The sequence below is a fragment of the Mesorhizobium amorphae CCNWGS0123 genome (assembly GCF_001686985.1).
GTDB lineage: Bacteria > Pseudomonadota > Alphaproteobacteria > Rhizobiales > Rhizobiaceae > Mesorhizobium > Mesorhizobium amorphae.
Window position 1 is genome coordinate 397,534 of record NZ_CP015318.1, and the last position, 54,756, is coordinate 452,289.

Annotated in this window: 60 protein-coding genes (2 of these 60 cut by a window edge); 26 read left to right on the forward strand and 34 right to left on the reverse strand. The window is 63.9% G+C overall.

Annotated elements, in window-relative coordinates:
* Window positions 1-280, forward strand: the end of a protein-coding gene (locus tag A6B35_RS01830) for a thiamine diphosphokinase (RefSeq protein ID WP_006202429.1). It extends 365 nt beyond the left edge of the window; only the last 280 of its 645 coding nucleotides appear in the window; the start codon falls outside the window, past its left edge; the stop codon is at window positions 278-280.
* Window positions 281-282: 2 nt separating this feature from the next.
* The gene (locus A6B35_RS01835; RefSeq protein WP_006202428.1) at window positions 283-2,100 is read left to right on the forward strand and encodes an ABC-F family ATP-binding cassette domain-containing protein; all 1,818 of its coding nucleotides are present in this window, start codon (window positions 283-285) and stop codon (window positions 2,098-2,100) included.
* Between the two features lie 27 nt (window positions 2,101-2,127).
* On the opposite strand, the gene A6B35_RS01840 is transcribed toward A6B35_RS01835, so the two are convergent.
* Window positions 2,128-3,066 (reverse strand): homocysteine S-methyltransferase family protein, encoded by a 939-nt coding sequence (locus A6B35_RS01840; RefSeq protein ID WP_006202427.1) that lies wholly within the window; start codon window positions 3,064-3,066, stop codon window positions 2,128-2,130.
* 162 nt (window positions 3,067-3,228) lie between these two features.
* On the opposite strand from A6B35_RS01840, the gene A6B35_RS01845 reads away from it, so the two are divergent.
* Window positions 3,229-3,471 (forward strand): type II toxin-antitoxin system CcdA family antitoxin, encoded by a 243-nt coding sequence (locus tag A6B35_RS01845; RefSeq protein ID WP_006202426.1) that lies wholly within the window; start codon window positions 3,229-3,231, stop codon window positions 3,469-3,471.
* Between the two features lie 303 nt (window positions 3,472-3,774).
* On the opposite strand, the gene A6B35_RS01850 is transcribed toward A6B35_RS01845, so the two are convergent.
* From A6B35_RS01850 to glmM, 7 genes are all read right to left on the reverse strand, one after another.
* Window positions 3,775-5,478, reverse strand: coding sequence for a hypothetical protein (locus tag A6B35_RS01850; protein WP_006202425.1), 1,704 nt, complete (start codon window positions 5,476-5,478; stop codon window positions 3,775-3,777).
* Window positions 5,479-5,550: 72 nt separating this feature from the next.
* Entirely contained in the window at window positions 5,551-6,849 is a 1,299-nt protein-coding gene (locus A6B35_RS01855) for an adenylosuccinate synthase (protein ID WP_006202424.1), read from the reverse strand.
* Window positions 6,850-7,060: 211 nt separating this feature from the next.
* Window positions 7,061-8,662, reverse strand: a complete 1,602-nt coding sequence (gene serA / locus A6B35_RS01860; RefSeq protein WP_006202423.1) for a phosphoglycerate dehydrogenase — start codon at window positions 8,660-8,662, stop codon at window positions 7,061-7,063.
* Between the two features lie 69 nt (window positions 8,663-8,731).
* Window positions 8,732-9,907: a phosphoserine transaminase gene (locus A6B35_RS01865; RefSeq protein ID WP_006202422.1), complete on the reverse strand. Its 1,176-nt coding sequence runs from the start codon at window positions 9,905-9,907 to the stop codon at window positions 8,732-8,734.
* Between the two features lie 199 nt (window positions 9,908-10,106).
* Window positions 10,107-10,982: an outer membrane protein gene (locus A6B35_RS01870; RefSeq protein ID WP_006202421.1), complete on the reverse strand. Its 876-nt coding sequence runs from the start codon at window positions 10,980-10,982 to the stop codon at window positions 10,107-10,109.
* A gap of 201 nt (window positions 10,983-11,183) precedes the next feature.
* Window positions 11,184-12,002 carry an outer membrane protein gene (locus A6B35_RS01875; protein ID WP_040582825.1) on the reverse strand — a complete coding sequence of 273 codons (819 nt, stop codon included), beginning with the start codon at window positions 12,000-12,002 and terminating at the stop codon, window positions 11,184-11,186.
* A gap of 256 nt (window positions 12,003-12,258) precedes the next feature.
* Window positions 12,259-13,611: a phosphoglucosamine mutase gene (gene glmM / locus A6B35_RS01880; RefSeq protein WP_006202419.1), complete on the reverse strand. Its 1,353-nt coding sequence runs from the start codon at window positions 13,609-13,611 to the stop codon at window positions 12,259-12,261.
* Window positions 13,612-14,312: 701 nt separating this feature from the next.
* Here glmM and A6B35_RS34150 point away from each other — a divergent pair.
* The gene (locus tag A6B35_RS34150; RefSeq protein ID WP_425312834.1) at window positions 14,313-15,149 is read left to right on the forward strand and encodes a hypothetical protein; all 837 of its coding nucleotides are present in this window, start codon (window positions 14,313-14,315) and stop codon (window positions 15,147-15,149) included.
* A gap of 436 nt (window positions 15,150-15,585) precedes the next feature.
* Here A6B35_RS34150 and ftsH read toward each other — a convergent pair whose 3' ends face one another.
* From ftsH to ybgC, 9 genes are all read right to left on the reverse strand, one after another.
* Window positions 15,586-17,520 (reverse strand): ATP-dependent zinc metalloprotease FtsH, encoded by a 1,935-nt coding sequence (gene ftsH, locus A6B35_RS01890; protein ID WP_006200109.1) that lies wholly within the window; start codon window positions 17,518-17,520, stop codon window positions 15,586-15,588.
* Window positions 17,521-17,640: 120 nt separating this feature from the next.
* Window positions 17,641-19,032, reverse strand: a complete 1,392-nt coding sequence (tilS, locus tag A6B35_RS01895) for a tRNA lysidine(34) synthetase TilS (RefSeq protein WP_006200110.1) — start codon at window positions 19,030-19,032, stop codon at window positions 17,641-17,643.
* Window positions 19,026-20,105, reverse strand: a complete 1,080-nt coding sequence (gene ybgF, locus A6B35_RS01900; RefSeq protein ID WP_006200111.1) for a tol-pal system protein YbgF — start codon at window positions 20,103-20,105, stop codon at window positions 19,026-19,028. Before ybgF ends, tilS begins: the two co-directional genes overlap by 7 nt.
* Before the next feature lie 188 nt (window positions 20,106-20,293).
* Window positions 20,294-20,800 (reverse strand): peptidoglycan-associated lipoprotein Pal, encoded by a 507-nt coding sequence (gene pal, locus A6B35_RS01905; protein ID WP_040581995.1) that lies wholly within the window; start codon window positions 20,798-20,800, stop codon window positions 20,294-20,296.
* Between the two features lie 260 nt (window positions 20,801-21,060).
* On the reverse strand, window positions 21,061-22,332 hold the full coding sequence (tolB, locus tag A6B35_RS01910; protein WP_244425862.1) for a Tol-Pal system beta propeller repeat protein TolB: 1,272 nt from the start codon (window positions 22,330-22,332) through the stop codon (window positions 21,061-21,063).
* A 79-nt stretch (window positions 22,333-22,411) separates the two neighbouring features.
* Window positions 22,412-23,569 carry a TonB family protein gene (locus tag A6B35_RS01915; RefSeq protein ID WP_006200114.1) on the reverse strand — a complete coding sequence of 386 codons (1,158 nt, stop codon included), beginning with the start codon at window positions 23,567-23,569 and terminating at the stop codon, window positions 22,412-22,414.
* Window positions 23,570-23,576: 7 nt separating this feature from the next.
* Window positions 23,577-24,029 carry a protein TolR gene (gene tolR / locus A6B35_RS01920; RefSeq protein WP_006200115.1) on the reverse strand — a complete coding sequence of 151 codons (453 nt, stop codon included), beginning with the start codon at window positions 24,027-24,029 and terminating at the stop codon, window positions 23,577-23,579.
* Between the two features lie 9 nt (window positions 24,030-24,038).
* Window positions 24,039-24,749 (reverse strand): protein TolQ, encoded by a 711-nt coding sequence (tolQ, locus tag A6B35_RS01925; protein ID WP_006200116.1) that lies wholly within the window; start codon window positions 24,747-24,749, stop codon window positions 24,039-24,041.
* A gap of 319 nt (window positions 24,750-25,068) precedes the next feature.
* Window positions 25,069-25,542 carry a tol-pal system-associated acyl-CoA thioesterase gene (gene ybgC, locus A6B35_RS01930; RefSeq protein WP_040581997.1) on the reverse strand — a complete coding sequence of 158 codons (474 nt, stop codon included), beginning with the start codon at window positions 25,540-25,542 and terminating at the stop codon, window positions 25,069-25,071.
* A gap of 52 nt (window positions 25,543-25,594) precedes the next feature.
* Between ybgC and A6B35_RS01935 the strand changes: the two genes are divergently transcribed.
* The gene (locus tag A6B35_RS01935) at window positions 25,595-26,845 is read left to right on the forward strand and encodes a glycoside hydrolase family 5 protein (RefSeq protein WP_040581999.1); all 1,251 of its coding nucleotides are present in this window, start codon (window positions 25,595-25,597) and stop codon (window positions 26,843-26,845) included.
* Between the two features lie 22 nt (window positions 26,846-26,867).
* Here the strand turns inward: A6B35_RS01935 and A6B35_RS01940 are convergent, their stop codons facing one another.
* The 7 genes from A6B35_RS01940 to rcdA form a co-directional block, all read right to left on the reverse strand.
* A complete protein-coding gene (locus A6B35_RS01940; protein WP_006200119.1) occupies window positions 26,868-27,770 on the reverse strand; it encodes a metallophosphoesterase in 903 nt (300 codons plus the stop codon).
* Window positions 27,771-27,914: 144 nt separating this feature from the next.
* A complete protein-coding gene (gene ruvB / locus A6B35_RS01945) occupies window positions 27,915-28,952 on the reverse strand; it encodes a Holliday junction branch migration DNA helicase RuvB (protein ID WP_006200120.1) in 1,038 nt (345 codons plus the stop codon).
* Between the two features lie 43 nt (window positions 28,953-28,995).
* Window positions 28,996-29,616: a Holliday junction branch migration protein RuvA gene (gene ruvA / locus A6B35_RS01950; RefSeq protein ID WP_006200121.1), complete on the reverse strand. Its 621-nt coding sequence runs from the start codon at window positions 29,614-29,616 to the stop codon at window positions 28,996-28,998.
* A 10-nt stretch (window positions 29,617-29,626) separates the two neighbouring features.
* Entirely contained in the window at window positions 29,627-30,043 is a 417-nt protein-coding gene (locus A6B35_RS01955; protein ID WP_006200122.1) for a type II toxin-antitoxin system VapC family toxin, read from the reverse strand.
* On the reverse strand, window positions 30,021-30,290 hold the full coding sequence (locus tag A6B35_RS01960) for an AbrB/MazE/SpoVT family DNA-binding domain-containing protein (protein WP_006200123.1): 270 nt from the start codon (window positions 30,288-30,290) through the stop codon (window positions 30,021-30,023). The genes A6B35_RS01955 and A6B35_RS01960 overlap by 23 nt, the downstream gene beginning before the upstream one ends.
* 55 nt (window positions 30,291-30,345) lie before the next feature.
* A complete protein-coding gene (ruvC, locus tag A6B35_RS01965; protein WP_006200124.1) occupies window positions 30,346-30,855 on the reverse strand; it encodes a crossover junction endodeoxyribonuclease RuvC in 510 nt (169 codons plus the stop codon).
* 123 nt (window positions 30,856-30,978) lie between these two features.
* Complete coding sequence (gene rcdA / locus A6B35_RS01970) at window positions 30,979-31,509, reverse strand: protease adaptor protein RcdA (protein WP_040582001.1); 531 nt, start codon at window positions 31,507-31,509, stop codon at window positions 30,979-30,981.
* 534 nt (window positions 31,510-32,043) lie between these two features.
* Between rcdA and A6B35_RS01975 the strand changes: the two genes are divergently transcribed.
* Window positions 32,044-32,595 (forward strand): DUF2269 family protein, encoded by a 552-nt coding sequence (locus A6B35_RS01975; protein ID WP_006200126.1) that lies wholly within the window; start codon window positions 32,044-32,046, stop codon window positions 32,593-32,595.
* Between the two features lie 39 nt (window positions 32,596-32,634).
* Here the strand turns inward: A6B35_RS01975 and A6B35_RS01980 are convergent, their stop codons facing one another.
* A complete protein-coding gene (locus A6B35_RS01980) occupies window positions 32,635-33,405 on the reverse strand; it encodes a sulfite exporter TauE/SafE family protein (RefSeq protein ID WP_040582005.1) in 771 nt (256 codons plus the stop codon).
* 197 nt (window positions 33,406-33,602) lie between these two features.
* Between A6B35_RS01980 and A6B35_RS01985 the strand changes: the two genes are divergently transcribed.
* Window positions 33,603-34,061 carry a GNAT family N-acetyltransferase gene (locus A6B35_RS01985; protein WP_006200128.1) on the forward strand — a complete coding sequence of 153 codons (459 nt, stop codon included), beginning with the start codon at window positions 33,603-33,605 and terminating at the stop codon, window positions 34,059-34,061.
* Between the two features lies 1 nt (window position 34,062).
* On the opposite strand, the gene A6B35_RS01990 is transcribed toward A6B35_RS01985, so the two are convergent.
* Complete coding sequence (locus A6B35_RS01990; RefSeq protein WP_006200129.1) at window positions 34,063-34,515, reverse strand: Lrp/AsnC family transcriptional regulator; 453 nt, start codon at window positions 34,513-34,515, stop codon at window positions 34,063-34,065.
* Between the two features lie 132 nt (window positions 34,516-34,647).
* Between A6B35_RS01990 and A6B35_RS01995 the strand changes: the two genes are divergently transcribed.
* From A6B35_RS01995 to A6B35_RS02035, 9 genes are all read left to right on the forward strand, one after another.
* Window positions 34,648-35,553: a DMT family transporter gene (locus A6B35_RS01995; protein ID WP_006200130.1), complete on the forward strand. Its 906-nt coding sequence runs from the start codon at window positions 34,648-34,650 to the stop codon at window positions 35,551-35,553.
* Window positions 35,554-35,696: 143 nt separating this feature from the next.
* The gene (locus A6B35_RS02000) at window positions 35,697-36,344 is read left to right on the forward strand and encodes a thiamine phosphate synthase (RefSeq protein ID WP_006200131.1); all 648 of its coding nucleotides are present in this window, start codon (window positions 35,697-35,699) and stop codon (window positions 36,342-36,344) included.
* Window positions 36,304-37,380, forward strand: coding sequence for a tetratricopeptide repeat protein (locus tag A6B35_RS02005; RefSeq protein WP_050900692.1), 1,077 nt, complete (start codon window positions 36,304-36,306; stop codon window positions 37,378-37,380). The genes A6B35_RS02000 and A6B35_RS02005 overlap by 41 nt, the downstream gene beginning before the upstream one ends.
* Window positions 37,381-37,520: 140 nt before the next feature.
* Window positions 37,521-38,087, forward strand: a complete 567-nt coding sequence (efp, locus tag A6B35_RS02010; RefSeq protein WP_006200133.1) for an elongation factor P — start codon at window positions 37,521-37,523, stop codon at window positions 38,085-38,087.
* A 25-nt stretch (window positions 38,088-38,112) separates the two neighbouring features.
* Complete coding sequence (locus A6B35_RS02015; protein WP_006200134.1) at window positions 38,113-38,913, forward strand: inositol monophosphatase family protein; 801 nt, start codon at window positions 38,113-38,115, stop codon at window positions 38,911-38,913.
* 186 nt (window positions 38,914-39,099) lie between these two features.
* Entirely contained in the window at window positions 39,100-39,792 is a 693-nt protein-coding gene (trhA, locus tag A6B35_RS02020; protein ID WP_006200135.1) for a PAQR family membrane homeostasis protein TrhA, read from the forward strand.
* Between the two features lie 104 nt (window positions 39,793-39,896).
* The gene (locus A6B35_RS02025) at window positions 39,897-40,922 is read left to right on the forward strand and encodes a MotA/TolQ/ExbB proton channel family protein (protein WP_006200136.1); all 1,026 of its coding nucleotides are present in this window, start codon (window positions 39,897-39,899) and stop codon (window positions 40,920-40,922) included.
* A 1-nt stretch (window position 40,923) separates the two neighbouring features.
* On the forward strand, window positions 40,924-41,955 hold the full coding sequence (locus tag A6B35_RS02030) for a peptidoglycan -binding protein (RefSeq protein WP_006200137.1): 1,032 nt from the start codon (window positions 40,924-40,926) through the stop codon (window positions 41,953-41,955).
* Between the two features lie 242 nt (window positions 41,956-42,197).
* Complete coding sequence (locus A6B35_RS02035; RefSeq protein WP_006200138.1) at window positions 42,198-42,632, forward strand: hypothetical protein; 435 nt, start codon at window positions 42,198-42,200, stop codon at window positions 42,630-42,632.
* Between the two features lie 64 nt (window positions 42,633-42,696).
* Here A6B35_RS02035 and A6B35_RS02040 read toward each other — a convergent pair whose 3' ends face one another.
* Complete coding sequence (locus tag A6B35_RS02040) at window positions 42,697-43,050, reverse strand: DUF1304 domain-containing protein (RefSeq protein ID WP_006200139.1); 354 nt, start codon at window positions 43,048-43,050, stop codon at window positions 42,697-42,699.
* 162 nt (window positions 43,051-43,212) lie between these two features.
* On the opposite strand from A6B35_RS02040, the gene A6B35_RS02045 reads away from it, so the two are divergent.
* The 3 genes from A6B35_RS02045 (at window position 43,213) to A6B35_RS02055 (ending at window position 45,483) form a co-directional block, all read left to right on the forward strand.
* Window positions 43,213-44,700 carry a carboxypeptidase M32 gene (locus A6B35_RS02045; protein ID WP_006200140.1) on the forward strand — a complete coding sequence of 496 codons (1,488 nt, stop codon included), beginning with the start codon at window positions 43,213-43,215 and terminating at the stop codon, window positions 44,698-44,700.
* 73 nt (window positions 44,701-44,773) lie between these two features.
* Window positions 44,774-45,055 carry a hypothetical protein gene (locus A6B35_RS02050; protein WP_006200141.1) on the forward strand — a complete coding sequence of 94 codons (282 nt, stop codon included), beginning with the start codon at window positions 44,774-44,776 and terminating at the stop codon, window positions 45,053-45,055.
* Window positions 45,052-45,483, forward strand: a complete 432-nt coding sequence (locus tag A6B35_RS02055) for a type II toxin-antitoxin system VapC family toxin (RefSeq protein WP_006200142.1) — start codon at window positions 45,052-45,054, stop codon at window positions 45,481-45,483. Before A6B35_RS02050 ends, A6B35_RS02055 begins: the two co-directional genes overlap by 4 nt.
* Before the next feature lie 2 nt (window positions 45,484-45,485).
* Here A6B35_RS02055 and A6B35_RS02060 read toward each other — a convergent pair whose 3' ends face one another.
* Window positions 45,486-47,288: an ABC transporter transmembrane domain-containing protein gene (locus A6B35_RS02060; protein WP_006200143.1), complete on the reverse strand. Its 1,803-nt coding sequence runs from the start codon at window positions 47,286-47,288 to the stop codon at window positions 45,486-45,488.
* A 205-nt stretch (window positions 47,289-47,493) separates the two neighbouring features.
* Between A6B35_RS02060 and rpmE the strand changes: the two genes are divergently transcribed.
* A complete protein-coding gene (gene rpmE, locus A6B35_RS02065; RefSeq protein ID WP_006200144.1) occupies window positions 47,494-47,715 on the forward strand; it encodes a 50S ribosomal protein L31 in 222 nt (73 codons plus the stop codon).
* A 93-nt stretch (window positions 47,716-47,808) separates the two neighbouring features.
* Here the strand turns inward: rpmE and A6B35_RS02070 are convergent, their stop codons facing one another.
* The gene (locus A6B35_RS02070) at window positions 47,809-48,453 is read right to left on the reverse strand and encodes a TetR/AcrR family transcriptional regulator (protein ID WP_006200145.1); all 645 of its coding nucleotides are present in this window, start codon (window positions 48,451-48,453) and stop codon (window positions 47,809-47,811) included.
* 112 nt (window positions 48,454-48,565) lie between these two features.
* On the opposite strand from A6B35_RS02070, the gene A6B35_RS02075 reads away from it, so the two are divergent.
* Complete coding sequence (locus tag A6B35_RS02075) at window positions 48,566-49,402, forward strand: NAD(P)H-binding protein (protein ID WP_006200146.1); 837 nt, start codon at window positions 48,566-48,568, stop codon at window positions 49,400-49,402.
* 1 nt (window position 49,403) lies between these two features.
* Window positions 49,404-49,883 carry an anthrone oxygenase family protein gene (locus tag A6B35_RS02080; RefSeq protein ID WP_006200147.1) on the forward strand — a complete coding sequence of 160 codons (480 nt, stop codon included), beginning with the start codon at window positions 49,404-49,406 and terminating at the stop codon, window positions 49,881-49,883.
* A 33-nt stretch (window positions 49,884-49,916) separates the two neighbouring features.
* Here the strand turns inward: A6B35_RS02080 and A6B35_RS02085 are convergent, their stop codons facing one another.
* The 3 genes from A6B35_RS02085 to A6B35_RS02095 form a co-directional block, all read right to left on the reverse strand.
* A complete protein-coding gene (locus A6B35_RS02085; RefSeq protein WP_100084735.1) occupies window positions 49,917-50,243 on the reverse strand; it encodes an Rdx family protein in 327 nt (108 codons plus the stop codon).
* Window positions 50,244-50,260: 17 nt separating this feature from the next.
* Window positions 50,261-51,010: a YebC/PmpR family DNA-binding transcriptional regulator gene (locus A6B35_RS02090; protein ID WP_006200149.1), complete on the reverse strand. Its 750-nt coding sequence runs from the start codon at window positions 51,008-51,010 to the stop codon at window positions 50,261-50,263.
* Window positions 51,011-51,237: 227 nt separating this feature from the next.
* Window positions 51,238-51,561, reverse strand: coding sequence for an ArsR/SmtB family transcription factor (locus A6B35_RS02095; protein WP_006200150.1), 324 nt, complete (start codon window positions 51,559-51,561; stop codon window positions 51,238-51,240).
* Window positions 51,562-51,612: 51 nt separating this feature from the next.
* On the opposite strand from A6B35_RS02095, the gene A6B35_RS02100 reads away from it, so the two are divergent.
* The 4 genes from A6B35_RS02100 to A6B35_RS02115 are packed head-to-tail and all read left to right on the forward strand — an operon-like array spanning window position 51,613 to window position 53,435.
* Complete coding sequence (locus A6B35_RS02100; RefSeq protein ID WP_006200151.1) at window positions 51,613-52,095, forward strand: SRPBCC domain-containing protein; 483 nt, start codon at window positions 51,613-51,615, stop codon at window positions 52,093-52,095.
* A gap of 30 nt (window positions 52,096-52,125) precedes the next feature.
* Window positions 52,126-52,518: a VOC family protein gene (locus A6B35_RS02105; RefSeq protein WP_006200152.1), complete on the forward strand. Its 393-nt coding sequence runs from the start codon at window positions 52,126-52,128 to the stop codon at window positions 52,516-52,518.
* A gap of 60 nt (window positions 52,519-52,578) precedes the next feature.
* Entirely contained in the window at window positions 52,579-52,941 is a 363-nt protein-coding gene (locus A6B35_RS02110) for a hypothetical protein (RefSeq protein WP_006200153.1), read from the forward strand.
* Between the two features lie 26 nt (window positions 52,942-52,967).
* Complete coding sequence (locus A6B35_RS02115) at window positions 52,968-53,435, forward strand: SRPBCC family protein (protein WP_006200154.1); 468 nt, start codon at window positions 52,968-52,970, stop codon at window positions 53,433-53,435.
* Between the two features lie 13 nt (window positions 53,436-53,448).
* On the opposite strand, the gene A6B35_RS02120 is transcribed toward A6B35_RS02115, so the two are convergent.
* Both A6B35_RS02120 and A6B35_RS02125 read right to left on the reverse strand, forming a co-directional pair.
* Window positions 53,449-54,216, reverse strand: a complete 768-nt coding sequence (locus A6B35_RS02120; protein ID WP_006200155.1) for a TerC family protein — start codon at window positions 54,214-54,216, stop codon at window positions 53,449-53,451.
* Window positions 54,217-54,287: 71 nt separating this feature from the next.
* Window positions 54,288-54,756 carry the 3' portion of a TIGR00282 family metallophosphoesterase gene (locus A6B35_RS02125; RefSeq protein WP_006200156.1) on the reverse strand. The gene runs 356 nt beyond the window's last position, so 469 of the gene's 825 nt are visible here — the last part of the coding sequence; its start codon lies beyond the right edge, outside the window; the stop codon is at window positions 54,288-54,290.

Here is a 54,756-nt window from a genome sequence, read left to right on the forward strand (position 1 = left end):
GATGGATGTGCTTTTGACCAGCGGCGCACAGGAAGGCATCCCGCTTTTGCCTGGAAAAGCCGGTTTCGGCTACGCCGACGGCACGCTGTTTTCGGTGCTCGGCTTCTCCGACCTTGCCGGCTTGAGCGTCACTGGCGCCAAATGGCCGCTCGACCATGTCGAGGTTGCGTTCGGCTCGTCGCTGACCATTTCCAACGAGGTCAAGGGCCGCCTCGAAATCGCCTTGGGCCGCGGCCGTGCGCTGCTGCTTGCCCACCCCTACCCCTTGCCTGAAAGCTGATCATGGCCCCGCCGCTTCTCAATCTCGACGGGATCAAGCTTACCTTTGGCGGCACGCCGTTGCTTGACGGCGCCGAACTCAGCGCCTCGGCCGGCGACAAGATCGCTCTGGTCGGCCGCAACGGCTCCGGCAAGTCGACGCTGCTGAAGATCGCTGCTGGAATGATCGAGCCGCAGGATGGCGAAGTGTTCCGCCAGCCCTCGGCGACCGTGCGCTATCTGCCGCAAATGCCCGACATGGACGATTTCGCCAACGTTCGCGCCTATGTCGAGGCGGGACTGGGGCCCGCCGACGATCCCTACCGCGCCACCTATCTGATGGAACACCTTGGCCTCACCGGCGAGGAGAAGCCGAACGATCTCTCCGGCGGCGAGGCGCGCCGCGCAGCCCTTGCCCGCGTCATGGCGCCCGAGCCCGACATTTTGCTGCTTGATGAGCCGACCAACCATCTCGACCTGTCGGTGATCGAGTGGCTGGAGGAGGAGCTTGCCCGCACCTCGTCAGCGCTGATCCTGATCTCCCACGATCGCCGTTTTCTCGAGCGCGTCTCGCGCGCCACCGTCTGGCTCGACCGTGGCCAGACCCGCCGGCTCGACAAGGGCTTTGGTCATTTCGAAGAATGGCGCGACCAGGTGCTGGAAGAGGAAGAGCGCGAGCAGCACAAGCTCGGCCGCCAGATCGTGCGTGAGGAGCACTGGCTGCGCTACGGCGTGACGGCGCGGCGCAAGCGCAACATGCGCCGGCTTGGCGAGCTGCAAACCATGCGCCAGCGCTTTCGCGGCCATCGCGGCGCCGAGGGCACGGCGACCCTGGTGGCCAGCGATGCCGCCGAATCCGGCAAGCTGGTGATCGAGGCCAGGAACATCGAAAAGAGTTTTGGCGACCTCATCGTGGTCAAAGGCTTTTCGACCCGCATCCAGCGCGGTGATCGCGTCGGCCTGGTCGGGCCGAACGGCGCCGGCAAGACGACACTTCTGAAGATGCTGACCGGCGAGTTGGCGCCGGATGCCGGCTCCGTGCGGCTCGGTGTCAACCTGGAGATCGCCACGCTCGACCAGAAGCGCGAGGCCGTCGACCCGGCCGAGACGCTGGCGCATTACCTCACCGACGGGCGCGGCGAAAATCTCGTCGTCAATGGCGAGCAGCGCCATGTCGTCTCCTACATGAAGGACTTCCTGTTCAAGCCGGAGCAGGCGCGCACGCCGGTGCGCGAGCTTTCCGGCGGCGAGCGGGCACGCCTGCTGCTGGCTCGCGTGCTGGCGCGGCCGGCGAACCTTCTGGTGCTCGATGAGCCGACCAATGATCTCGACATAGAGACGCTGGAACTGCTGCAGGAACTGGTCGCCGGTTTTGCCGGCACTGTCATCCTGGTCAGCCACGATCGCGATTTCCTCGACCGCACCGTGACCAGCGTGATTGCGCCTGACGGCGGCGGCCGCTGGATCGAATATGCCGGCGGCTATTCCGACATGCTGGCGCAGCGCGGCGGCACCAGGCTGGAAGACCGCAAGGCGAGGCCGAAGGACGCTGGCGAAGCGCCGGCCACAGGCAGGTCAGAACCCGCGGCTCCGAAAGCTCCGGCCAAGAAACTCTCGTTCAAGCAGAAATTCGCGCTGGAATCGCTGCCGAAGAAGATCGAGGCGGTGACCGCTTCGATCTCAAGGCTGGAGAACAACATCGCCGATCCCGCCTATTACGAGCGCGATCCGGCCTCGTTTCAGAAGACCATTGCCGCCCTCGACAAGGAGCGCGCCACGCTGGCCGCGCTCGAGGAGGAGTGGCTGGAGCTGGAGATGCTGCGCGAGGAGATGGAAGGGTAGGCTTCTGCCTTCCCTGATTGGCCGCAGTCACAGGCAGGCATCGCAGATCGCAGCGATGTGCCTTGCGTCCGTACCACAGCAGCCGCCGAGCACGCCGATGTGGCCGAAACGGTCGCGCATTGCGCGATAGCGTCGGCCGAGGTCGACCGGATCGCCCGGATCGAGCTCTGTCGCCGCGTCGAGCTCGGCATGGCTCTTGGCGGACGCGTTGGCGCGCACGCCGCGAATGCGGCCCAGCCAGCCTCCGTCGCCGGCAAGAACGGCCTCGAAATGGCTGGGGTGCGCACAGTTGATCATGAAATACGCCGGCGCACCGTCGGTTTCGTCGTCAACGGTCTCGATGGCATCCTTCAGGCTTTCGCCGGAAGGCAGGCGCCCATCCGTCTCGACCGTGAAGGAAATCACCGACGGGAGCCCCGCTCCCATGGCGGCACAGGCTATTCCGGCAGCCTCCTGCGAATAGGTCATGGTGACGGCGCTGATCATATCGGCGCCGGCATCGCGGAACGCCTTTATCTGATCGCCGTGATAGGCCTCGGCCTCGGCGGGCGTCATCACCGTTTCGACGCGGTAACCGTCGCCACGCGGCCCGACCACGCCATTGACCAGCACGATCATGCCGCGCGCCGCATAGGGCGCGGCCAGCGCCCGGGCCCATGACACCGCCTGCTGGTCTATGCCAGACAGCGCCTTTTTGGAGTAGCAGAGCTTTTCGCCCCAGTCCGGATTGGCGCGCCAGGTCGGCGTGTCGAGCACGAAGCCGACGCCGTATTTGTCGGCAATGTCGAGATATTGGCGGAAGTAACGGCCGAGCCTCTCCCGTCCCTCCTCCTCGCCAAGCAGGGGAAAGGCGGCGAAGGACGGCAGATCGAGGCCGTCCAGAAACACGAGCGAGGTTTCGAGGCCACCGTCCGTCAGGAGAACGGCTTCACTCAGCTCACGAAGATTGATCTTTGCCATGGTCATCGCCGTCCCTTTTTCGACCTGCCGTTTGCCGGATTATGGCAACCGAAGGCCGCTCGATCATGTCGCCGGGAAGGCGGGCCTGCAACGCAGCCGTTTCCGGCATGTATCCGTTGCGGCAGCGATGGCATGCAATATTCTATACGCATGTTACGGAGGCGCGTCATGCGCAAGATAACCGCGAATGCCGTTCGTCAGCCGGCGAATCTGTCGATCGATTCACAGCTCATGCGAGAGGCGAAAGGTCTCAACGTGAATGTCTCGCGGGCCGCCGAAGCTGGGATAGCCGAAGCGGTGGCCGCGGAGAAAACGCGGCTGTGGAAGCTCGAGAACCACGCCACGATGGACGCCTGGAACGACTATGTCGAAAAGCACGGCATTCCGCGCTCGCAACATCGGCAGTTCTGATGGCGCGCTATGACGTTTTCGCCATGGCTACATCCCCGATGCGCAAGCTTCACCCCGTCCTCGACGTCAATGGACGCAAGCTGGTGATGGCCACCCATCTGATCGCCCACGATTTCGACAACGGAACTGGGCGAAAGCCGGCTGAACCTGACACGTCACCACGACGAGATCGCCGCTGCTCTCGATATGTTGTTCCAAGGCTTCTGAGTATCAGAGCATTCCAGGAAAACGGCTTTCCGTCCAGAATTGCGTCAAAACAAAGAGATGGATCGGTTCGCAGTTTCCTTGAAACGATGGACCGCTCTACCCCGACGTCTTGGCCTGCCAGGCCTTCAGCGCCTCGTCGAACACCTTCTCGCCGGGAATGCCCTTTTCCATGGTGAGCAGCGCCCGCCGTCCGGTCTTGTAGACGACCGGCACGTCGATCCAGTCCTGGCCGCGAAGCAGGGTCAGGTTGGCGTCCTCGTCCGCCTTGGTGTCGTTGAGCGCTACGAGGAAGAAGCCGTCGGCGATCTTGGCCGGAATACCGATCAGCGGGCTGCCGGCATCCTGCTCCGAGCTCTTCATGGCGATGCGCAGGATGTTGTCGACGCCGCCGCCGTCAAATCCCTCCGGCGTCAGGAAGATCATCTCGATGATGTGGCTGGCCGGCAGCGTCTGGTCGGTGTTGCGCCTGATCGTCATGCGCAGCTGGATGTCCTTGCCCGGAATGGTCGCTTCGGCACGGATCGCCGGCTCGGGCGGCAGGTCGCCGCCCGGCGATTCCTGCACCAGCGACCAGACGATGTTGCCAGGCTCGGCCGAGCCTTGCGCGGTGCTGGTACGTTCCTCGTAGAAGATCGCTTTCTGGCCGACCGGCAGCGCGGTCTCGGCAGGTGCGGCCGCCGGTGCGGCAGGCGCGGCCGGTGTTGTGCCTGCTGCCGGCGCGGGCGGAGCGGCGGCAGTCGCGTCAGCCGGTGCTGCGGGCGGCGCGGCACCGTCGGCCGGCGGCGCTGTTGCGGGCGCCGGCACTGCGGGTGCGCCTGCGGCTGCAGCCGGTTGACCGGCCGGCGCGGGCGTCGGAGCGGCCGAAGCTGGCGCGGTCGAAGGGGGCGTCGCTGGTGGCGGCGTGGTCAGTGCGGCGACGGATTCGCCTTCGCCAATGCCGCTTTGCCCGGCGGCCGGACCGGGATCGGTCTCCTTGCCCTCGGGCGTCAGGCGCTGGGTGAACTTGGTTGTCTCGCCGGTGTCGGTGGCGCCCGCCGCTGGCGGTGCCGCCGCGGCATCGGCCGCCGGCTTGGCCGGGGCCGCCGGTTTCACCAGCGGCTCGGTGGTGACGGTCTTCGACCCGCCAGGGCCGAACATCGAGCCGAATGCGTCCTTGTTCAGCCAGATGCCGTACCCGCCGCCGGCAACCACCAGCAGCACGGCGGCGGTCGCGATCAGCCCGCCATAGCTGCGTTTGCGCACGGCGGGGCGCAGACGCTGGAAGGTGTCCTCCGCCGCCGGTTGCTCGTCATTGGCAAAGACATCGTCCTGGCCGTTCGGCGCCTGCGCGTCCATCCCCGGAAGGCGGGTATCGGCAGCGTCGAATGGCGGCGTCTGCGGCGTCTTCTGCCAGCTCGGCTCTGCCTTGGCGGCGGGCGGCGCCGGCCTGACGGTCTCCGACTTGGCGGGTTCCGGCTTGGCCATGGGCGGCGGCGGCCAGGTCGGTTCCGTCTTTGCCGGTTGCCGTGTGTGGCTCGGCTGGTTCTTGTTGCGGTCTATGGACGAGAAGATGTGCTCCAGCTCCGCCAGCGGGTCGGCGGCAGGCACGCTCTTGGCGTACGTCCGCTCGACGCTGGAAATGGCATCTTCAAGCGTGCGCTTCTGCTGGTCGGCGACCGACGGGGCCAAAGGCGGAACGTGATCCGCAAGCTTCTTCGCGATCGTCGCCCGGGCCTTGTCGTAGACCCTCGCCCGGATCTCCGGCGTGTTCTCACCGAGACCGTCGATCGTCTTTTTCAGAACAGCAACGAAATCTGCCATGCGTCAGTCGACCTGTATTTGTTCACGGACCGGCCCCGCAAATCAGCCGCAATGCCCGGAAAGGCTCAGAAACTAGTCTTGAAACGGATCGGTCACAAGTATCGTATCGTCCCGTTCCGGGCTGGTGGAAAGGAGTGCAACCGGCGCGCCGATCAGCTCTTCGATGTAACGGACATATTTGACCGCCTGGGCAGGCAGATCGTTCCAGCTGCGCGCACCGGCAGTGGTGCCTTTCCAGCCCTCCAGCGTCTCGTAGACCGGTTCGACCCGGGCCTGCGCGCCCTGGCTGGCGGGCAGATAGTCGATCATCTCGCCATCGAGGCGGTAGCCGGTGCAGACCTTGATCTCGTCCAGGCCATCGAGCACGTCGAGCTTGGTCAGCGCGATGCCCTTGATGCCGTTGACGGCGACCGCCTGGCGGACCAGCACGGCGTCGAACCAGCCGCAGCGGCGCTTGCGGCCGGTGACGACGCCGAATTCATGGCCGCGCGTGCCGAGGAATTCGCCGATTTCGTTCTTCTGTTCGGTCGGGAACGGACCCTCGCCGACACGCGTCGTATAGGCCTTGGTGATGCCGAGCACATAGCCGATGGCGCTGGGGCCGACGCCGGAGCCGGCTGCCGCCTGGCCGGCCACGGTATTGGACGAGGTCACGAATGGATAGGTGCCGTGGTCGATGTCGAGCAGTGTGCCTTGCGCGCCCTCGAACAGGATGCGTTCGCCGGCGCGGCGCCGGTCGTCGAGAACCTTCCAGACCCGGTCCATATAGGGCAGGATTTCGTCGGCGACCGAAGTCAGCTCGCCCATGATCGCGTCATGCGTGACCTCGGCATGGCCGAGCCCGCGGCGCAGCGCATTGTGGTGCGTCAGCAGCCTGTCGACTTTCAAGGGAAGCGTTTCCAAATCCGCCAGGTCCATCACCCTGACCGCACGCCGGCCCACCTTGTCCTCGTAGGCGGGGCCGATGCCGCGGCGGGTCGTGCCAATCTTCGTTCCGGAATTGGAGGCGGCGTCCTCGCGGAATCCGTCCAGCTCGCGGTGCAGCGACAGGATAAGCGCGGTGTTTTCGGCTATTTTCAGGCGATCCGGCGTCACCTCCACGCCTTGCGCCTTCAGTTTCGCCGCTTCGGCGACGAAGGCGTGCGGGTCGAAGACCACGCCATTGCCGATGATCGACAGCTTGCCTTGCCGCACCACGCCGGACGGCAGCAGCGACAGTTTGTAGACCTTGCCGTCGACGACCAGCGTGTGGCCGGCATTGTGGCCGCCCTGGAAGCGCACGACGACATCCGCCCGTTCCGACAGCCAGTCGACGATCTTGCCCTTGCCTTCGTCGCCCCACTGCGAGCCGACGACCACCACATTGGCCATGTTTCTTTTCCCTTGAGATGCCGACCGGCGGCTTTGAAACGACAGGCCTCTATAGCGTCAAGAGCAGGCTGATGCGACCATTCTTTGCCGCCGGAAACGGCCTGAGGCACAACAATTTTCGCCTTCCACATCATTTACTTGGCCGAGGCGTCGCAAAAACAGAAAGGCGCGGACGGAGCCGCGCCTTCGATAAAGCTTTCCCGGAATCAGGTCAGGCGCTGCCGACGTCGAAGTGCAGCGGCTTGGCCGAGTCGATCGACTTGTGCGCCCGCAGCTGATCGAGCACCCTTTCCGGGAACGGCGCATCGAGATAGAGCAGCGCGATGGCATCGCCGCCGGGCCGGTTGCGGCCAAGCTGGAAGTTGGCTATGTTGACGCCATTTTCGCCGCACACCGTGCCGAGCAGGCCGATGATGCCCGGCGCGTCGGCATTGGTCGTGTAGAGCATGTGCTGGCCGACCTCGGCATCGAGATTGATGCCCTTGATCTGGATGAAGCGCGGCTTGCCGTCGGAGAAGCAGGTGCCGGCGATCGAGCGCGTCCGGTGCTCGGTCTTGACCGTCAGCTTGATATACCCGTCGAATACGCCCGACTTGTCGCGCTTGACCTCGGCGACGATGATGCCGCGCTCCTTCACCATGATCGGCGCCGACACCATGTTGACGTCGGAGACCTGCGGCCGAATCAGGCCGGCAAGGGCGGCACTGATCAGTGCGCGCGTGTTCATCGTCGCGGTCGAGCCGTCGAACAGGATCTCGACCTCCTTGATCGGATCCTCGGTGACCTGGCCGACAAAGGCGCCGAGCACTTCAGCGAGCTTGACGAAAGGCTTCAGCCGCGGCGCTTCCTCGGCGGAGATCGACGGCATGTTGATAGCGTTGGAAACGGCGCCCTTGATCAGATAGTCGGCCATCTGTTCGGCGACCTGCAGCGCAACGTTCTCCTGCGCCTCGGTGGTCGAGGCGCCGAGATGCGGCGTCGCCACGACATTGTCCATGCCGAACAGCTCGTTCCTCTCCGCCGGTTCGACCTCGAACACGTCGATGCCGGCGCCCGCCACCTTGCCGCTCTTCAACGCCGCCACCAGATCGGCCTCGACGATCAGGCCGCCGCGCGCGCAATTGATGATGCGCACGCCGTCCTTCATCTTGGCGATCGCCGACGCGTCGATGATGTTGCGCGTCTTGTCGGTCAGCGGCGTGTGCAGTGTGATGAAATCGGCGCGGGCGAACAGCTCGTCCAGTTCGACCTTCACGACGCCAAGTTCTTCCGCACGGCTGTCCGACAGGAACGGGTCGAAGGCGATGACATGCATCTTCAGCCCGACGCCGCGCGTGGCGACGATGGAACCGATATTACCGCAGCCGATCACGCCCAGCGTCTTGCCTGTGATCTCGATGCCCATGAAACGGTTCTTCTCCCATTTGCCGGCATGCGTAGAGGCATTGGCCTCCGGTATCTGACGCGCCAGCGCAAAGATCATGGCAACCGCATGCTCGGCCGTGGTGATCGAATTGCCGAAGGGCGTGTTCATCACGATGATGCCCTTGCGGCTCGCCGCCGGGATGTCGACATTGTCGACGCCGATACCGGCGCGGCCGACGACCTTCAAATTGGTGGCGGCGTTGATCAGCTTCTCGGTGACCTTGGTCGCCGAACGGATGGCGAGGCCGTCATACTGGCCGATCACCTCGGCGAGCTTTTCCTTGTCCTTGCCGAGATCCGGCAAATAGTCGACCTCGACTCCTCGGTCTTTGAATATCTGCACGGCCGTGGTGGAAAGTTTGTCTGAGACGAGAACGCGGGGCGCCATGGCGGCCTCCTTGAAAATGGGATTGATCCGTACGGGAATCGGCGGCCCGAAGGCCGCCGCGCAATGAACTCAGGCAGCCGCTTTCAGCGACGCCTTTTGCGTGGCAAAGGCCCAGTCAAGCCAGGGCAGCAGTGCCTCGAGATCGGAGGTCTCGACCGTCGCGCCGCACCAGATGCGCAGACCGGGCGGTGCGTCGCGATAGGCGCCGATGTCGTAGGCGACACCTTCCTTGTCGAGCATCGACACCAATCCCTTGGCGAAAGCCGCCTGGCCGTCCGCGTCGAGCGCCGCGACATCCGCATCGGTGAAGGAGAGGCAAACGGAAGTGTTTGACCGCGTCGCCGGCTCCACGGCCAGGTGTCCGAGCCAGGAGGACTTGGCGATGAAGCGATCGAGCAGCGCGGCATTGGCGTCGGCGCGGGCGATCAGGGCCTCGAGGCCGCCGATCGACTTCGCCCACTGCAGCGCATCGAGATAATCCTCGACGCACAGCATCGACGGCGTGTTGATGGTCTCGCCCTTGAAGATGCCTTCGATCAGCTTGCCGCCCGACGTCAGGCGGAAGATTTTCGGCAGCGGCCAAGAAGGCTTGTAGGTTTCCAGCCGCTCGACAGCGCGCGGGCTGAGGATCAGCATGCCATGCGCGCCCTCGCCGCCCAGCACCTTCTGCCAGGAGAAGGTGACGACATCGAGCTTTTCGAAATCGAGCCTTTGCGCGAAGGCCGCCGACGTCGCGTCGCAGATGGTCAAGCCCTTGCGCGCGGCCGGGATGAAATCGCCGTTCGGCACCCGCACACCCGAGGTCGTGCCGTTCCAGGTGAAGACCACGTCGCGGTCGAAGTCGATCCTGGTCACATCAGGCAGCTCGCCGTAGCCGGCTTCGATCCTGCGCACGTCCGCGAGCTTCAGCTGCTTGACCACGTCGGTGACCCAGCCGGAGCCGAAGCTCTCCCAGGCGACCATGTCGACGCCGCGCTCGCCGAGCAGCGACCACAGCGCCATCTCGACCGCGCCGGTGTCCGACGCCGGCACGATGCCGATGCGGTAATCCGCTGGTACCTGGAGGATCTCGCGCGTCAGCTCGATCGCCTGTTCGAGCTTGGTCTTGCCGATCTTGGCGCGATGCGAACGTCCGAGCGCGGCATTCCGGAGTGCCTCGACCGACCAGCCGGGGCGCTTTGCGCAGGGACCTGAGGAGAAATTGGGGGTTGCCGGACGGAGTCCGGGCTTCGTATGTGTCGTCATCGTGGTCTATCCTTCCAGATAGTGGCCCCTCGTTGGGGAGGGGTGGCCCACGGACGGCGATATGCGTTCAGGCTTCCGGCGTCAAGAGGAAAGTTTTTGTCGCTGGCAGGATACTGGCCGGTGCGATGAGAGAAAGCCAGGGTTGCAAATGCAAAACGGCGGACCGAAGATCCGCCGTCCCGTTGTCGGCCTGGCAATCCTACCAGAGATCGTAGCGCAACCCGACCTTGACGCTCTGATAGTCGACGCCCTTATGGATGTTGAAGGCGCCGCCGTCATAGGCGACATATTCGGCGTCGGGGATCGCGAAATATTCGTATCCCAGGTCGACGGAAACATTCTTGGTGACTTGGTAGGACACGCCGGCAGCGAGCGCATAAGCGAGATCGTAGCTGCCTTTCGAGGCAACCGCGCCGGCGTAGCCCGCGGGATCATCGCAGTTGAATTGATCGACGGTCTGGAAGCCGCCGGCGGTGTTGGTGGTGGTCGTTTCGGCGCAGTCGCGCTGGCCGATCGCCCTGTTGTATTTGCTGTAGACGACCCCAAGGCCGCCACCGATATACGGCGTCAGCCCGACATAGGTGCCGAGATCGATATAGCCGTTCGCCATAAGGCTGTAGGCCTTGTTGTTGGCGATGTTCGAGCCATTGCAAGGGGCCGAAGCCGGGGCATTGGTTTGGCTGACAAGGGTTCCGGTGGTGACATTCGTCACCGTTGTCGTGATCGAGCCGTCGCAAGTGGTGATGAAATTGTCACCGAACCTGTTAGTGGGCAGGATGCCGAAGTTCAGCTCGGCGCGCAGATAGTCATTGAAATGGTAGCCCATGCCGACGCTGCCATCGAACAGGCTGCTCTTGGAGGTGAACCCGGCAGGGGTCTCTTCGTGGTCGAACGGATGGCTGAAGGCGTAGCCGATATCGCCGCGCAGATACCATCCCGAACCGACCTCGACCGGCACATAGTCGGGCGCCTGGTCGACATAGATGGGTGGATCGTAGTCGGCCGACGACGCCTGCGTCACCGGCATCAGCATGATTGCCGCAAGCGCCAGCGCTATACGCGATTTGAGTACCATTGTCCCCGGGCTCCCGAACTTGGCGCGCATTGCAATGGCACGCGCCGTTTCAGGAAGCATTGTTAACCATAGTGGTTAAGTGCCGGTTAAGGATAACGCTCCGTTACCGAATTGATTTCGGTCGGCTTTTTCCGGGACCCACAAACGAGAACCGCCCGGCGGGCGCCGGGCGGTTCAAGAATTTCAGGATGGTCGAAGCGATTACTTGGTGTAGATCGGCTCGGGTTCGGGCTGGTAGGCCACCACCGGCGCGGCGCACCCATTATTCCCGCTGAACTGATAGCGCAGGCCGCCGCGCACCTCGTGCGTATTCATGCCGTGGTCGAAGCCCGGCCCGGAGCTGGTCGTATCGAACTCGAACATGCGACCTCCCTGGATATGGGAGAAGCGGTAGCCTGCATCGAGGATGATTTTGTCGGTCAGGCAGTAGGAAGCACCAGCCATGAGCGCATAAGCGAAGCGCCAGTTGGTTGACCCGGGGTTTGTCTCGGTCGTGTTCGGATCGTATACGCGGTCCCATTTGACGCGCGCGCCGCCGATGCCGGCGCCGATGTAAGGCGTGATGCCATGATAGGTTCCGAGATCGACATACGCGTTGGCCAACAGCAGGAAGGCGCTCATTTTCGAAACCTCGACCGAGGTCGTGGTGAGGTCCGAGGTCGAACCGTTGAAGTCTGACTTGAACCAGTAGTCGGCAGTCAGATCGGTGCGGAAGTAATCGTTGACCTTGTAACCCACGCCGCCGCCGAGCGAGAAGCCGCCCTTAAGCTCGGCGGAATCGAAGTCGTTGCTGCCGGGTGGCGGGCCGTACGTAATGTAGTCGATGCTGCCCAGACTCGACTTGTGATAGTCGATGTCGCCACGAATGTACCAGCCGCCGACATCGACCGGCTGAGCCTCGACGACGGGCGGAGGGGCCTCTTCGACCGGAGGCGGTTCCACGAAATCGGCGGCGAAGACCGGTCCGGCCACGCCCGCCAACAGCGCGGCGAACAGTGCCATTCTTGCTGTACTGAACATGCTTGTCACCCCTAAGAAGCCTCGGAACGACGTATCCGCCCGAATGTGATTGACCTCGGCGTGGATAATGAATTGCAAAGGTTAAAAGGCGTTTAACCGTGTCGGTTAACCACGAATCTATAGAATTTTAGAAGTAGAGCATGTTCCCGGGCAGCAGGGTGTTTCTGGCAGGCACAAAAAAGGCCCGCCTGAGAGCGAGCCTTTTCAAAATCTGGAGCAGGCTGTTTATGCACCGCCCGGTCGAAGGCGCCGGGGGTCAGGCGGCGCTGCGGGTCTCGGAAATGATCCCGACGATGTCGTTCACGACCGCCTCGACCAGTTGCGGGTCGTCGCCCTCGGCCATGACGCGGATCAGCGGCTCGGTGCCGGAAGGACGGATGACCAACCGCCCGGCCTTGCCGAGGCGGTGACGGGCATCCTCGATCGCCGCCTTGACCGGCGCCTCCTCGAGCGGCTTGCCGCCGGCGATACGCACATTCTTCAAAAGCTGCGGCACCGGCTCGAACTTCTTCGACAGTTCGCTGACCGGCCGGTTCTGCCGCTTGATGCAGGCCAGCACCTGCAGCGCCGAGACCAGGCCGTCGCCCGTGGTCGAGAAGTCGGAGAGCACGATGTGGCCCGATTGCTCGCCGCCGACATTCAACCCATGCGCGCGCATATGCTCGACGACATAGCGGTCGCCCACCTTGGTGCGGTGCAGTTGCAGTTTCATGTCGCCGAGGAAGCGTTCGAGGCCGAGATTGGACATCACCGTCGAAACGACGCCGCCGCCGGCCAGTCGTCCGCTCTGGTGCCATGACTCGGCGATCAGCGCCATGATCTGGTCGCCGTCGACGATCGTGCCGTTCTCGTCGACGATGACGACGCGGTCGGCGTCGCCGTCGAGCGCGATGCCGATATCGGCGCGCACCTCATGCACCTTCTTCTGCAGTCCGGCCGGATGGGTCGAGCCGCATTCCTTGTTGATGTTGAAGCCGTTGGGCTCGACATTGATGGCCACCACCTCGGCGCCGAGTTCCCACAGTGCCTCGGGGGCGACCTTGTAGGCGGCGCCGTTGGCGCAATCGACGACGATCCTGAGACCCGACAGCGACATCGAGCGCGGCAAGGTGCGCTTGGCGAATTCGATATAGCGGTCATGCACGCCGTCGACGCGCTTGGCGCGGCCAAGCCCGTCGGAATCGGCAAGCGCCAGTTCGATATCCTTGTCGAGCATCCCCTCGATGCGCTCCTCGATCTCGTCGGAGAGCTTGTAGCCGTCGGGGCCGAACAGCTTGATGCCGTTGTCGTAATAAGGGTTGTGCGAGGCCGAGATCATCACGCCGATATCGGCGCGCAGCGAACGCACCAGCATGGCAACCGCGGGCGTCGGAATGGGACCGAGCAGGAACACGTCCATGCCGGCGGCGCACAGGCCCGACACCATCGCGTTCTCGATCATGTAGCCGGAAAGCCTGGTGTCCTTGCCGAGCACCACGCGGTGGCGGTGGCTGCCGCGCTGGAACGACAGGCCTGCGGCCATGCCGACCCGCATGGCGATCTCCGCCGTCATCGGAAATTTGTTGGCGCGTCCGCGAATACCGTCGGTGCCGAAATACTGCCCTGCCATACCTGCCTTGGTCCCCGTCGATTTTTCAGCCGCCCGTATTGCCACAATTGGGCTGCGTCCGAACATCACATTTCGTGATTATGTATTACGATTCCTTAGAAAATCATTGTTGCGGGTAGTTCAAGCGATTCGACAGTCTACCACGATGACACTGTCTCGCCACAATAGACCAGTCGCGCCGGGCAGAACGGCGCAGATTCACCGGGCAACTCTGGCCCGGCGGCCTTGATCCGCAACGTTTTCATCACCTTGTCGGCAGAACGCAGTTTCCGGCGACGTCCGCGCCAGTTAGCATCTGGCGCAACCAGCCGTTGAGAGCTATTGATTCCGCAAAGGGACAAACTGGGCGGCAGCAACGGAGAAACGCCATGCTCATCCACAGACTTGCAACACTGACGGGCCTTGCCGTCGCAACCCTGTTCCTGGCGGCGCCGGCCAACGCGCTGACCATGGCAGAGTGTAGCACCAAGTATAACGCAGCCAAGGATGCAGGAACACTTGCCGGACAGACTTGGAATCAGTTCCGCAAGGCCGAGTGCGGCACCGACGCGGCGGCGACGACCGACGCCAAGCCGGCCAAGAAGACGACCAAGACCGACACCAAGGCCGCGGCCAGCGACGACGATGCGGCCAAGGGTCTGACCGCGAAGGAATGCAGCACCAAGTACCAGGCCGCCAAGGCCGCCGGCACGCTGAACGGCATGAAGTGGAACGACTTCCGCAAGACCGAATGCGCCGCCGGCGCCACGGCCGCAGCCGAGCCCGCCAAGGCGACGACCAAGGCAGCCGCGGCCAGTGACGACGACGCTGCCACGGGCCTGACGGCCAAGGAGTGCAGCACCAAGTACCAGGCGGCCAAGGCCGCCGGTACCCTGAACGGCATGAAGTGGAACGACTTCCGCAAGACCGAATGCGCCGCCGGCGCCACGGCCGCAGCCGAGCCCGCCAAGGCGACGACCAAGGCAGCCGCGGCCAGCGACGACGATGCCGCCAAGGGTCTGACCGCCAAGGAATGCAGCACCAAGTACCAGGCCGCCAAGGCCGCCGGCACCCTCAACGGCATGAAGTGGAACGACTTCCGCAAGACCGAATGCGCCGCCGGCGCCACGGCCGCGGCGGAGCCCGCCAAGGCGACGACCAAGGCAGCCGCCGAAGACGGCAAGGGCCTGAGCATGGCCGATTGCAGCGCCAAGTATCAGGCGGCCAAGGCAAGCAACTCGCTGGGCGGCAAGAAGTGGAACGACTTCCGCAAGAGCGAGTGCGGTGCTTCCGCCTCCGACGACGACACCGTGCCGGCCGCCGACGAGGCGACCTACACAAGCGACCCCGAGAAGCCGACGGTTGCAGCGCCCGGGGGCGTAAAGTTCCCGACGGCGATCTCGAAGAAGTTTGCCGGCGAGACGCCCGCCAAGGGTCGCATGCACACCTGCCTCGAACTTTACTATGCCAACAAGGATGCCAACACGTTGGGCGGCCTGAAGTGGATCCAGAAGGGCGGCGGCTTCTACAGCCTCTGCAACGCCAAGCTGAAGAGCTGATAGAGCAGTAATATCCCTAACGACGAAGGCCCGCGCACCTGCAAAGTGTGCGGGCCTTTTTGCTGCCAGCAGGTCGATTGGACAGACTGGTCCGCTTTCAAGGCCGGGGTAGCATTGCGAACGTTGGCGCCCGCCCCCCATCTGCCTGCCGGCATTTTCTCCCCGTAAACGGGGCGAACGACGCCTTCATCGGCGGTTTCGCCAATCGCCAACGTGGCAGGAAGCGTGCCAAGGCTACGACCAGCGTCCTTCTCCCCGTCACTATTCGGGGAGAAGTGCCCGGCAGGGCGATGAGGGGCGGCGCAGACATCTGCAATTGCCAGCTATCTTTGCAGACGACGACTTTCAGCTGCGGCAGACCGCCAATAGCCTCTTCAAAACAAAAACGCCGCGGACCAAGCCGCGGCGTTTTCGAAATCAGTCTCCTACCCGAACCTCAGCTCGACGGCTGAGGCTCCATGCCGCCTTCGGGCTCGGGGCCCTTCTTGCGGCGGCCGCCGGTGCCGGCTTTCGGCACGGCCGAGCCACGGCTCGGCGGCGTGTCGTCGCCGAGGTCGCGGGCCGGCTTGTGGCCGGCGATCAGCTGCTTGATCTCCTCGCCGGTGAGCGTCTCGTATTCGAGCAGCCCCTGCGCCAGCGCGATCCATTCTTTCTTCTTCTTGGTCAGCACGGCCTTCGCCGTCGAATAGGCGTCGTCGATCAGCCGGCGCACTTCGGCGTCGATGATCTGCGCCGTCTCTTCGGAGATGTTCTGCGTGCGCGCCACCGAATGGCCGAGGAAGACTTCTTCCTGGTTGTCGCCATAGGCGACATGGCCGAGCTTGTCGGAGAAGCCCCAGCGCGTGACCATGGCGCGCGCCAGCTTGGTCGCCTGCTCGATGTCCGAGGAGGCGCCCGAGGTGATGTTCTCCTTGCCGAACTTGAACTCCTCGGCGACGCGGCCGCCCATCATGATGGCAAGCCGCGAGACCATGTATTTGTAGCTCATCGAATAGCGGTCGCCTTCCGGCAGCTGCATGACCATGCCGAGCGCACGGCCGCGCGGGATGATGGTCGCCTTGTGCAGCGGATCGGCCGACGGCACGTTGAGCGCCAGGATGGCGTGGCCGGCCTCGTGATAGGCGGTCAGCTCCTTCTCGGCCTGCGTCATCGCCGACGAGCGGCGCTCGGCGCCCATCATGATCTTGTCCTTGGCATCCTCGAACTCGGCCATGGTGACGAGGCGCTTGTTGCGCCGCGCGGCCATCAAGGCGGACTCGTTGACGAGGTTCATCAGGTCGGCGCCGGAAAAGCCCGGCGTGCCGCGCGCGATCACCTTGAGATCGACGTTCGGCGCCAGCGGCACGTTGCGCACATGCACCTTGAGGATCTTCTCGCGGCCGACGATGTCGGGGTTCGGCACCACCACCTGGCGGTCGAAACGGCCCGGACGCAACAGCGCCGGATCGAGCACGTCGGGGCGGTTGGTCGCAGCGATCAGGATGATGCTTTCGTTGGATTCGAAACCGTCCATCTCGACCAGCAGCTGGTTCAGCGTCTGCTCGCGCTCGTCATTGCCGCCGCCGAGGCCGGCGCCGCGATGGCGGCCGACGGCGTCGATTTCGTCGATGAAGATGATGCAGGGCGCATTCTTCTTGGCCTGGTCGAACATGTCGCGGACACGGGACGCACCGACGCCGACGAACATCTCGACGAAGTCCGAACCGGAAATGGTGAAGAACGGCACGTTGGCTTCACCGGCGACCGAACGGGCGAGCAGCGTCTTGCCGGTTCCGGGAGGGCCGACCAGAAGCACGCCGCGCGGGATCTTGCCGCCGAGGCGCTGGAACTTCTGCGGATCGCGCAGGAATTCGACGATTTCTTCCAAATCTTCCTTGGCTTCGTCGACACCGGCGACGTCCTGGAAGGTGACGCGGCCATGCGCTTCGGTCAGAAGCTTGGCCTTCGACTTGCCGAAGCCCATGGCGCGGCCGGAACCCGACTGCATCTGGCGCATGAAGAATATCCAGACGCCGAGGATCAGGATCATCGGCAGCCACGAGATCAGATAGCCGAACAGCGAGTTGGAGCCGTCGGATTCAGGCCGGGCATTGATGGTGACGTTCTTGTCCTGCAGCCGTGTGACCAGCGAGGGGTCGCCGGGCGAATAAGTCTGGAAGCCGGTCGAACTGTCGGTGTAGGTGCCGGAGATGCGGGCGCCGGCGATCGTCACCGTCTTGACCCGGCCCGCCGCGACGTCCTGCAGGAACTGCGAATAAGGCACATCGCTCGAGGCGCCCCGCGTCTGCGGCGTCTGGAACAGGTTGAACAGGGCGATGAGCAGGACCGCTATGATCGCCCAGAGCGCAAGGTTGCGATAATTCGGATTCATCTAATGTCCCGTTAGCGCCCGCACGCGGACACACATGATGAGAGGAAGCTTGAGCCTAACATAGGGAGAGCGCCTCCCCTTGCCAAGCATAACAGCACGTCTGGGTTAAGCTTTCGCCCATCATCGCCCGGCACTATGGCCGCGGAAAGGCAGGGCCGGAGCCGGCGGCGCGCCGATCAGCCCGCAAACGGCTGCGGCGGGCGCCAGATCGAAGGACGGCAGGAAACCGGCAAAGGGCGCGACGACGGGAGACGTGGCGACCGTCGCCGGCACGCCGCTCTCGCCCGCAAGACCCAGGCATTCGGACCCACGCCACAGCGCCGGCTCGGCGGCTCGAGCAGCGCGCGCAAGGCTGGACGGTGTGCCGTTTTCGGCAATATCCCGTTTTGCAGCCGCGGCCTGTCCGAGCGGCGCGATCAACAATGCGCCTGAGCTGTCGCCCAATGTGATACGCCGACGGCCGTCCCAAAGGACATCGCCGCTGGCCGGTACCGCCAAGGGCAGGCCGCGCGCTTCACGGCGCAGGAAGATGCCGGCGCGCCGCGCGTCGACGATCGTCCGCGACAATGTGGCGCAAAGCGGTCCGGCCCGCAGCCGGGAAAACAGCGCCTGGCTGCGCGCCTCGTCGGGCAGGAAGGGCACGCCGCCGACCGCCGCCAGCAGGATGCGCATGGCATAGACGGCGGCCGGGGCATCGTCCGATGCCGCGAAGGCAGGGTCGAGACGGATGAGCCCGGTCGTCGGCATGGCGGCAAAATCCCGGATCAGTATGGCTGCGCGATGCCCGAGTTCTTCGCGCTCGGTAGCGACCCGCCTGGCTAGGCTGATCGCCTCGGCAAATCGCTGGCCATCGTCCTCGCCAAGCACTGCCCGGACGCGCGGCCGTTCGAAATGCACGTCGGCGTTGGTCGGATCTTCGGCCCAGCCGACATTCTCGCGCTGCAGGAATGCGCGCAATGCCGCGCGCCGCGCGCCGAGCAGCGGCCTGACGATCCAGTGCCGCCAATCGTAGAGGGTGGCCGGCGCCATGCCGGCAAGGCCGCGGCCCGCCATTTCGGCAAGTCCTCGGCCCTCATCCCGCGCGTGCCGCATCAGCACGGTTTCAGCCTGGTCGTCGGCGGTATGGCCGGTCAGGATCAGGTCGATGCCATCCTCTAGCGCGGCCTGCGCCAACAGCCGGTAGCGCGCCTGGCGCGCGGCGGCCGGCAGGCCGCTCGACGGCTTTGGTCCGGACCAGCGAAGTGTGCGATGCGCGATGCCGCGCTCGGCACAGAGGCTGGCTACAGCTCGCGCTTCCGCCGCCGAGCCCGGCCGCAAATCGTGATCGATCGTCACCGCCAGCAGCCTGGTAGCCGGCGCGGTGCGGTCGAGATGGTTTTTGAGGAGAAGGAGGAGGGCGGTCGAGTCGCTGCCGCCGGATACGGCTGCAATGGCGCCGTTGGTAAAGTCGATCCTGGAAAAATCCGAAAGGTCAGGCCCTGTAAGGTCAGGCCTGGTATCGAGCGTCAGCACGCCGCGAGCGCCCTTTCCTGCTTGATACGTTCCTTGAGTGCGCTGGAAAGGTCGGGATAGCGCTTGCCGATCTCGCCGAAGGTGGCGCAGGCCACGTCGTTCTGCTTCAGGCCGACCAGCGATACGCCGAGCTTCAAAAGCATGTCGGGAGCCTTCTTGGCCTTCGGATAGTCCTTGCTGGCGGCGAGGAAGATCTCGGCCGCGTCGCGGTATTTCTGCTGGCCGAGCAGCGACTCACCCAGCCAGTAATGCGCGTCCGCCGCCTTGGCGTCCTTGGGGAAGCGGCTGATGTGGTCGCGGAAACCCTGTTCGGCTGTGCCGTAGTCGCCCGACAGGATGAATTGGTAGGAGTTGCGATAGAGTTCGTCGGGATTGTTGGTGGACGGCAACGCCGCGACCACCGTGCCGTCGGCCTTGCCGGTCTTGGACCCGGTTGCCGGAGCCTCGGCGGCCGGAGCAGCAGTCTCCGCCGGCGCGCTCGCCTGCGTGTTGCCGCCGGCCTCGACCACATTGCCGTTCTTGTCGACGGTGATGGTGCCGAACGTCTTCGGCGGCGCGCCGGTGATCACCTTGCCGGGATCGCCGGTCTGCGATTCGACGATGACCTCGCCGACGCTCTGGCCACCCGCCGGCGGCGTGGCCGTATCGGCAGGCGGCTGCGTCGCCGGGGCCTCGGCGACGCTGTTGTCGGTATTCTCCGGCGCCGCTTCCGACTTCTTCTGTGCCGGCGGCTGCTGGGCCCCCTGCGTGCCACCTTCAAGCTGCTGGAAGCGGAACTCGTTGTCTTCCTGCTGCTTGCGCATCTGCTCCTGCATCTGCAGGATCTGGAAATTGAGTTCCTCGATCTTGCCGTTCATCTGCCGGAGCTGGTCTTCCAGACCGGTGGCGCCGGCAGGATCCTGCTGCGCCACCTGCTGCTGGTCCGGTTTTTTCTTCTGGCCGAAAATGCCCAGCGTCGGCAGGTGGAAGGAGAACCCGCTGCCTGCTGGCTGCCCGGTCTCGCTTGCCGGGGCGGCGATGCTTGAAACGAGCAGCAGCGCAAGCGTGCCGCTCAGGACCGTTCTGAAATGCATTATGTCTCTCGCCGTGAAAATCGTTGGTCTGTTGCGCCCTTCCGATCAGAGTGGGACCAAGCGCCCTCGGGTCATAGCAGGGCCTGAGACTTCGGCCAAATTTTGTTTGGCCAAGGGATATCGAAGCTGCACATGAAAAAGGCGGCCCCGAGGCCGCCTTTCGCACAGGTGTGTTGTATTTTTGCCGATCAGGAACCGGCGCCGCCCAGCGTGGTGACGGCGCGGCGATTCTGCGACCAGCAGGAGATATCGTCGCAGACCGCGACTGGACGTTCCTTGCCGTAGGAAATCGTCTTCAGCCGCTGCGCCGAGACACCCTTGGCGACCAGGAAGTCGCGGGTGGCGGCGGCGCGGCGGGCGCCAAGCGCCAGATTGTATTCGCGCGTGCCGCGCTCGTCGGCATGGCCTTCGATGACGATGGCATACTGCCTGTATTGGTTCAGCCACTGCGCCTGGCGGGCAAGCGTCGTCTGCGCGTCGGCGCGGATCGAGGACGAGTCGGTGTCGAAGAAAATGCGGTCGCCGATGTTGACGGTGAAGTCCTGCGCCGATCCGGGGGTCGCCGCGCCAGCACCGTTAAGGCCGAGATCGGCAGCGCTGTTCGGGGTCTTCTTCGAGGCGCAACCGGCAATGGCGAGCATCGCGACCAGCGCGATCATCACCGGGTTTCGAGTAAGTGCTGCGATACGGCCCATGCCGCCTCTCCTTCGCATTTCGAGTGATTTCGTTGATCACCCAGTAACCACGTTTGGGTTAACCGGCATTCAAGAAACACGGTTAAAATTTGGTTTCGGCTGCCGTCCGCAACCGTCATGGCCGAACGCCACAATGTGCGCGGACGGTAGGCGGAAATGCGGCCGAAACGCGACCAAGGCGTGAAAAAAGCCCCAGAATGGGGCTTTTCCGACGCCGTTGCCGGCTTGCAACTGGAGCAAGGTATACTTCGCGGCTCAGCCTATTCGAGCAAGGGCGACCAGGCCGGGTCCGAGGCGAAGTTCGACGTCGGAATCGACTGTTCGTTGCGGCCGGTAAGATCGACCGAAACCAGCTTCGGCCCGCCATTGGCATCGCGGAAGAACATCAGCACGCGGCCGTTCGGCGCCCAGGTCGGGCCTTCCTGCTGGAAGCCTGACGACAGGATGCGCTCGCCGGAACCGTCGGTTTTCATGACGCCGATCTGGAACTCGCCGCCGGTCTGCTTGGTGAAGGCGATGAGGTCGCCGCGCGGCGACCACACCGGGGTCGAATAGACACCGTCGCCGAACGAGATGCGGGTCTGGCCCGAGCCGTCGGCGCCCATCACATAGATCTGCGCGCGGCCGCCACGGTCGGAGGTGAAGACCACCTTGCTGCCGTCGGGCGAATAGGACGGCGAGGTGTCGATGGCGGTCGAATTGGTCAGCCTGGTGGTCGAGCGGCTTCTCAGATCCATGGCGAAGATATTGGAATTGCCGTCGTCGCGCAGCAGGCTCATGATCACCTTCTGGCCGTCAGGCGAAAAGCGCGGCGCAAACGTCATGCCGGGGAAATTGCCGACCAGTTCGCGCTGCCCGGTCTCGATCTGCAGCAGGTAGACCTTCGGCTGGCCGCTCTCATAGGACATGTATGTGATTTCCTGCCGGTTCGGCGAGAAACGCGGCGTCAGCACGATCGCCCGGCCGTCCGAGAGGTAGCGCACATTGGCGCCGTCCTGGTCCATGATCGCCAGGCGCTTCTTGCGAGCGTTCTTGGCGCCGGACTCGTCGATGAAGACGACGCGGGTGTCGAAATAGCCCTTCTCGCCGGTCAGCCTCTCATAGATGGCGTCGGCGATGATATGGGCGACGCGCCTGGTGTTGGCGTCGTTGGCGAAGAATTGCTCGCCCGACATCTGCTGGCCGGCAAAGGTGTCCCACAGCCTGTACTGGGCACGGATGCGGCCGTCGGCTTCCTTGCCGACGCTGCCGGTCACCAGCGCCTGCGCGTTGATCACCTTCCAGTCGTCGAAGCGGGGCTGGGCGTCGGGATTGGATATCTTCTCGATGAAGGCGCTCTTGTCGATCGGCGCGAACAGACCCGAACGCTTGAGGTCGGCGCTGACGATGTCGGAGATCTCCGCCCCCAGCGCGTCGCCGCCCTGGAAATCGGTGATGGCGATCGGCAGAGGCTCGACATTGCCCTTGTTGACGTTGAGCTCGACGAGCGCCCACGCCGGCAGCGGAGCCGCGGCCGTCATGCCCAGCGCCATCGCTGCAATCGTCAGGAGCGGCTTGAGGAAAGATCTCATATCTTCTCGCTTCTCTTCTTTGATTGTGTGGACGCCAGGCCTAGAGGCCAAGCATCTCCCTTGGATCGAAGGTGACCCGGATGTCGCTCCAGATGTCCTGCTTGCCGGCCGGAACCTGCAGGCCGGCCATGTCGCATTTCTGCACCGCGCGCACCGCACTTTCGTCGAATTGGCGATTGCCGCTCGACTGTTCGACAGACGGACGGCCATCGAGCTTGCCGGAGGTGTCCAGATTGAACCGGACCACGACGACGAAATTCTCGGAACCCTCGAGCCCGACCGGCAGGGTCCAGCAACCACCGAGCTGACTTTCCAGCGCTCCCTGCTCCGACTTGGAAAGCTTCGCGCCCTGATCTTTATCGCCGCCGAGCGACGATTGCTGGGTCGAGCGCTTGGCGCCGCCGCCTGACGGCTTCTGCTTGTCGAGCATGGCGGAAATCTCGTCGGCGTTGAATTGCTTGTCCTCGGACTTGGGCTTCGATGAGGCCTCCTTGACCGGCTTTTCGGCGTCCTTGCGGTCCGGCGCCTTGGCGCTTTCGGCCTGCGCCGGCTTCGGCTTCGGGCGGGCTTCCGGCGCCGGTGCGGAGTCCGGCAGTTGCGTCGTCTCGGTTGGCGGCTCCTGGGCAATGGCCTCGGCAACGGCGTCGGGCTTGACCTCCGGCTTCGGCTCGATCGCGGCGGTCTTGTCCTCCGGCGGCGCAGGCGTTGGCTCCTTGGCCGGCGTCGGCTTGGGTTCCGTCTGCTTCACCGGCTCGGGCTTGACCTCTTCCTTCGGCTGCGGCTCCGGCGCCACTTCCGTCGCCGGAATCGGCTTCGGCTTTTCCTGCGGTTTCGGCACGTCCTCGGGCTTCGGCTTCTCGACCGGCGTTGGTGCCGGCGGCGGCGCCGACGTCATGTCGACCGGCTTCGGCTTGGCCTCGGGCGTTATCGGCTTGTCGGTATCGACGCTGTTCTCGCCGATCTTCTGGGCAGCGGGAATGATGTCGGGACGCTGGGTCGGCACCGGCGCCGGCTTGTCATGCATCACCGCCTTCTTGTCGCCTTGCAGCACCTGCGCCACAGCTTCCGTCGGCACGATGTCGACCGAGACAGATTCCACATCGGCCGCCGGCAGCGCAGCCGGCGACGTCAGCGTGAATAACCCGAGGGCGAGCGCCACCGCATGCAAGATTACCGATGTGGTGAGCCCGGTCCGCATCTCTTGTCTATTGATCCTGTTCCTGCAGCGAAACCAGGCCGATATTCTTGTAGCCGGCGGCCGAGATGCGGGCCATCACCTTCATGGCGGTGCCATAGTCCGTCAGCTTGTCGCCACGGATGAAGATGCGCTCGTCATAGCCGGTCTTCGAGATCGCCTGCAGCTTGGCCACCAGTTCGTCGATCGGGATCTCGGTTTCCTGCAGATAGATCTGGCCGGAGGCATTGATGGAGACGGTGATCGGCTGTGTATCGACATTCATCGCCTTGGCCTGCGTATCCGGCAGGTCGATCGGCACGCCCACCGTCAGCAGCGGTGCCGCGACCATGAAGATGATCAAAAGCACCAGCATCACGTCGACCATCGGCGTGACGTTGATTTCCGACATCAGTGCGTGATGGCGGCCGCGCCGCCTGTGGCCGCGCCCACCGCGTCCCGACATGCCTACGGACATACCCATGTTTGTACCTCAGGCCTTCTGCGCGACTTTTTCATCGATTTGGCGCGAGAGTATGGCGGAGAACTCATCCGAGAACCCTTCCATGCGCACGGCGATCTTGTTCGCATCCGATGACAGCTTGTTGTAGGCGATGACGGCGGGAATAGCGGCGAGCAGGCCGATGGCGGTCGCCAGCAGTGCTTCGGCGATGCCGGGCGCCACCACCGCCAGGCTAGTGTTCTTGGAAGCGGCAATGGCCTGGAACGAGGTCATGATGCCGATGACGGTGCCGAACAGGCCAATGAAGGGCGCGGCCGAGCCGGTGGTGGCAAGGAAGCCGAGCCGCCCCTCCAGCCGCTCCATCTCGCGCGTCAGCGCCAGGTCCATCGCCTTGTCGATGCGGGTCTGCAGGCCGAGCGGCGATTTCGCACCCTTCTCGAAGCTCTTCTTCCATTCGCGCATGGCAGCGACGAAGATCGCGCCCATGCCGGTGGTCTTGCGGTCGGCGAGCGTGCGGTAAAGCTCTTCCAGCGACTGCCCCGACCAGAACACCTGTTCGAAGCGGTTTAGCGCGAGCCGCATGCGGGCATAGGTGACCAGCTTGTCGACGATGATCGCCCAGGTCCAGATCGAGGCGAAGAGCAGACCGATCATGACCAGCTTGACGACCCAGCTGGCCTGCATGAACAGCGCCCAAATCGACAGATGCGCGCCCGGTTCGGCGAGTGCGATGTTTTCCATGGTTACGTCCTTAAAGATTTTCCGGGCATCGCTGGCGGCTGGCCCATGGGCATCCCTTGTGGTCCGTTCGCGCGAAGCTTGAAGCTTGCGAGATCACCCCGAATGCACCGTTCTCGGCCTTTTCGGGGCAAATATTGGTCAAAGGAAGGCGTTCGGATTCCGCCAATCTTCACCAATCTCTTCATGAACCGTTATGGTTAAGGATGGGTTAGGACGTACAGCGCGGCGCATTGCCGCGCCTTCTGCCCTGGCCGGCATGTCGGTTACCTCATCAGCGGAGTGGCGGCCCTGGCGTCGCCGGCGCCAGAATCTCAAACGCCTAAACGCCTGCTTTTGGTAGGAAGGCTGCCACCCAGTCCTTGGGAAAGCGCCTCGGCCGACCGTTCTCGCCGATGATCGCCGCTTCGACCTTTGCCTCGACCAGCACCTCGTCGCCGCGTTTCAACTGCTGCGCCATGACGATGCGGGCCCCGGAAATGTCCTCGGTGCGCGTATCGATGGTCAGGATGTCGTCCATGCAGGCGGGTGAGCGGAAATCGATCTCCATGCGCCTGACCACCCAGACGATCTTTTCGCCATGCTTGCCGTCGGCCAGCTCGGTGTGGTGGACGCCGGCGAGCCTGAGATAATCGGAACGGCCGCGCTCGAAGAATTCGAGATAGCGCGCATGGTAGACGACGCCGGAGAAGTCGGTGTCGGCATAATAGACCCGCGCCATCAGCCGGTGGCCGAATTCCGTCAGCGCGCCGGAAAGCCCGGCCAGAAGCGTTGCCGATTCACCATGATCGTCCATTGCGCTTTCCTTTTCGGGTCTGAGCAGGCAGGTGTTGCGGCGCGGGAACCGGATGGCACTGTTGGGCGCGATGATCAAGACCTTGCTGGCAACACTGCTGATGCTGGCTTCCCTGGCGCTGCCTGGTCAGGCAGCGACCTTCTCCATGAGACGTGGCCTCAACCTCGACCAGTGGACGACCTGGGTCGGCGAGGACAAGTGGAACGACCCGAAAGCCATCCTGCCCTTTCCGGAATGGCGCAAATTCCTCAAGGACGCCGACCTTAAAGCGCTGAAGGACGCCGGCTTCGATTTCCTGCGCATGCCCGTCGACCCCTCGCCATTCCTCTCCGCCGAGACGGTGGCGCTGCGCGACGACCTCTACGCCAGCGTGCTGGACTCGGTGCGCATGATCAACCGTGCCGGGCTGAAGGTCATCGTCGACATGCACCTGATCCCGTCCGGCGGCAGCCGCAAGATCGGCATGGGCGAGGTGATGGACAATCCCGAGATCTTCGAAGCCTATGTCGAGATGGTGCGCAAGATGGCGCGTACGCTTGCCGCCGAGGATCCGCACCAGGTCGCCTTCGAGCCGATGAACGAGCCGGTCGTCGACTGTGACGGCGACGGCACCAGCCTGTGGCCCGACCGGCAGCTGAAGCTGTTCGCGGCGGCGCGCTCCTCGGCGACCAAGCTCACCCTGATCCTGACCGGGGCCTGCTATTCCAACGCCGCCTCGCTGGCGAAGATCGATCCGAAGATGATCGCCGACGACAACATCATCTGGACCTTCCATTCCTATGATCCGTTCCTGCTCACCCATCAAGGCGCGACCTGGGCCGGCGATTTCATCCGCTATGTCACCGGGCTGCCCTTTCCGCTGACCGCGGTGCCGCACGCTCAGCTCGATGTGGCGCTGGATACGATCCGCGCCCGGATCAGGGCCGAAGCGCCATGGACGCGACAGAACGGCATGCTTGCCTATCTCGACGAGCAGGTCGCCAGTATGGACACGGACGAAAAGGTGCTTGAGCTGATGGATGCACCGTTCAGGACGGTGGAGGGTTGGGCCAAGGCCAACGGCATCAAGCCGGAAAACATCACGCTGGGTGAGTTCGGCATGATCCGCCAGGAATACGGCAATTCCTATGTAATGCCCGGCGAATATCGCGCCGCCTATGTCAGGGACATGATCGCGCGCGCCGAAGCGCACGGCTTTTCCTGGTCAGTGTGGAGTTTCGGCGGCGCCTTCGGCATCGTCGATGCTTTCGACGGCGACAAGGCCGAGCCTGAAGTTATGGATGCGATCCGGTCGCTTCACTAGGACGGCGGGCAGGATTGAGGAATTAACCCAAATCGATCTGCAGTATCTCCGGGCGCATGCCGAAACGCACCGGCATGATGCTGAAGCCGAGCCCGCCGGATATGATCAGGTTGCGGTCCTGTTCCACGACATGGCCATAGGCGTAGCGATTGCCAAAGCGCGAAGGCACGACCGGCGAATAGCCGAACAGCCTGACCTGCCCGCCATGGGTGTGGCCGGACAGGGTCAGCGAAACCCGCGACGGCACCTTCGGAAATATGTCCGGCTCATGCGCCAGCAGGATCACGGGCGCGCTGTCGCTGACTTTGGCAAGCGTGCCGTCGAGATCGTCGAGCCCCTTGAAGCCGGTCCGGCCCCACTCTACGCCCGGCCGCAAGGCAAGCTGGTCGGCAAGTCCGGCGACCCAGAAACCGTGTCCGTCCTTTTCCAGGCGGATGGCATCGTTTTCCTGCACGGTGATGCCGACGCCCTCAAGCGCCCCGCGCGCCACCGTCGGCCCGGCTCCCGCCCTTTGCGCGGCATGATCGTGCCACCAGTCGTGATTGCCGAGGATCGACAAGACACCGAGCGGTGCCATGAGACCTGACAGAGCCGAGGCCCATTCCGATTCAGTCACCTGGTCCGTCACCAGGCGCATGCCAGCAATATAGTCGCCAAGCAGGACGATCAGGTCCGGCTGCAAGGCGTTCGCCTCGGCGGCGAGCGAGGCAATCCGCTCGGGCGTCATCCAGGGGCGGCAGGCATGGATGTCGGCCAGTGCAACGACGCGCAGTTTGAGGCCCGCCGGCCAATGCGGCGGTGTCAGCGAATAGCGCTTCACATGCGTCAGCAGCATCGGCTCGATGCCGACCGCATAGGCGCCAAGCGACAACATCGACAGGAACGAGCCGCCGATGAGGCGCAGGAAGCCACGTCTGGTGATCATCGATGAGCCCCGACCTCTTTGGGATGGCAATTCCATTGAGCAAGACTTGCCATGAAGCGGGCAATTGCGCCTTCACGCTGGCGGAGGCGAGGAGATTTTGCGCAGTAAAGCCGTTCCTCGGGGCAACCGAAGAACAAATCTCCGTTACTCTTCCTGGAACAGGCTGATCTGCTGCTGCGCTAGATCTTTCGGCGCGTCGAGGCCGAGATGCCGCCAGGCATTGGCGGTCAGCACCCGGCCGCGCGGCGTGCGCTGGATGAAGCCCTGCTGGATCAGGTAAGGCTCGATGATATCCTCGATGGCGTCGCGTGGTTCCGACAGCCCCGCCGCGATGGTCTCGATGCCGACCGGCCCGCCGCCGAAATTGCGGGCGATCATCGACAGATAGCGGCGGTCGAGCGCGTCGAGGCCCAGCGCGTCGACCTCCAGCCTGGTCAGCGCCTCATCGGCGATCCGGCGGTCGACATGCCCGTCGCCGGCGACCGATGCAAAATCGCGCACGCGGCGCAGCAGCCGGCCGGCGATACGCGGCGTGCCGCGTGCGCGCCGCGCGATCTCAAGCGCGCCGTCGTCGCCCAGTGGCATCGAGAGAATTCGGGCACCGCGGCGCACGATCTGCTCCAGCTCCTCGACCGTGTAGAAATTGAGCCGGACCGGAATGCCGAAACGGTCGCGCAGCGGATTGGTCAACAGGCCGAGCCGAGTGGTGGCGGCAACCAGCGTGAAGCGGGCAAGGTCGATCTTGACGGAACGCGCCGCCGGTCCTTCGCCGATGATCAGGTCGAGCTGGAAATCCTCCATCGCCGGATAGAGGATTTCCTCGACCGCCGGATTGAGCCGGTGGATCTCGTCGATGAACAGCACGTCGCGGTCTTCGAGATTGGTGAGCAGCGCCGCCAGATCGCCGGCCTTTGCGATGACTGGCCCGGAGGTCGAACGGAAGTTGACGCCGAGTTCGCGCGCCATGATCTGCGCCAGCGTCGTCTTGCCGAGACCCGGTGGCCCGACGAACAGCACATGGTCGAGCGCCTCGCCGCGCCCCTTGGCGGCGTCGACGAAGACCTTGAGGTTGGCCCGCACCGCCGCCTGGCCGACGAAGTCGTCAAGCGTCTGCGGCCGCAAGGTCTGCTCGGCATCCTCGCCACGCTTGTCGGGGGCAATGAGGCGGGGTGAAAGGCTCATGCTGCCTTCCTTGCACAGGGCAGAGAACGGAACAAGCGACGCCTCACCGCGCCAGTTCCTTCAGCCCAAATCGAATTAGCTTCGAGGCATCGGCGCCCTCGCCGGCCGTCTTCAGTGCCGCCGACACCGCATTGGCAGCGATATCGCGCGAATAGCCGAGATTGACCAGCGCCGAGACGGCATCGGTGATCGGCGCCGGTGCGACGCCCTCGCCGAGTTCCCGCTTAAGGCCGATCGTGCCAGTGGCCGCGCCCGCATAGGTTGGCGCCTTGGTCCGCAATTCGGTGACGATGCGCTCGGCCACCTTCTTGCCAACGCCGGGCGCACGCGAAACCATGGCGATGTCGCGCAGCGCGATGGCATTGGCGAGATCGGCCGGCGCCAGCGTCGACAGGATCGCCAGCGCCACCTTGGCGCCGACGCCCTGCACATTACCCATCAAGAGCCGGAACCACTCGCGCTCCAGCCCGGTCTGGAAGCCGTAGAGCCGGATCATGTCCTCGCGCACATAGGTTTCGATGAACAGCACCACCGCCTCGCCGGGCGCCGGCAACGCGGCAAGTGTGCGCGCCGAGCAGTAGGCGACGTAGCCGACGCCATGCACGTCGACGATGCAGCTATCCTCGTCGATCTCGTCCAGCGTGCCCTTGAGCTTGCCGATCATGCCCTGGCCCTCATGGGTGAGTCTCCGGAGAGATGATTTCGAGGTCCGGAAAGTAGCTTCGGTAGCGCACGGCATCGCGCGTCAGCAGACGATGTCCGGCAACGACCGCGTGGGCACCAATGAAGAAATCAGGCAGGGTTCGTTCGCGAAGACCGCCGGCGCGACGGTATTGGGAATGAGCGATACCGGCGAGGAAGGCCGCCTCCCATGGCAGGAGTTCGCGATCCATCTTGAGCGTTTCAACCGCTCTACGAAGTGCCGCTTCGGTAGCGAGCGGAGCGAGTTCGGACCAGACGATTGTGTTGATGACCAACGCGCCGTCGCGTCGGCATGCGGCGATCACCGATGCCGACCACTTCGTCTGGCGCCCGGCTGGCCCCCAAACATCGATCAGGACATTTGTGTCAACCAGCGTCGAGATCTTCACGGGAGCCCCTCAGCCACTCCATATACTCGTCCGTCGTCATGCCACCCAGATCCAACGTCCCGGCCAGCCGGTCGAGCGCTTGGCTGAACCGGTGAGAAGCCTCTTCTTCGGAAATATTTTTATTCACCGCCACAACCCGGGCACCATCGTCTGTGGCCACAAACTCAACCTCCGAGCCTGGGCCGATACCCAGATGGTCCCGTATCTCCTTGGGAATGGTCACTTGCCCTTTGGTCGTCACGCGCATGGTAATACCTCTAGGTAATACCTATCGCCTTACCGTGAACAAGTCAAGAACAGATTTATCCAGCTGCCGCCATCCGGTAGGCGACGCTCTGGCGGTGATGGGCGTGGCAGATGGCGATGGCCAGCGCGTCGGCGGCGTCGTCGCTGTCGAAAGTCGCCTTCGGCATCAGCACCTTGACCATCATATGGATCTGCTTCTTGTCGCCATGGCCGACGCCGATCACCGCCTTCTTGACGGCATTGGGCGCATATTCGGCTACGACTAGGCCGGCGCGCGCCGGCACCAGCATGGCGATGCCGCGCGCCTGGCCGAGCTTCAATGTCGCCGTCGCATCCTTGTTGACGAAGGTCTGCTCGACCGCGGCCTCGTGCGGCATGGCCGCGTGCAGCACCTCGGCCAGCCCGTCATGCAGCTGGCAGAGCCGCACCGCCAGCGCCGCCTTGTCGTCGGAACGCACGGTGCCGGAGCCGACGAAGCGCAGCGAATTGCCGAGGCTCTCGACGATGCCCCAGCCGGTGCGCCTGAGCCCCGGATCGATACCGATGATGCGAATCGCTTCCCCCATCCGCCAACTTTACCCTTGGCGGCAAGCGATGCCAGTGAAATGTGAACAAACCAGAAACGATGCCGCACAACAGCTCACTGGCTGCTTGAGGGTTCGCCCGGTTGAGAGAGATGCCGCGGCTTTTCAGCCGCGGGCAAAGGCCGTGTTCAGCAAGCTGATCTGGTCGGAAACCGGATTGGCGCGGCGAACCGCCGGCGGCGCATCGGTGAAGGCGTTGCCGTAGATCTCCTCGTCCATGCGTCGCACCAGCGCCTGCAGGCGCAGCGAGCGGGTGACGAGGTCGAGAAAATCCGCCGGCAATTCGGCCCAGCCGATCGCTTCGTCATGCGCGGAAGCGGTGTCGAGACGCACCTTGGACTTTTCGGACGCGACCTGGTCGCGGGTCATCTCGCCGGAATTGGCCGCCCGCTGCAGAAGCAGCCAGGAAGCGACCTGCATCAGCCTGGTGGTCAGCCGCATCGATTCGGCCGCATAAAGGGTCGCAGCCGTCCTCGACAGCTTCTTGGCCTCGGCGCGGCCCTTGCCGTCGAGATACTCGGCTGCCTGCTCGACCAGGCCCATGCCCTCCTGGTAGAGTGGCTTGAAGGACTGGGAGAAAACCCGGCGCTCCGCCAATTTGATGGTTTTCGCGCTCCCCATGGAAGGCTCGTTCATCGCTACGCCCCTGCACTGCCGCCAGCCGATTCGGCATCGTATGCCGTCACGCCCTGAACCCTAAATGACTGAGGCTTGAAAATGCGCTTCGCCGCCGGTGAAGGCAAGCACATGTTTAACGAAGGGTTAACGGCGGAGTCGGCCTGGCCAAAGCGGGTCGCGGACAAAAAAAGAGCCGCGGATAAGGCGGCTCTCAGAAGTTTAACAGGGAGGCGTCAAACAAAGTGGCTCCAACCACTCGGTAAGAATCCAGATCACTGGATGCGCATAGTAAACGCCCGTAAAGCTTAATGAACCCTTAACGACGCCGAAAAAATTCTCATCGTGCCGCAAATCTGTACCGCTTCGGGACAGGGCGGGCATCGCGGCACCCGTGGACAAACGAGCCCGATCGGGGCGGCGTGCGCATCCTCGATACAAGCCGGTCTCCGTCCCGACATCGTTCCGAAACAGCCGCCACGCTAAACGCCCGCTCGTCTGAACCGGGGCGGCCGCGCCGCCTGCAATCATCTGGAATATCCAAGGGAGAGACCCATGGACTGGTACTCGATCGTCAAATTCCTCCACATCGTCTCGGCCACCCTGTGGGTCGGCGGCGGTTTCGTACTGTTCCTGCTTGGCGTGCTTGCCGAGCGCGCCGGCAACATCGAAGACAAGCTGCAGGCGATGCGTGCCAGCGGGCAGCTGGGCGGCCGCTTTTTCGCGCCGATGTCGATGCTGACGCTCATCTTCGGGCTCATCATGTGCGGCTTCTGGATCGGCTTCTCCGACCTGTGGATCCTGATCGGCCTTGCCGGCTACGCCACCACCTTCTCGATCGGCATGTTCATCTTCAAGCCGACCGCCGAGCGGATGGCCGGCATGATCGCCAAGGACGGCGTGACGCCGGCCGCCCTTGCCGTGGGCCAGCGCATGATGAGCGTGGCGCGCTTCGACTATGCGGTGATGCTGGTGATCGTCGCCGACATGGTTCTCAAGCCGACCGCGCACGACATCGCCGTCCTCGCCGGCATGGCGCTGGTCGTGGTGGCGGGCGCAACGCTCGCCTTCGGCGGCAGCCGCCGGCTCGTGGAGAGCGCTGCCTGAAACCGGTGATGGGGCAGCCGCATGGCCGCCGCTCGCGATCTAAAACAGGCCGGAGACCCCATCCCACAGAAGTTTGACCGCGACGACGGCCACGGTCGCGTAGGTGAACGGATAAAAGACCTCCGGCCGCATGCGCCGCACCAGCCAGGCGCCGGCGATGGTCGAGAGCGGCGCCAATGGCATCAGCACCGCCGATGCGGTCAAATTGGCGGTGTCGAACTGGCCGAGCGCGAAATAGGGGATCAGCTTCAGCGCATTGGTGGCGGCGAAGAAGATCGCCGCTGTGCCGGACAGCACCTTCGGATCGAGCCGGATCGGCAAGGCATAGACCTGGAAGGGCGGGCCGCCGACATGGGCGACGAAGCTGGTGAAGCCGGCGACGGTGCCCCAGACGGCAGCCGCCACGCGGTTGGGCGCTGCCGCGTGGTCGGATCCGTGACGAAACTGCAGATAGAGCCAGCGCAGCACGAAGATCAGGGCGACCGCGCCAACGATCAGCCGCACCATCTCTTCAGTGACCAAAGCAGCCGTCAGCCAGCCGAGACCGATGCCGATCACCGCTCCCGGCATCATGTCGACCAGCATCTTGCGGTCGTAGACGCCCCACCATGTCCAGACCGAAACGATGTCCATCAGGCACAGGATCGGCAGCAGGATGGCGGCGGCCTGTACCGGCGGCATCGTCAGCGCCATCAGCGGCACGCCGACGAAGCCGACAGCCCCGCCAAAGCCGCCCTTCGAAAGGCCGACGAGAATGACCGCCGGAAGGGCGGCGGCATAGAACCACGGATCGGCGAGCAGACCTGACATCGGTGAAGGAAGGCTGGAGGGGAAGACGGTGGCCCCTGCAATAGCCCAGAAACCTTCGCGCCGCGACAGCCAATATTGGAGGCAGCCGCTGCTGGCGATCAACTGTCCGTAACTCCGCTTCACGGATTTGCGGCATCTGGCCGGCCGATGCATAAGATGGTCCGCCAGCGCTATGTCAGGGCCATAGGGTTTTGAGATTGAACGAAATCATTATCCGCCGCGCGGAAGAAGCCGACCTTCCGGCCATCGTCGCCATGCTTGCGGACGATCCGCTTGGACGCGGCCGCGAGGACACCAGTGAGCCGCTTGCCAAGGCCTATCGCGATGCCTTTGCGACCGTCGGCGCGGATCCCAACCAGTTTCTCGCCGTGATGACCGATGGCGACCGCGTCATCGGCACGCTGCAGATCACCTACCTTGCCGGACTGTCGTTACAGGGTGCGTTGCGCGGCCAGATCGAAGCCGTCCGCATCGCCGACGACCGGCGCGGGGAAAGGCTGGGGCAATGCCTGCTGGAGTGGGCAATCGAAGAATGCCGCCGGCACGGCTGCAGGATCGTCCAGTTGACAACCAACAAGAGCCGCCTCGACGCGCATCGCTTCTATGACCGGTTTGGCTTCAAGGCCAGCCATATCGGCTACAAGCTCGAATTGTAGCTCAGCTTCGGGCGGGGGTATCGAGCGGCGGCGGGCGGCGCCTGATCGGCTGCGCCTTGATGATGGCCGTGCTCGTCTCCGCCTTGTCGGCGATGCGGTCGAGCAGGTGGTCCAATTCGCCGATCGAACGCACGAACAGCCGCGCGACAAAGCAGTCGTCGCCGGTCACCTTGTCGCATTCGCCGAACTCGGGAATCTCCTCGATCATCTTCTGCACGATATGCAGCTTGCCCGGCAGCGGCCGGATGCGCACGATCGCCTGCAGCGAAAAGCCCAGCGCCTGTGGATCGATCTCGATGGTGAAGGCCCGGATGACGCCGCGCTCCTCGAGCCGCCGCAGCCGCTCCGAGACGCTCGGCGACGACAGCCCTATCTGCTGCGCCAAGTCCTTCAGCGAGGTCCGTGAATCCCTCACCAGGATCTCGAGAAGTTTTTTGTCCTGCTCGTCCAGCATTTTTACTTCCTGAGATAAAAAGCCGACGTCGCCTAATTAAATTAGGTAACTTATCTACATGTCCCTTCCTATCTCATGGAACGAGCCGGCACAACATGGGATTGTCAAGCATCGATGATCCGGGAGAAAACTATGGACAACACGGTGCGCGGCACGATCGAAATGACGGCCGCAATGGCGATCCTCGGCACGATCGGCTGGTTCGTCGTCATGTCGGGCCAGCCGATCATGGACGTGGTGTTCTGGCGTTGCGCCTTTGGCGCCGTGACGCTGTTGGTCATTTGCGCGGCACTTGGCTTGCTGCGCGGCAGGCTGACGCTTCGCATCGTGGCGATCGCCGCCCTCGGCGGCGCGGCCATCGTCATCAACTGGCTCTTGCTGTTCAGCGCCTTTTCGCGCGCCTCGATCTCGATCGCAACCGCTGTCTACAACACCCAGCCCTTCATGCTGGTCGGCTTCGGCGCGCTGTTCTTCGGCGAGCGGCTGACCCTGACCAAGCTGACCTGGCTTGGCATTGCCTTCGCCGGCATGCTGCTGATCGCGCAGGCCACGCCCGACGCCGGCGATGTCGGCACCGACTATTTTACCGGCATCGCGATGGCGCTGGGGGCGGCCTTCTTCTGGGCCGTCGCCGCCATCGTCACCAAGAAGCTCAACGGCACGCCGCCGCACCTGATAGCGCTGATCCAGGTCTGCGTCGGCGTTGTTATGCTGGCGCCCTTTGCCAATCTTTCCGACCTTCCCACCGACGCTTGGAGCTGGACCATGCTGGCGACGCTCGGCATCGTCCACACCGGCCTGATGTACATGTTGATGTATGGCGCCATCCAGAAGCTGCCGACGCATCTGCAGGGATCGCTGTCCTTCATCTATCCCGTCGTGGCGATCCTGGTTGATGTCGTCGCCTTCGGCCATCGGCTGCATCCCGCCCAGATCATCGGCGCCGCTGCCATCCTGATCGCCGCCGCCGGCATGAATCTCGGCTGGTCGCTGTGGCGATCGAAGCCGCCGGTCGAAAGCCCTCAAGCCGTCAAATGAGCCTCCGGTCGGCCCTCCGCCAACGCTCGTAGACCAAGGCCACCGCAATGATCCCCGCCCGCCTGTTCAAGGCGGGCGCTTTGCTCTATGCCGCAATGCAACCATCTTCGCCCCGCATAGGCGAAAACCGGGATCGAAAGCCAATGAACGACGCCACACCGCCCAACCGCTGCCGCATCGTGCTGATCGCGCCGAAAGACGCGCCGGCCGAGCGCATTGCGGCGGCCTTCGAAGGCGGCGACGTCGCCTCGCTGATCCTGCCCGAAAACGGCATGGACGAGGCCTCCTTCCAGGCCTTCGCCGAACAGATCGTACCAGCCGCACAGGCCGCCGGCATCGCCGTCGTCATCGCCGGCGACAGCCGCATCGCGGGCCGCGTGCAGGCCGACGGCATCCATGTCGAGGTCTCCAAGGGCGAGCTCGCCGAGACCATCGAACATTTTCAGGGGAAAATGATGGTCGGCGCCGGCGGCGCCAAGACCCGCGACGATGCGCTGGAACTCGGTGAAGCCAGGCCCGACTACATCTTCTTCGGCCGCTTCGGCTACGACAACAAGCCGGAGCCGCATCCGCGCAATCTGTCGCTCGGGCAATGGTGGGCGGATATGATCCAGATTCCCTGCATCGTCATGGCCGGCTCCGAGATCGCTTCCGTCGAAACCGTGGCCGCCACGGGTGCCGAGTTCGTGGCGCTGTCCAGCGCCGTTTTTGCCGACGGCATCGACCCGAAGACGGCGGTCGCCACCGCCAATGCGATGCTCGACGAAACCGCGCCGCGTTTCGAGGACTGACGTGCGCTGGCCGCGGTTTCCTCACCTGGCTCTGCTCGTGGCCGTTGCGGCCCAGCCCGCCTCTGCCGCGCAGACCGTTCCGCTGCCGCAGCCCAAGCCGGATGCAGGCGCGCATGCCGACAAGCCGATCGAGACACCGCTGCCACAGCCCGCCACCACGGCACCGCTGCCGTCGGTCGACACCATCAATCCCGATCGTTTCGGTGCCAAGCCGGCGGATCCGGCCTATGGCGCCTTTCAGCGCGGGCTTTACAAGACCGCCTACAATCTCGCTTTGGTGCGTGCGCAAAACGGCGATCCGGCTGCCGAGACGCTGGTGGCCGAGATCCTGTCGCGCGGGCTTGGCGTGCCGTTGAACGCGGCGGAAGCCGCGAAATGGTACGCGCTTGCCGCCGAGCAGGGCGTGCCGGAATCGCAGTTCCAGTACGCGCTGATGCTGCTCGACGGCCGCTACGTCAAGAAAGACGAGAAGGGGGCTTATGCGCTGATGCAGGCCGCCGCCGAGGCCGGCAACCGGCTGGCGCAGTTCAATTTTGCGCAATTGCTCGTCCAGCAGGACCCCGGCGATGTCGGCATGGCCAAGGCCGCGTCCTACTACGAACGCGCCGCAGCCACCGGGCTCGCAGACGCGCAGTATGCGATGGCGCAGATTTATGCCAATGGCATCGGCGGCAAGCCGCGCGACGATGCCCAGGCGCGCACCCTTTTGGCGCAGGCCGCCAGGCAGAATTACGACACGGCGCAGATCGACCTCGCCACCTGGATGATCGAAGGGCGCGGCGGCAATCGCGATCTCAAATCCGGCTTCGGCTGGATGAAGCAGGCCGCCGAGGGCGGCAACGTCGCGGCCCAGAATCGCCTCGCCAAGCTTTATATGGAAGGCATCGGCACCGACCCCGATTTGATCCTTGCCGGCGCCTGGTACGTCGTCGCCCGCCGCGCCGGGCTGATCGATCCGCAGATGGACGATTTCCTGCAAGGCCTCACCGACGACCAGACGAGGCAGGCGCTGCAGAAGGCCAACCGCCTGCCTTGACGTTACCGTGGGTCAGGTAGGAACGCCGGCGCCGCCGATCAGGCCTGTGTCGCCCCGCTCCCTTGCCTCTCCAGCCGATTTGTGGTCTTGGAGGCGCCAAATCGCCGTCAGGCGACAATCTCATTCCGGAACAACTCAACATGGCCAAGATCAATGGCAACGAAATCCGTCCGGGCTATGTCATCGAGCACGATGGCGGCCTGTGGGTGGCGGTCAAGACCAACACCGTCAAGCCCGGCAAGGGCGGCGCCTACAACCAGGTCGAGCTGAAGAACCTCATCAACGGCACCAAGCTCAACGAGCGCTTCCGCTCCGCCGAGACGGTCGAGCAGATCAGGCTGGAGATGAAGGACTTTTCCTTCCTCTACGAGCAGGGCGATGCGCTGGTGTTCATGGATACCGAGAGCTACGAACAGCTCGAACTGCAGAAGGATTTCGTCGGCGACCGCGCCGCCTTCCTGCAGGACGGCATGATGGTGACGGTGCAGCTCTATGAAGAGCGGCCGATCGGTATTTCGCTGCCCGACCAGGTGACGCTGACCATCACCGAGGCCGACCCGGTGGTGAAAGGCCAGACGGCGGCCTCGTCCTACAAGCCGGCGATCCTGGAAAACGGCATCCGCGTTCTCGTGCCGCCGTTCATCGGCGCCGGCGAGCGCATCCTCGTCGACACCAACGAAATCACTTACATTCGCCGCGCCGAGTAGGCAGCGAGCAGCGGGAAGAACAAAAATGGCGCGTTCCGCGATCCTCAATGTCATGGTCCAGGCCGCGATGAAGGCCGGCCGCTCGCTGTCGCGCGACTTCGGCGAAGTACAGAACCTGCAGGTCTCGATGAAGGGGCCGGGCGACTATGTCAGCCAGGCCGACCGCAAGGCCGAGGACATCCTGTTCACCGAGCTGTCGAAGGCACGGCCGGGCTACTCCTTCCTGATGGAGGAGCGCGGCGCCGTCGAGGGCGATGACGGCCAGCACCGCTGGATCGTCGACCCGCTCGACGGCACCACCAATTTCCTGCACGGCATTCCGCTGTTTGCCATCTCGATCGCGCTCGAGCGCCAGGGCCAGATCGTCGCCGGCGTCATCTACAATCCGGCGATGGACGAGCTCTACACCGCAGAGCGCGGCGGCGGCGCCTTCATGAACGACCGCCGGCTGCGCGTCGCCGGCCGCACCAAGCTGGTCGACGCGGTGATCGGCTGCGGCATGCCGCATCTCGGCCGCGGCCAGCACGGCAATTTCCTTGTCGAACTGCGCAATGTGATGGCCGAGGTTTCGGGCGTACGCCGCCTCGGCTCCGCCTCGCTCGATCTCGCCTATGTCGCCGCCGGCCGCATGGACGGGTTCTGGGAAGTCGGCCTGTCGGCTTGGGACATCGCCGCCGCCCTGCTCTTGATCCGTGAGGCAGGCGGCTTCGTCTCCGACTTCGATGGCGGCCAGGACATGCTGGACAACGGCTCGGTCGTCGCCGGCAACGAGATCATCCAGCGCGCGCTGTTGAAGACAGTGAAGAAGCCGGTTACGCCGCGCTGATAATGTTGGCGCGCTGAAGCGCCGCAGTCGCAAAATCGCAACCAAAGCTTGAAATACTGTCCGGCAACCGCCCAGATTGATGCATGTCGCCCAAAAGTGTGCCGCGGTTTTGGGGCAACGACATGCATGAAAACAAGGACCAGAAGCGGGTCGCATGCGACCCGCTTAGGCGATGCAGGACTGTTCATGAGCGACACCGGACCACAATCCCAGCTCGACATCCCGTTCATGGGCCGCTGGCACTATTCGCGCGCCGAAATGATCGCCGACGGCATCGTGCACGCGGTGGGCATCGTGCTGGCGATCTCGGCCGGCTCGGCATTCCTGGCGCTGGCGGCCTTCCATGCCGGTCCGGGCGAGTATATCGCCGCCGCCTTCTACGTCGTGTCGCTGCTTACCGTCTTGTCGGTGTCGCTAGCCTATAATCTGTGGCCGGTGTCGTCGCCGGCGAAGTGGATCCTGCGCCGCTTCGACCATGCCGCGATCTATCTCCTGATCGCCGCGACCTATACGCCCTTCCTCGCCCAACTCGATGGCTCGCCGCTGGCTGTCTCGATGATCGTCCTGGTCTGGGTCTCGGCGGTGATCGGCATCGCCATAAAGGTGCTTCTTCCCGGCCGCTTCGACCGGCTGGCGGTCGTCTTCTATCTCGCCATCGGCTGGAGCGGCGTCGTCCTGGTCGGCCCGCTGGTGCAGACCTTGCCGACGACGTCGATAGCGCTCATCGTCGCCGGCGGCATTGTTTACTCGTTGGGCGTCATCTTCTTCGCCTGGAGGGGTCTGCGCTTCCACAACGCCGTCTGGCATGGCTTTGTCGTCACTGGCGCCGGCCTGCATCTGGCCGCGATGGTGGACTGTCTGGTGATAAACCGCTTCTGAGCTTTGGCCGGCAATATTGCCAAGCGCCATTCAATTTGGTCACAATTCCGTTTAGAGTCGCGAACAAGTTGATCGGCGGCAGCGGCATCGGAAACGGGGCACGAATGGCTTTTCTCAGATCCTTCGGCATCGGCAGGCGCTCCGACGTTCTGATCTACGACCCCCATAAACTGTCCAGCCCGCAGGTTTTTCTGCTGACCATGCTGATCTTCCTGGTCATCGTGGCCTTCATCGCCGCCATCCTGACCCGCCAGGTCTCGAGCGCATTCGTCACCAATCCGGGCCTCAACGGGCTGATCATCGGCGTGCTGGTGGTCGGCATCCTGCTCGCCTTCGCCCAGGTCGGGCGCCTGTTTCGCGAGGTGCGCTGGGTCAACTCCTTCCGCGCCGGCTCGGAAACCACCGAACCGGTGCTGCTGGCGCCGATGAAGGCGATGATCGGCCGTTCGTCGACAGTGGCCTTCTCGACCTCCTCGATGCGCACCATGCTCGATTCGATCGCCACCCGCCTCGACGAAAGCCGTGACACCTCGCGCTATCTTGTCGGCCTCCTGGTGTTCCTCGGCCTGCTCGGCACCTTCTGGGGCCTGCTCAACACCATCGGCTCGATCCGCGAAACCATCGAATCTCTCGATCCCGGCACCGGTGATGCCGCCGCTGTGCTGGATTCGCTCAAGCAAGGCCTGTCGGCGCCGCTGGCCGGCATGGGCACCGCCTTCTCGTCCTCGCTGTTCGGTCTCTCCGGCTCGCTGGTGCTTGGCTTCCTCGACCTGCAGGCGGGCCGCGCCCAGACCCGCTTCTACACCGAGTTGGAAAACTGGCTATCCTCGGTCACCGATCTCTCCTCCGACATCGTCGTTGCCGATCCGGCCAGGAGCGAACCGTCCGACGAGATCCGCCTGTTGTCGGAAAGGCTGCGCAGCCTGCAGGAGAATGGCGGCGGCTCCAATCCGCGCGTCGCCACCGCCATGGCCAATCTCGCCGATGGCATCTCCGGTCTGGTCAAGAACATGCGCTCCGAACAGCAGATCATGCGCGACTGGGTCGAGGCGCAGTCAGACGAGCAGAAGGCGATGCGCAACACGCTGGAAAAGATCGCCGACGCCCTGAAGAAGCAGGGAGTCCACTAGCATGGCTCTCGCCAGGGCACGGCGCGCCGATCGCCGCATCGACTACTGGCCGGGCTTCGTCGATGCGCTGTCGACGCTGCTCCTGGCGATCATGTTCCTGCTCACCGTCTTCGTGCTGGCGCAGTTCCTGCTCGGCCGCGAAATCTCCGGCAAGGACACTGTGCTCAACCGCCTCAACTCGCAGATCAACGAACTGACCCAGCTCCTGGCGCTGGAGCGCTCCTCGACGCAGGACAAGGAGGATTCGCTCGCCAATCTGCAGGCTTCGCTGTCGGCCTCGGAGGCGGAAAAGAGCCGGCTCCAGCAATTGCTGGCGCAAGGCGCCGGCGCCGGCGATGCGGCCAACCAGCGTGCCACAGCCCTTTCCGGCGAACTCGACAGTCAACGCCAGATCAGCCAGCAGGCGCTGAGCCAGGTCGAGATCCTCAACCAGCAGATCGCGGCGCTCCGCAAGCAGATCGGCGCGCTCGAGGACGCGCTCAACGTGTCCGAACAGCGCGATCGCGACTCCAACACCAAGATCGCCGATCTCGGCCGCCGCCTCAACGTGGCACTTGCGCAGCGCGTGCAGGAGCTGAACCGCTACCGCTCCGACTTCTTCGGCCGCCTGCGTGAAATCCTTGCCGACCGCGAGAACATCCGCATCGTCGGCGACCGTTTCGTCTTCCAGTCGGAAGTGCTGTTTCCCACCGGCTCCGAGGTGATCAACGATGCCGGCAAGGTCGAGATGAAGAAGCTCGCCGATGCCATCATCGAACTGCAGAAGGAGATCCCGCCGGAGATCAACTGGGTGCTGCGCGTCGACGGCCACACCGACAACAAGCCGCTGTCCGGCACCGGCCGCTACCGCGACAATTGGGAGCTTTCGACGGCGCGCTCGACCTCGGTGGTGAAGTTCCTGATTGAGAACGGCGTGCCGGCCAACCGGCTGGTCGCCGCCGGCTTCGGCGAGTTCCAGCCGCTCGACCCCGCCGACACCGACGAGGCCCGCAACAAGAACCGCCGCATTGAACTGAAGCTCACCGAACGGTGATCGCGCATCACGCGAATTTGTTCGCCAGCTCAACGCTAGGGCGTAGACCTCAGGTCGACAAGGCCTGAAAAGATTATCTTTTTTTAATTACACTTCGCCGCCGCTCGCTTCTAGTTTCCGCTGCGGAGGCCGAGAACCGCCGGCGATGACTCCCATCATCGCGACGCGACGGAACCGGACGGCCTGTGACGGGAAGTCGGGCGCAACAAGCGCCCCTTCCGCAGTAAGAGGAGGACGCAGCCATGCGCTCTTATGCTCCCAAGGCAACAATCAGGACTGCAACGATCGCCGCTTTTCTTGTGGCGGTTCCTTTGGCCGGCGCCTATGCCGCCGGACATCACAAGGGCGCTCTCGACGCAACGGACCCCACCGACATGGTCGGCCCGCGCGTGACCGGCCTGATCGAACAGGCGAAGGGCGTTGACGAAGGCATCGCGGACGCCAGGCAGGAGAATACGATCACTCCGGCCGAAGCGCAGAGGCTGCATATGCGCGCCGCCCATATCAGTCAGGCCGCTGCAAGAACGGCTGCCGCGGACCATGGCAGGATACCGGCTGCGCAGTATCATGATTTGCTGCGCCAACTCGACAATGTCGACCAGGCGCTCCGGCTCGACACCGGCACCGGCTTCCTGATGGGCGACGGCGCCGACGGCGGGCACTATCCGAACGGCTGATCACCGGAACAAGAGGAAGGGACGACCTGGCGCCCAAGGGAACTCAACCCCAAGGGCGTCCTTTTCACCAACCCAGCCACAGCACGATCAGGGCGACCGCGGCCGGCACGGTCTGGATGAACAGGATCTTCCTGCTGGCGGTCGCCGCGCCATAGAGGCCTGCTATGGCGACGCAAAGCAGGAAGAACACCTTGATCTGGAAGCCGGCCGCCCCGAGCGTGAGGCCCCAGATCAGGCCGGCGGCGAGAAAGCCGTTGTAGAGCCCCTGGTTGGCTGCGAGCACCTTGGACGCCTTGGCAAAGTCAGGTGTCAGGCCGAACGCCTTGTGGCCGCGCGGCGTGTCCCACAGCACCATCTCCAGATAGACGATGTAGCAGTGGATCAGCGCCACCAGCCCGACCAGAATGTTGCCGATCATTTTGCCCCTCCGTTTGCCGTCTTTTCAGCCAGCCAGCATTGATCACGCGTGGGCGTCGCTGCGCAAGGTGCCTCGAGCGCGGCTCTCGCTCGGCTCAGGGTTGCCAACCCCGGCATGTTGGTATCTTTTCCCGCCAGCCAATCGAAGCTGACGGAATCCACAATGTCCTTTCAGAAACTTGACGACCTCGGCCACAAGCTCGAAGCGCTGGAGCATGCGCTTGCCATCCTCGGCGCCGACGAGGCGACGCATATGGCGGTCGGCGGCGGTGAGAAGCGCGCCGAGGCAATGTCGGCGCTTGCAGGTATGCTCCATGCCCGTGCAACGGCGCCCGAGATTTCAGACTGGATCGCCGCTGCCGAGCAAGAAACACTGAACGAGGAACAGCAGGCGGCGGTCGGGGAGTTGCGCCGGCAATACACCAACCTGACCTGCCTGCCGGTCGAGTTCGTCGAACGCCAGACGACGGCGCGCATGCGCTCCGAACAGCTCTGGCGCGATCTGCGCGCCAAGAACGACTGGGCAGGCTTCCTGCCGTCGCTGGAGGGCGTAGTCGCCCTGGTACGAGAGGAAGCGGCATTGCGCGCCGACGTGCTTGGCCTCGACCCTTACGACGCATTGATGGAACAGTACGATCCCGGCAACCGCGCCGCCGACATCACACCCGTGTTCGCCGAACTGAAGACCTTTCTCAAGGGTTTCGTGCCGGAAGCGCTGGCCGTGCAAGAGGCGCGGCTGGCCGAGCGCCCGCTGAAGCCGCTCTCCGGCAGCTATGCGATCGACAGGCAGCGCGAGCTTGGCCTCGCCATGATGGCGGCCGTCGGTTTCGACCTGACGCACGGCTCGCTGTCGGTGTCGCATCACCCCTTCTGCGGCGGTGTGCCGAGCGACGTGCGCATCACCACCCGCTACAAGACATCGGATTTCCTGTCGGCGCTGATGGGCGTGCTGCACGAAACCGGCCATGCGCTTTACGAGCAGAACCTGCCCAAGGCCTGGTCGCATTGGCCGCTCGGCAAGGCGCGCGGCATGGCGGTGCATGAAAGCCAGAGCCTGTTCGTCGAAAAGCAGATCGGACGCAATCCGGCCTTCTGGCGCTGGGCGCTGCCGGTGGTCGAAAAGCATCTCGGCGAGGCCTGGTCGCTCGACGACATCCTGCCGCATGTACACCGGGTCGAGCGCGGCCTGATCCGCGTCGATGCCGACGAGGTCACCTACCCGCTGCACGTCATCCTGCGCTACGAACTGGAGCAGGAACTGGTTTCGGGCCGGCTGGACGTGGCCGACCTGCCCGAGGCCTGGGATGCCAAGATGCGTGACTATCTCGGCCTGTCGACCATCGACAACCCAGCCGACGGCCCGATGCAGGACGTGCACTGGCCGGGTGCTGCGTTTGGTTATTTCCCGTCCTACACGCTGGGCGCCATGATGGCGGCGCAGCAATGGGCGGCACTGACGCGTGACTATCCTTCAGCCGACGGTGACCTCGCCAAGGGCGACTTCAGCGCCATCAACGATTGGCGCCGTGAAAGGATCTGGTCGCAAGGGTCGCGCTGGTCGACGCCGGATCTGCTCGAACGCGCCACCGGCGAAAAGCTGAATGCCGCGCATTTCACCGAGCATCTGAAGAAGCGCTACGGGAGGTCGTGAAACAAGTCCACGAGCATTGCTTTTCATATTTCCAGCGCATACATTTTCGTATGAGGAATCGGGAGAATACATCGTGGGAATCTCAACTCCGAAAGAGCGCGCCACCTTCTCCATCGCCGCAGACATAAAGAGCCGGCTTGAGGACGAAGTGCCGAAGAGCGAGCGATCGCGTTTTGTCGAGAAAGCAATCGATCAGGCCTTGCGGGCCGTCGCAGTCAATCGCCTAAAAAAAATGCTGGATGAGCTGCCTCGTGAATCCATTGGCAAAGGTGAAAGCACCACCGACTTTCTACGTCGCCAACGGATGAAGTGGGACGGTCGCCCCTTGGACGTCCTCGAAGGCACCAAGAAATGATCGTCGTAGATGCTTCTGTCTTCGTGAAACTTCTGAAGCAGGAAGAGGACAGCAAAGCCGCGCGGGATCTGACCGATCGTATGTTAGAGGAAGGACAGGGTTATCTTGCTCCGTCAATCGCGCTGTACGAAACGCTCTCAGCTGCCCTGCATGTCGAATTGCCGCTTGCCACAGTAGGTCAGCTTTTCGAGCAGTTTCGAGAATTGGGGCTAGCTATTGAAGACCCCACGGTCGAGGAACTGGCAACCGCCGAGAAAATTGCAACGTCCAGCAAAGGTGGCAATGGTTATCCAACCCTGTTCGACAGCATCTATCACGCGATGGCGATCGAGCGTGGCGGCACTTTCGTCACAGCTGACCAGCGCCACTTTGCCAAAACGAAGGAGTTCGGCAGCGTCGTTCTGCTCGCCGATTGGAAGCCGGACTGACGCTACTCGGCCGCGCCCTTGAAGGCGCTGGCGCCGGTCTCGAACTGCAGCTTGGCCAGCCGAGCATAGATGCCGCCCTTGGCGACGAGGCTCTGGTGGGTGCCTTCCTCGACGATGCGGCCTGCCTCCATGACCAGGATGCGGTCGGCCTTCAGCACGGTGGCCAGCCTGTGGGCGATCACAAGCGTGGTGCGGCCTTGCATCAGCCGCTCCAGCGCCGTCTGCACCAGCGTCTCGCTTTCGGCGTCGAGCGCCGAAGTGGCCTCGTCGAGCAGCAGGATCGGCGCGTCGCGCAGGATGGCGCGCGCAATCGCCACGCGCTGGCGTTGGCCGCCGGACAAAGTCACGCCGCGTTCGCCGACCTGGCTGTCATAGCCTTTCTCGAGCTTCAGGATGAACTCGTCGGCGAGGGCCGCCTTGGCCGCCGCCTCGATCTCGGCATTGCTGGCGCCGGGCCGGCCGAAGCCGATATTGTCGCGCGCGCTGGCCGCGAAGATGGTGACGTCCTGTGGCACGATGGCAATGCGCTCCCTGACATCAGCGGGATTGGCCTCGCGCAGGTCGACGCTGTCGACGACGACGCGGCCGGTCTCGGGATCGTAGAAGCGCAGGATCAGTGAAAACACCGTGCTCTTGCCGGCGCCCGACGGGCCGACGATCGCCACCGTCTCGCCGGGCTTGATCTGAAAACTTAAGGCGTGGACGGCGGCGCGGTCGGGCCGTGCCGGATAGGAAAAGGACACGTCGTCGAAGCTGATCGCGCCTTTCGCTTTCACCGGCAGCGGCGTCGGATTTGCCGGCGACTGGATGGCGGGCTTTTCGGCCAGGATCTCGGTCAGCCGTTCCGCCGCGCCCGCGGCCTGGGAAAGCTCGCCCCAGACCTCCGACAGCGCGCCGAGCGCGCCGGCGGCGAACACCGAATAAAGCAGGAACTGGCCGAGCGTGCCCGGCGACAGCGTGCCTGCAAGCACGTCGCGCGAGCCGAACCAGAGCACCGCCACGACCGAGGAAAAGATCATGAAGATGGCGAAGAAGGTCAGGAAGGAGCGGGCGAAGATCGAGGCCCGCGCCGCCTCGAAGGCGGCTTCCACGGCCGTCGAGAACCGCCCGGTGACCAGTTTTTCGTTGGTGAAGGCCTGCAGCGTGCGCACCGCGCCGATCTGCTCGCTGGCATAGGCGGTGGCGTCGGCCAGCGTATCCTGCGCCTGCCGCGATTTCCGCCGCACCGAGCGCCCGAAGGCGACCAGCGGCAGCACGATGACGGGAATCGCGGCAATCACCAGGCCGGACAGTTTCGGGCTGGTGAAGACCATCATCGCCACCGCGCCGAGGCCGAGGATGACGTTGCGGAGCGCCACCGAGGCGGTGGCGCCGACCGCCGATTTCACCTGCGTGGTGTCGGCGGCGAGCCGCGACACGATCTCGCCCGACTGTGCGGTGTCGAAGAACGCCGGCGACAGCGTCGTGACATGGGCAAACACATCGCTGCGGATGTCGGCGACAACGCGCTCGCCGAGCGTGATGACGAAATAGTAGCGGCTGGCCGAGGCCGCCGCCAGCAATGCGGCCATCACCACCAGCATGGCGAAATATTCGGCGATGAAGCTGGAATCGGACGCGGAAAAGCCGTGGTCGATCATGCGCCGCACGGCGAGCGGCAAGGCAAGCGTCGTCGCAGCGGCGACGATCAGCGAGATGACCGCGCCGATGACCAGCTTGCGGTAGCGGGTGATGTAGGGAAAAAGGCGCCCCAGCGGCCCGAGCGAGCGCCGGCGCCCGTCTTCCTCGCCGCTGATATCCGCCATGACCGTTTCCTCTGGCCGCTTCCAGGTGGGCGTCTTCAATATGCGCCTGCCGCGGCCTTGTGATTCAATTCCGGCTGATGTATAGGCTCGCCGACCGTTTTAGAAGCCGTGGCTCCTCAATAGCTGCGGCTTCGAATTTTAAAAAGGGGCGCATCGACGCAGGCCATAGGCCCGTCGGCAGCGCCGGCAAGCCAGGAACAGAACCATGAAGACCGACATCCATCCCGACTACCACACGATCAAGGTCGTCATGACCGACGGCACCGAATACATGACCCGTTCGACCTGGGGCAAGGAAGGCGATACGATGAACCTCGATATCGATCCGACCACCCACCCGGCCTGGACCGGCGGCCAGCAGACCCTGCTCGACCGCGGCGGCCGTCTGTCGAAGTTCAAGAAGCGCTTCGAAGGCTTCGGCATCTAAGCCGCAACAGTCCTTCTCGGATCAAAGACCCGCCTTCGAGGCGGGTTTTTTGCTGCCTGAGCCTCGCCGCTCCTCAGCCGAGGTCGGGCAGCCCTATTCAGCAAGCAATTCCCGCAGCGCCATGCGCTTGTAGGCTGCCACCAGCCTGTCGCCTTCCTCTCGATCGACAGAGATCGCCAGCCGCATCGCGGCCTCGCCCATTTGCCAGACCAGGAAAGCCGTCGTCTCCAGAGCTACCGGATCGGCGTCCGGACGCAGCCGCCTCAGCACCGCGATGAGGAATCCGGCATTGGCGCGGCTGTCCGCCAGCTCGAGCTCGCGCAGCGCCTTGTCGGCCTGCGTGCCCGACCAGATGTCGCGCATCACCGGCTCGGCCAGGAACAGCCGGTAGTAGATGTCCACCAGCTCCGAAAACGCCTGCCGCAGGCCTTCGGCATCGCCGACGTCCTTCAGCGCGGCCGCGATACAGGCCTGGCTTTCGGTGGTGTGGCGCTCGGCCAGCGCCCAGACGATCGCCCGCTTGTCCGGGAAGAACTGGTAGAGCGAGCCGATCGACACGCCTGCCCTTTCCGCCACCTCGCCCATGCGCATGGCATCGCTTCCCTGCTCGGCGATCAGCACAGAGGCGGCGGCCAGCATCCGCTCGACCCGCTCGCGGCTGCGCTGCTGGCTCGGCGCCCGGCGCGGCGATGCGACCTGCCCATCCGGTTGAGGCGACACTGCGGATCTGCCTTCCATGGCTAACTCCGGAAACATTCTTCGACGAATCGGCTTGACTCACAAAATACGAGGGTTTATCACGTTTTGCAAATGTGAGGATTACTCATGTTTGTAAAAAGAGGAAACCGAGATGACTGACAGCACAGCGAAACATCCGACATTGATCCTCGGCGGCACCGGCAAGATCGGCCGCCGCATCGTCGAGCGGCTGACGGCGCGCGGCCTTCCGGTGCGTATCGGCTCACGTTCGGGCGCCCCTTCTTTCGACTGGGAAGACGACGCGACCTGGGCCCCGGCAATGCAGGGCGTGGGCGCCGTCTACATCAGCTACTATCCCGATCTCTCCGTGCCGGGCGCTGCTGAAGCGGTCGGCTCCTTGGCCAATCTTGCCGTGCAAAACGGGATCAAGCGGCTGGTGCTGCTGTCGGGGCGGGGCGAAACGGAGGCCCAGCGCGCCGAAGAGATGCTGAAGGACTCGGGCGCCGACTGGACGATCCTGCGCTGTGCCTGGTTTGCCCAGAACTTCAGCGAGAGCTTTCTGCTTGACCCCTTGCTCGAAGGCGAGGTGCAGTTGCCGGTCGGCAATGTCGGGGAACCTTTCGTCGATGCAGACGACATCGCCGACGCCGCCGTAACGGCGCTTACCCAGCAAGGGCATGTCGGCCAGCTCTATGAACTAACCGGACCGCGGCTGCTGAGTTTTGCCGACGCGATCGCCGAGATCGGCAGGGCCGCCGGCCGCGACATCCGCTTCAAGCAGATTTCGCATGCCGAGTTCGCCGCCGCAATCGCCGCGCACGAACTGCCGGCCGAGTTTGCCTGGCTGCTCAACGAGCTGTTCACCGAGGTGCTCGATGGCCGCAACGAGGCGCTGACCGACGGTGTCCAGCGTGTTCTCGGCCGTGCGCCAAAAGACTTTTCCGCCTATACAACCGAAACCGCCGCTTCCGGCATCTGGAGCAACTGACATGATCGCGAAGCTTCTTCCCACCTTGATCTTCATCGCCGCGGTCGGCTCGGGCATTGTCGGCGGCGTGTTCTTCGCCTTTTCCAACTTCGTCATGGCGGGACTTGCCCGGCTGCCCGCCCCGGGCGGCATCGCTGCGATGAATTCGATCAATGTTACAGTCATCACGCCGCTGTTCATGACCGCGCTTTTCGGCACCGGGCTGGTCTGCCTGGTGCTCATTGCCGGCGCGATCATCGGCTGGGGCCAGCCGGGCTCGTTCTGGCTGCTCGCCGGCGCGCTGCTCTATCTCGTCGGCAACCCGATCGTGACCATGGTCTTCAACGTGCCGCTCAACGACGCGCTCGCCGCCGTCGATCCGGCAAGCAGCAACGCTTCCGCCGTGTGGACGAACTATCTGAGCAAGTGGGTGATGTCGAACCACGTCCGCACCATCACCGCCATCGTTGCGATGGCCTGCTTCATTTTTGCATTGATCTGAAAGCGACCGCCCAAGGGCAAGAAAGACCTCGCCTCAGGCCGGGTCTTTTTGCGTGTGGTCTTTTGACGTATGCCCCTTGCGGTCGGCATGGCCGAGATCGCGGTCCGGGTCGATGACGTCGCGGACCAGCTGCTTGAGCTTGGCCGCATCCGGAAAGCCGCCGTCGCGTTTGCGGTCCCAGATGAGTGTGTCGTTGCAGGAGATGGTGAAGATGCCGCCGGTACCCGGCACGAGCGCCACCTCGCCCAGTTCCGTGCCAAAGGTGGAAAGCAGTTCCTGCGCCATCCAGCCGGCGCGCAACAGCCACTGGCACTGCGTGCAATAGGTGATGCGGATGGTGGGCAGCGGCTTTTCGGTCATGCCGGGCTGAGCTTCGCTCATGCCGCGCTGAGCTTGGCCATGGTCTCGTCATCGACCTCGAAATTGGCGTAGACGCTCTGCACGTCGTCGTCGTCCTCGAGCGTGGCGACCAGCTTCATCAGCGACTGCGCGCGCTCCTCGTCGACCGGGATATTGTTCTGTGGCTGCCAGATCGGCTTCACCGATTCGGCTTCGCCGAGCGCACCTTCCAGAGCCTTGGAGACTTCGCCGAGATTTTCGAAGGCGCAATAGATGGTGTGGCCTTCCTCGTCCGACTGCACATCGTCGGCGCCGGCCTCGATCGCCGCATCCATGACCTTTTCGGCGCTGCCGACTGACACCGGATAATAGATTTCGCCGACACGATCCCACATGAATGACACCGAGCCGGTTTCGCCCATCGCCCCGCCGGCCTTGGTGAAGGCGGCGCGCACGTTCGAGGCCGAACGGTTGCGGTTGTCGGTCAGCGCCTCGACGATCAGCGCCACGCCGCCCGGCCCGTAGCCTTCGTAGCGCACGGCTTCGTAGTTTTCGGCATCGCCCATCGACGCCTTGTTGATGGCGCGCTGGATGTTGTCCTTCGGCATCGACACCGCCTTGGCATTCTGCACGGCAAGGCGCAGGCGCGGGTTCATCGACGGGTCCGGCGTCCCGGTCTTGGCGGCGACGGTGATTTCGCGCGCCAGCTTGGAAAACATTTTCGACCGCACCGCGTCCTGGCGGCCCTTGCGGTGCATGATGTTCTTGAACTGTGAATGGCCAGCCATGGCACCCCTGTCGTCTTCGGCTAGAGCATTTGCAGCCGGGCGGTTTCACCCGACGCTTGCGAAAATGCTCGAATTCAAATTTTCAGAACGTCCCTAGTATGCCCGACTGGACATACGGCGCGCTCTCTGTCGGAATGGCCGGCTTATAAATAAATCGGCTCAATTCGTCCAGCCGCGCCGTTGGCGACCTGGACGGGATCAGCCCGACGGGCCTGGCCCGCGGCCGTTCACGCCTCGAGATCGGACTTCAGCCGGTCGATGATGCTGATCGCGTGGCCGGCATACTGGCTGATCCAGCGGTCGTGGATCTGCTTGATCGGCAGCGCGTTGAGATGGTTCCAGCGCTCGCGCCCCTCGCGCCGCGCCACGATCAGCTCGGCCTCCTCCAGCACCTTGAGGTGCAGCATGACGGTACAGCGGTCCATGTCGGGAAAGGCCTCGCACAGCATGCCGGTGGTGCGCGGCGCGTCCTTCATCTGGTCGAGCAATTCGCGTCGGCGTGGATGCGCCAGCGCCTTGAAAACATTGTCGTCTTGCGATCGGCTTGACATGTTATATTTATATAACATATTGTTGGGCTGATCAAGGAAGGAGTTGTGGACATGTCCCTTGGTTTCAGAGTTTCCGGACGCATCGGCAAACCGGTCGCCGAAGTCTTCGACGCGGTCGTCAATCCGAACAAGCTCAGCGGCTACTTCACCACCATAGGCGGCGCCAGCGCACCGCTGGTAGCGGGTACCACCGTGACATGGTGGAAAACGGTGCCCGTCGAGGTCGACGAGGTCGCGAAGGACAGCCGCATCGTACTGCGCTGGGACGCCACCGACGCCGACGGCAAGCCGGCCTACAAGACGCGCATCGAAATGAATTTCGAGCCGCTGGACGATGGCGGCACCTTCGTCACCATCGCAGAGGCCGGCTGGCGTGAAGGAGAGGTCGGATTGAAAAAATCCTACCTCAATTGCGAGGGCTGGTCGCAGATGCTGGCCTGCATGAAGGCCTATGTCGAACACGGCATCAACCTGCGCGACGGCTATTACCGCAGCGAGATGAAGGGCGAACCCGCCAACGAGACCAATATCTGAGCGACCGTTTGATGGAGACGGAGGCCTGCCATGAAGAAGGTGACGCCTTTCCTGATGTTCGAGGGCAGGGCCGAGGAGGCGATGACCTTCTACTGCGAGGCCGTTCCCGACAGCAGTGTCCTTGACGTCACCCGCTACGGCCCCGGCGAAGATGGCCCGGAAGGAACGCTCAAGCTGGCGCGTGTGTCCATCGGCGGCCTGGACGTGATGGTTTTCAACAGCCCGGTGCACCATGCCTTCACCTTCACGCCATCGGCCTCGCTCTACGTGGACTGTTCCTCCGAGCAGGAGCTGAACCGCATTGTCGAGACGATGGCAATGGACGGCGCGTTCCTGATGCCGCCCGACAATTATGGCTTCAGCCGCCGTTTCGCATGGCTGAACGACAGGTTCGGGGTCTCCTGGCAGGTCAACCTGTCATAGCGAGCGCGGACCGCGCCGGCTGATGAAGACAACATCTGAACGCAGGAAGTGGAGCCAGCAATGACCGCGAAGATCACCGGCGGCGTCAACATCGCCATGAAGGTACCCACGCATCAGTATGAGGCGACGATCGCCTTCTACCGCGATGTCGTCGGCCTGAAGCCATTCACCACCAAGGCGCCGGCAATCGGCTTCGAACTCGGCCCCAACCGCCTGTGGATCGATGAAGCGCCGATGCTGAGCCAGGCCGAGATCTGGCTGGAATTGTTCACCGACGATTTCCCGGTAGCCGCGGATCATTTCGCCAGGACCGGCGTTGTGCGCTGCGACGCCATCGAATCCCTGGGCGAAGGTTTTCGCGGCTTCTGGATCGCCAATCCGGCCAGCATCATCCACTTGGTGCGCGAACCGGACGCCTGGTGAGGGCCAAAGCCTGAAAGGAGACCGTCATGGAAATCCGCGAAGCACCAACCGCCGAAACCGCCATGCTGATCAGGCGGCCCGTTGCCGAGGTGTTTGAAGCGATCGTCGACCCGGCAATCACCACGAAATTCTGGTTCACTCATTCCAGCGGCCGGCTGGACGCAGGCAAGCCGGTTCAGTGGGAATGGCGCATGTACGACGTCTCGACGGCGGTCGATGTCAACGAGATCGTCAAGGACAAGACGATCGTCATGCAGTGGAGCGACCCGCCGACCACGGTGGTCTGGACCTTCACCGAGATGCCGGACAACGCGACCTTTCTCGATATCCGCAATTTCGGCTTCGCCGGCAGCGGCGACGAACAGGTCAAGCAGGCGATCGATTCGACCGGCGGCTTCTCGCTCGTGCTGGCCGGCGCCAAGGCGTGGCTGGAACAGGGCCTGACGCTTGGCCTGATCGGCGATCGCCATCCAAAGGGTGTGCCGGCGAGCTAAGAGCCGGCCAGCCTCAGTGCCCGCCGCCGGACCTTGCCTTACGCCGCCGCCGCGCCAGCATGTTGAGGCCTTCGACCAGCGCCGAGAATCCCATAGCGGCGTAGATGTAGCCCTTCGGCACATGGTAACCCATGCCGTCGGCGATCAGCGTCATGCCGATCATCAAAAGGAAGCCCAACGCCAGCATGACGATGCTCGGGTTCTTGGCGATGAAGTCGGCCAGCGGCCCGGCCGCCAGCATCATCACGGTGACCGCCACGATCACGGCGATGTACATGATGGCGATCTCGTCGGTCATGCCGACGGCGGTGATGATCGAATCGATCGAGAAGACGAGATCGAGCAGCAGGATCTGGAAGATGGCGCCGGCGAGCGAAATCTGCAGCGTCTCGCCGAGCATCGTGTCCTTGTGGTCATCGGGATCGACCGTGTGGTGGATCTCCTTGGTCGCCTTCCAGACCAGGAACAGGCCGCCGGCGATCAGGATCAGGTCGCGCCAGGAGAAGCCGTGGCCCAAAGCTGTGAACACTGGCGTCGTCAGTTGGACAATGATCGAGATGGTGGCCAGCAGCACCAGCCGCATGATCAGCGCCGCCGAAATGCCGAGCCGCCGCGCACGGGCGCGTTGCGCTTCCGGCAATTTGTTGGTCAGGATCGAGATGAAGATCAGATTGTCGATGCCGAGCACGACCTCCAGCACCACGAGCGTCAGCAGCGCGACCCAGGCGGTCGGGTCGGAGACAAAGGCAAAATGCGGTGCCAGGAATTCGATGAGCTGCATGGAGGTCGTCCCCTCTACGATCTGAAGCAGGTGTCGCCGGCAATTAGGTATTGCGTGCGTCTATATCAATGTCATGACCAGAAGGAAGGCGCGGTTTCCTCGAGTCGCGGCCCGCGACGAAACGGCGCGATCTTCTCGGCCAGCCCGGTACGGTCGGAAATCTCGATGCCGACGCCGCACAGCGTCGCCGGCCCGTTCGCCGCCTCGAAGCGACCTTTCGGCACTTTCGACAGAAAGCGGTTGAGCGGCTCCTCCTTGTCCATGCCGAGCGAGGAATCATAGTCTCCACACATGCCGGCGTCGGACATATAGCCGGTGCCGCCATTGAGAATCTGGTGGTCGCCGGTCGGCTGGTGGGTATGGGTGCCGACGACAAGGCTGGCGCGGCCGTCGACGAAATGCGCGAAGCATATCTTTTCCGAAGTCGCCTCGGCGTGGAAGTCGATGACTGCCGCATCGGCCTGTTCGCCGAGCGGGCAGGCCGACAGTTCGCGCTCGCCGGCCTGGAACGGATCGTCGAGCTCGGGGTGCATGAATACG

Coding starts and splice junctions, on each gene's coding strand:
- A6B35_RS01835 (WP_006202428.1), top strand. CDS start 283: ATGGCCCCGCCGCTTCTCAATCTCGACGGGATCAAGCTTACCTTTGGC.
- A6B35_RS01840 (WP_006202427.1), bottom strand. CDS start 3,066: ATGACCATGGCAAAGATCAATCTTCGTGAGCTGAGTGAAGCCGTTCTC.
- A6B35_RS01845 (WP_006202426.1), top strand. CDS start 3,229: ATGCGCAAGATAACCGCGAATGCCGTTCGTCAGCCGGCGAATCTGTCG.
- A6B35_RS01850 (WP_006202425.1), bottom strand. CDS start 5,478: ATGGCAGATTTCGTTGCTGTTCTGAAAAAGACGATCGACGGTCTCGGT.
- A6B35_RS01855 (WP_006202424.1), bottom strand. CDS start 6,849: ATGGCCAATGTGGTGGTCGTCGGCTCGCAGTGGGGCGACGAAGGCAAG.
- serA (WP_006202423.1), bottom strand. CDS start 8,662: ATGGCGCCCCGCGTTCTCGTCTCAGACAAACTTTCCACCACGGCCGTG.
- A6B35_RS01865 (WP_006202422.1), bottom strand. CDS start 9,907: ATGACGACACATACGAAGCCCGGACTCCGTCCGGCAACCCCCAATTTC.
- A6B35_RS01870 (WP_006202421.1), bottom strand. CDS start 10,982: ATGGTACTCAAATCGCGTATAGCGCTGGCGCTTGCGGCAATCATGCTG.
- A6B35_RS01875 (WP_040582825.1), bottom strand. CDS start 12,002: ATGTTCAGTACAGCAAGAATGGCACTGTTCGCCGCGCTGTTGGCGGGC.
- glmM (WP_006202419.1), bottom strand. CDS start 13,611: ATGGCAGGGCAGTATTTCGGCACCGACGGTATTCGCGGACGCGCCAAC.
- A6B35_RS34150 (WP_425312834.1), top strand. CDS start 14,313: ATGAAGTGGAACGACTTCCGCAAGACCGAATGCGCCGCCGGCGCCACG.
- ftsH (WP_006200109.1), bottom strand. CDS start 17,520: ATGAATCCGAATTATCGCAACCTTGCGCTCTGGGCGATCATAGCGGTC.
- ybgF (WP_006200111.1), bottom strand. CDS start 20,105: ATGCATTTCAGAACGGTCCTGAGCGGCACGCTTGCGCTGCTGCTCGTT.
- pal (WP_040581995.1), bottom strand. CDS start 20,800: ATGGGCCGTATCGCAGCACTTACTCGAAACCCGGTGATGATCGCGCTG.
- tolB (WP_244425862.1), bottom strand. CDS start 22,332: ATGGCGCTGGGCATGACGGCCGCGGCTCCGCTGCCGGCGTGGGCGCTC.
- A6B35_RS01915 (WP_006200114.1), bottom strand. CDS start 23,569: ATGCGGACCGGGCTCACCACATCGGTAATCTTGCATGCGGTGGCGCTC.
- tolR (WP_006200115.1), bottom strand. CDS start 24,029: ATGGGTATGTCCGTAGGCATGTCGGGACGCGGTGGGCGCGGCCACAGG.
- tolQ (WP_006200116.1), bottom strand. CDS start 24,749: ATGGAAAACATCGCACTCGCCGAACCGGGCGCGCATCTGTCGATTTGG.
- ybgC (WP_040581997.1), bottom strand. CDS start 25,542: ATGGACGATCATGGTGAATCGGCAACGCTTCTGGCCGGGCTTTCCGGC.
- A6B35_RS01935 (WP_040581999.1), top strand. CDS start 25,595: ATGGCACTGTTGGGCGCGATGATCAAGACCTTGCTGGCAACACTGCTG.
- A6B35_RS01940 (WP_006200119.1), bottom strand. CDS start 27,770: ATGATCACCAGACGTGGCTTCCTGCGCCTCATCGGCGGCTCGTTCCTG.
- ruvB (WP_006200120.1), bottom strand. CDS start 28,952: ATGAGCCTTTCACCCCGCCTCATTGCCCCCGACAAGCGTGGCGAGGAT.
- ruvA (WP_006200121.1), bottom strand. CDS start 29,616: ATGATCGGCAAGCTCAAGGGCACGCTGGACGAGATCGACGAGGATAGC.
- A6B35_RS01960 (WP_006200123.1), bottom strand. CDS start 30,290: ATGCGCGTGACGACCAAAGGGCAAGTGACCATTCCCAAGGAGATACGG.
- ruvC (WP_006200124.1), bottom strand. CDS start 30,855: ATGGGGGAAGCGATTCGCATCATCGGTATCGATCCGGGGCTCAGGCGC.
- rcdA (WP_040582001.1), bottom strand. CDS start 31,509: ATGAACGAGCCTTCCATGGGGAGCGCGAAAACCATCAAATTGGCGGAG.
- A6B35_RS01975 (WP_006200126.1), top strand. CDS start 32,044: ATGGACTGGTACTCGATCGTCAAATTCCTCCACATCGTCTCGGCCACC.
- A6B35_RS01980 (WP_040582005.1), bottom strand. CDS start 33,405: ATGTCAGGTCTGCTCGCCGATCCGTGGTTCTATGCCGCCGCCCTTCCG.
- A6B35_RS01990 (WP_006200129.1), bottom strand. CDS start 34,515: ATGCTGGACGAGCAGGACAAAAAACTTCTCGAGATCCTGGTGAGGGAT.
- A6B35_RS01995 (WP_006200130.1), top strand. CDS start 34,648: ATGGACAACACGGTGCGCGGCACGATCGAAATGACGGCCGCAATGGCG.
- A6B35_RS02000 (WP_006200131.1), top strand. CDS start 35,697: ATGAACGACGCCACACCGCCCAACCGCTGCCGCATCGTGCTGATCGCG.
- A6B35_RS02005 (WP_050900692.1), top strand. CDS start 36,304: ATGCGATGCTCGACGAAACCGCGCCGCGTTTCGAGGACTGACGTGCGC.
- efp (WP_006200133.1), top strand. CDS start 37,521: ATGGCCAAGATCAATGGCAACGAAATCCGTCCGGGCTATGTCATCGAG.
- A6B35_RS02015 (WP_006200134.1), top strand. CDS start 38,113: ATGGCGCGTTCCGCGATCCTCAATGTCATGGTCCAGGCCGCGATGAAG.
- trhA (WP_006200135.1), top strand. CDS start 39,100: ATGAGCGACACCGGACCACAATCCCAGCTCGACATCCCGTTCATGGGC.
- A6B35_RS02025 (WP_006200136.1), top strand. CDS start 39,897: ATGGCTTTTCTCAGATCCTTCGGCATCGGCAGGCGCTCCGACGTTCTG.
- A6B35_RS02030 (WP_006200137.1), top strand. CDS start 40,924: ATGGCTCTCGCCAGGGCACGGCGCGCCGATCGCCGCATCGACTACTGG.
- A6B35_RS02035 (WP_006200138.1), top strand. CDS start 42,198: ATGCGCTCTTATGCTCCCAAGGCAACAATCAGGACTGCAACGATCGCC.
- A6B35_RS02040 (WP_006200139.1), bottom strand. CDS start 43,050: ATGATCGGCAACATTCTGGTCGGGCTGGTGGCGCTGATCCACTGCTAC.
- A6B35_RS02045 (WP_006200140.1), top strand. CDS start 43,213: ATGTCCTTTCAGAAACTTGACGACCTCGGCCACAAGCTCGAAGCGCTG.
- A6B35_RS02055 (WP_006200142.1), top strand. CDS start 45,052: ATGATCGTCGTAGATGCTTCTGTCTTCGTGAAACTTCTGAAGCAGGAA.
- A6B35_RS02060 (WP_006200143.1), bottom strand. CDS start 47,288: ATGGCGGATATCAGCGGCGAGGAAGACGGGCGCCGGCGCTCGCTCGGG.
- rpmE (WP_006200144.1), top strand. CDS start 47,494: ATGAAGACCGACATCCATCCCGACTACCACACGATCAAGGTCGTCATG.
- A6B35_RS02070 (WP_006200145.1), bottom strand. CDS start 48,453: ATGGAAGGCAGATCCGCAGTGTCGCCTCAACCGGATGGGCAGGTCGCA.
- A6B35_RS02075 (WP_006200146.1), top strand. CDS start 48,566: ATGACTGACAGCACAGCGAAACATCCGACATTGATCCTCGGCGGCACC.
- A6B35_RS02080 (WP_006200147.1), top strand. CDS start 49,404: ATGATCGCGAAGCTTCTTCCCACCTTGATCTTCATCGCCGCGGTCGGC.
- A6B35_RS02085 (WP_100084735.1), bottom strand. CDS start 50,243: ATGACCGAAAAGCCGCTGCCCACCATCCGCATCACCTATTGCACGCAG.
- A6B35_RS02090 (WP_006200149.1), bottom strand. CDS start 51,010: ATGGCTGGCCATTCACAGTTCAAGAACATCATGCACCGCAAGGGCCGC.
- A6B35_RS02095 (WP_006200150.1), bottom strand. CDS start 51,561: ATGTCAAGCCGATCGCAAGACGACAATGTTTTCAAGGCGCTGGCGCAT.
- A6B35_RS02100 (WP_006200151.1), top strand. CDS start 51,613: ATGTCCCTTGGTTTCAGAGTTTCCGGACGCATCGGCAAACCGGTCGCC.
- A6B35_RS02105 (WP_006200152.1), top strand. CDS start 52,126: ATGAAGAAGGTGACGCCTTTCCTGATGTTCGAGGGCAGGGCCGAGGAG.
- A6B35_RS02110 (WP_006200153.1), top strand. CDS start 52,579: ATGACCGCGAAGATCACCGGCGGCGTCAACATCGCCATGAAGGTACCC.
- A6B35_RS02115 (WP_006200154.1), top strand. CDS start 52,968: ATGGAAATCCGCGAAGCACCAACCGCCGAAACCGCCATGCTGATCAGG.
- A6B35_RS02120 (WP_006200155.1), bottom strand. CDS start 54,216: ATGCAGCTCATCGAATTCCTGGCACCGCATTTTGCCTTTGTCTCCGAC.